This is a genomic window from Pseudomonas sp. (assembly GCF_030150285.1).
Classification (GTDB): domain Bacteria; phylum Pseudomonadota; class Gammaproteobacteria; order Pseudomonadales; family Pseudomonadaceae; genus Aquipseudomonas.
In genome coordinates, this window is record NZ_JASLGE010000070.1 from 57,238 (window position 1) to 114,203 (window position 56,966).

General features: G+C 58.7%; 50 protein-coding genes (1 of these 50 running past the window's edge). 23 read left to right on the forward strand and 27 right to left on the reverse strand.

Going from position 1 to position 56,966, the window contains the following annotated elements; all coding sequences use genetic code 11:
- Positions 1 to 80, reverse strand: the 5' portion of a protein-coding gene (locus Q1W15_RS15730) for an SDR family oxidoreductase (protein WP_300730106.1). It extends 679 nt beyond the left edge of the window; 80 of the gene's 759 nt are visible here — the first part of the coding sequence; its start codon is at positions 78 to 80; its stop codon lies off the left edge, out of view.
- A 152-nt stretch (positions 81 to 232) separates the two neighbouring features.
- Here Q1W15_RS15730 and Q1W15_RS15735 point away from each other — a divergent pair, with 152 nt between their 5' ends.
- From Q1W15_RS15735 to groL, 4 genes are all read left to right on the forward strand, one after another.
- Positions 233 to 964, forward strand: a complete 732-nt coding sequence (locus Q1W15_RS15735; protein WP_300730107.1) for a HugZ family protein — start codon at positions 233 to 235, stop codon at positions 962 to 964.
- Positions 965 to 1,029: 65 nt separating this feature from the next.
- Positions 1,030 to 1,503 (forward strand): FxsA family protein, encoded by a 474-nt coding sequence (locus tag Q1W15_RS15740; RefSeq protein WP_300730108.1) that lies wholly within the window; start codon positions 1,030 to 1,032, stop codon positions 1,501 to 1,503.
- A gap of 243 nt (positions 1,504 to 1,746) precedes the next feature.
- Complete coding sequence (locus Q1W15_RS15745; protein WP_300730109.1) at positions 1,747 to 2,043, forward strand: co-chaperone GroES; 297 nt, start codon at positions 1,747 to 1,749, stop codon at positions 2,041 to 2,043.
- 49 nt (positions 2,044 to 2,092) lie between these two features.
- Positions 2,093 to 3,736 (forward strand): chaperonin GroEL, encoded by a 1,644-nt coding sequence (groL, locus tag Q1W15_RS15750; protein WP_300730110.1) that lies wholly within the window; start codon positions 2,093 to 2,095, stop codon positions 3,734 to 3,736.
- Positions 3,737 to 3,866: 130 nt separating this feature from the next.
- Here the strand turns inward: groL and Q1W15_RS15755 are convergent, their stop codons facing one another.
- A complete protein-coding gene (locus Q1W15_RS15755) occupies positions 3,867 to 5,816 on the reverse strand; it encodes a sulfatase-like hydrolase/transferase (RefSeq protein ID WP_300730111.1) in 1,950 nt (649 codons plus the stop codon).
- Between the two features lie 205 nt (positions 5,817 to 6,021).
- Here Q1W15_RS15755 and colR point away from each other — a divergent pair, with 205 nt between their 5' ends.
- From colR to Q1W15_RS15780, 5 genes are all read left to right on the forward strand, one after another.
- On the forward strand, positions 6,022 to 6,705 hold the full coding sequence (gene colR / locus Q1W15_RS15760) for a two-component system response regulator ColR (protein WP_300730112.1): 684 nt from the start codon (positions 6,022 to 6,024) through the stop codon (positions 6,703 to 6,705).
- The gene (locus Q1W15_RS15765) at positions 6,695 to 7,975 is read left to right on the forward strand and encodes a HAMP domain-containing sensor histidine kinase (protein ID WP_300730113.1); all 1,281 of its coding nucleotides are present in this window, start codon (positions 6,695 to 6,697) and stop codon (positions 7,973 to 7,975) included. Before colR ends, Q1W15_RS15765 begins: the two co-directional genes overlap by 11 nt.
- Before the next feature lie 197 nt (positions 7,976 to 8,172).
- Complete coding sequence (locus tag Q1W15_RS15770) at positions 8,173 to 8,853, forward strand: class I SAM-dependent methyltransferase (protein ID WP_300730114.1); 681 nt, start codon at positions 8,173 to 8,175, stop codon at positions 8,851 to 8,853.
- A gap of 3 nt (positions 8,854 to 8,856) precedes the next feature.
- A complete protein-coding gene (locus Q1W15_RS15775; protein ID WP_300730115.1) occupies positions 8,857 to 9,573 on the forward strand; it encodes a lipopolysaccharide kinase InaA family protein in 717 nt (238 codons plus the stop codon).
- Entirely contained in the window at positions 9,573 to 9,788 is a 216-nt protein-coding gene (locus tag Q1W15_RS15780) for a hypothetical protein (RefSeq protein WP_300730116.1), read from the forward strand. Before Q1W15_RS15775 ends, Q1W15_RS15780 begins: the two co-directional genes overlap by 1 nt.
- A gap of 95 nt (positions 9,789 to 9,883) precedes the next feature.
- Here Q1W15_RS15780 and Q1W15_RS15785 read toward each other — a convergent pair whose 3' ends face one another.
- The 7 genes from Q1W15_RS15785 to Q1W15_RS15815 all read right to left on the reverse strand — a co-directional run bounded on the left by Q1W15_RS15785 (position 9,884) and on the right by Q1W15_RS15815 (position 20,057).
- Positions 9,884 to 10,981, reverse strand: coding sequence for a DUF1513 domain-containing protein (locus Q1W15_RS15785; protein ID WP_300730117.1), 1,098 nt, complete (start codon positions 10,979 to 10,981; stop codon positions 9,884 to 9,886).
- 14 nt (positions 10,982 to 10,995) lie between these two features.
- Positions 10,996 to 12,060, reverse strand: coding sequence for an imelysin family protein (locus Q1W15_RS15790; RefSeq protein WP_300730118.1), 1,065 nt, complete (start codon positions 12,058 to 12,060; stop codon positions 10,996 to 10,998).
- 25 nt (positions 12,061 to 12,085) lie between these two features.
- Positions 12,086 to 13,513: a di-heme oxidoredictase family protein gene (locus Q1W15_RS15795; protein ID WP_300730119.1), complete on the reverse strand. Its 1,428-nt coding sequence runs from the start codon at positions 13,511 to 13,513 to the stop codon at positions 12,086 to 12,088.
- 1,242 nt (positions 13,514 to 14,755) lie between these two features.
- Entirely contained in the window at positions 14,756 to 16,108 is a 1,353-nt protein-coding gene (locus tag Q1W15_RS15800) for an imelysin family protein (RefSeq protein WP_300730120.1), read from the reverse strand.
- A gap of 160 nt (positions 16,109 to 16,268) precedes the next feature.
- A complete protein-coding gene (locus tag Q1W15_RS15805; protein ID WP_300730121.1) occupies positions 16,269 to 18,320 on the reverse strand; it encodes a bifunctional diguanylate cyclase/phosphodiesterase in 2,052 nt (683 codons plus the stop codon).
- A gap of 260 nt (positions 18,321 to 18,580) precedes the next feature.
- Complete coding sequence (locus Q1W15_RS15810) at positions 18,581 to 19,177, reverse strand: Fe-Mn family superoxide dismutase (RefSeq protein ID WP_300730122.1); 597 nt, start codon at positions 19,175 to 19,177, stop codon at positions 18,581 to 18,583.
- Between the two features lie 277 nt (positions 19,178 to 19,454).
- On the reverse strand, positions 19,455 to 20,057 hold the full coding sequence (locus Q1W15_RS15815) for a LysE/ArgO family amino acid transporter (protein WP_300730123.1): 603 nt from the start codon (positions 20,055 to 20,057) through the stop codon (positions 19,455 to 19,457).
- 110 nt (positions 20,058 to 20,167) lie between these two features.
- On the opposite strand from Q1W15_RS15815, the gene Q1W15_RS15820 reads away from it, so the two are divergent.
- From Q1W15_RS15820 to Q1W15_RS15830, 3 genes are read left to right on the forward strand one after another with little or no spacing between them, the layout of a single operon-like run.
- The gene (locus tag Q1W15_RS15820; RefSeq protein ID WP_300730124.1) at positions 20,168 to 21,061 is read left to right on the forward strand and encodes a LysR family transcriptional regulator ArgP; all 894 of its coding nucleotides are present in this window, start codon (positions 20,168 to 20,170) and stop codon (positions 21,059 to 21,061) included.
- A 52-nt stretch (positions 21,062 to 21,113) separates the two neighbouring features.
- Positions 21,114 to 22,112 (forward strand): NAD(P)-dependent oxidoreductase, encoded by a 999-nt coding sequence (locus Q1W15_RS15825; RefSeq protein ID WP_300730125.1) that lies wholly within the window; start codon positions 21,114 to 21,116, stop codon positions 22,110 to 22,112.
- Positions 22,113 to 22,166: 54 nt separating this feature from the next.
- Positions 22,167 to 22,988 carry an ATPase gene (locus tag Q1W15_RS15830; protein WP_300730126.1) on the forward strand — a complete coding sequence of 274 codons (822 nt, stop codon included), beginning with the start codon at positions 22,167 to 22,169 and terminating at the stop codon, positions 22,986 to 22,988.
- Positions 22,989 to 23,466: 478 nt separating this feature from the next.
- On the opposite strand, the gene Q1W15_RS15835 is transcribed toward Q1W15_RS15830, so the two are convergent.
- Together Q1W15_RS15835 and Q1W15_RS15840 are read right to left on the reverse strand one after the other, a co-directional pair.
- Positions 23,467 to 24,984 carry an MDR family MFS transporter gene (locus Q1W15_RS15835; protein ID WP_300730127.1) on the reverse strand — a complete coding sequence of 506 codons (1,518 nt, stop codon included), beginning with the start codon at positions 24,982 to 24,984 and terminating at the stop codon, positions 23,467 to 23,469.
- A gap of 175 nt (positions 24,985 to 25,159) precedes the next feature.
- Entirely contained in the window at positions 25,160 to 25,327 is a 168-nt protein-coding gene (locus tag Q1W15_RS15840) for a hypothetical protein (protein ID WP_300730128.1), read from the reverse strand.
- Positions 25,328 to 25,644: 317 nt separating this feature from the next.
- Here Q1W15_RS15840 and Q1W15_RS15845 point away from each other — a divergent pair, with 317 nt between their 5' ends.
- Both Q1W15_RS15845 and Q1W15_RS15850 read left to right on the forward strand, forming a co-directional pair.
- Complete coding sequence (locus Q1W15_RS15845; RefSeq protein ID WP_300730129.1) at positions 25,645 to 26,529, forward strand: MBL fold metallo-hydrolase; 885 nt, start codon at positions 25,645 to 25,647, stop codon at positions 26,527 to 26,529.
- A gap of 70 nt (positions 26,530 to 26,599) precedes the next feature.
- A complete protein-coding gene (locus tag Q1W15_RS15850; RefSeq protein WP_300730130.1) occupies positions 26,600 to 27,214 on the forward strand; it encodes an NAD(P)-dependent oxidoreductase in 615 nt (204 codons plus the stop codon).
- 54 nt (positions 27,215 to 27,268) lie between these two features.
- On the opposite strand, the gene Q1W15_RS15855 is transcribed toward Q1W15_RS15850, so the two are convergent.
- Positions 27,269 to 28,198 (reverse strand): AraC family transcriptional regulator, encoded by a 930-nt coding sequence (locus Q1W15_RS15855; protein ID WP_300730131.1) that lies wholly within the window; start codon positions 28,196 to 28,198, stop codon positions 27,269 to 27,271.
- Positions 28,199 to 28,512: 314 nt separating this feature from the next.
- Between Q1W15_RS15855 and Q1W15_RS15860 the strand changes: the two genes are divergently transcribed.
- Both Q1W15_RS15860 and Q1W15_RS15865 read left to right on the forward strand, forming a co-directional pair.
- Positions 28,513 to 28,842, forward strand: coding sequence for a putative quinol monooxygenase (locus tag Q1W15_RS15860; RefSeq protein ID WP_300730132.1), 330 nt, complete (start codon positions 28,513 to 28,515; stop codon positions 28,840 to 28,842).
- Positions 28,843 to 28,883: 41 nt separating this feature from the next.
- On the forward strand, positions 28,884 to 29,117 hold the full coding sequence (locus Q1W15_RS15865; RefSeq protein WP_300730133.1) for a hypothetical protein: 234 nt from the start codon (positions 28,884 to 28,886) through the stop codon (positions 29,115 to 29,117).
- A 3-nt stretch (positions 29,118 to 29,120) separates the two neighbouring features.
- On the opposite strand, the gene Q1W15_RS15870 is transcribed toward Q1W15_RS15865, so the two are convergent.
- The 5 genes from Q1W15_RS15870 to Q1W15_RS15890 form a co-directional block, all read right to left on the reverse strand.
- Positions 29,121 to 29,741, reverse strand: coding sequence for a flavin reductase family protein (locus Q1W15_RS15870; protein ID WP_300730134.1), 621 nt, complete (start codon positions 29,739 to 29,741; stop codon positions 29,121 to 29,123).
- 199 nt (positions 29,742 to 29,940) lie between these two features.
- The gene (locus Q1W15_RS15875; RefSeq protein ID WP_300730135.1) at positions 29,941 to 30,237 is read right to left on the reverse strand and encodes a hypothetical protein; all 297 of its coding nucleotides are present in this window, start codon (positions 30,235 to 30,237) and stop codon (positions 29,941 to 29,943) included.
- Positions 30,238 to 30,608: 371 nt separating this feature from the next.
- Positions 30,609 to 31,931, reverse strand: coding sequence for an MFS transporter (locus Q1W15_RS15880; RefSeq protein WP_300730136.1), 1,323 nt, complete (start codon positions 31,929 to 31,931; stop codon positions 30,609 to 30,611).
- Between the two features lie 385 nt (positions 31,932 to 32,316).
- Positions 32,317 to 33,654 (reverse strand): sigma-54 dependent transcriptional regulator, encoded by a 1,338-nt coding sequence (locus tag Q1W15_RS15885; RefSeq protein WP_300730137.1) that lies wholly within the window; start codon positions 33,652 to 33,654, stop codon positions 32,317 to 32,319.
- A gap of 3 nt (positions 33,655 to 33,657) precedes the next feature.
- Complete coding sequence (locus Q1W15_RS15890) at positions 33,658 to 35,412, reverse strand: ATP-binding protein (RefSeq protein WP_300730138.1); 1,755 nt, start codon at positions 35,410 to 35,412, stop codon at positions 33,658 to 33,660.
- 146 nt (positions 35,413 to 35,558) lie between these two features.
- On the opposite strand from Q1W15_RS15890, the gene Q1W15_RS15895 reads away from it, so the two are divergent.
- Positions 35,559 to 42,230, forward strand: coding sequence for an NEL-type E3 ubiquitin ligase domain-containing protein (locus Q1W15_RS15895; RefSeq protein WP_300730139.1), 6,672 nt, complete (start codon positions 35,559 to 35,561; stop codon positions 42,228 to 42,230).
- A 19-nt stretch (positions 42,231 to 42,249) separates the two neighbouring features.
- Here the strand turns inward: Q1W15_RS15895 and Q1W15_RS15900 are convergent, their stop codons facing one another.
- Positions 42,250 to 42,987 carry a 4'-phosphopantetheinyl transferase gene (locus Q1W15_RS15900; RefSeq protein ID WP_300730140.1) on the reverse strand — a complete coding sequence of 246 codons (738 nt, stop codon included), beginning with the start codon at positions 42,985 to 42,987 and terminating at the stop codon, positions 42,250 to 42,252.
- 140 nt (positions 42,988 to 43,127) lie between these two features.
- Here Q1W15_RS15900 and Q1W15_RS15905 point away from each other — a divergent pair, with 140 nt between their 5' ends.
- The 3 genes from Q1W15_RS15905 (at position 43,128) to Q1W15_RS15915 (ending at position 46,928) form a co-directional block, all read left to right on the forward strand.
- Positions 43,128 to 43,805, forward strand: coding sequence for a response regulator (locus tag Q1W15_RS15905; RefSeq protein ID WP_300730141.1), 678 nt, complete (start codon positions 43,128 to 43,130; stop codon positions 43,803 to 43,805).
- Positions 43,802 to 45,148 (forward strand): ATP-binding protein, encoded by a 1,347-nt coding sequence (locus tag Q1W15_RS15910; protein WP_300730142.1) that lies wholly within the window; start codon positions 43,802 to 43,804, stop codon positions 45,146 to 45,148. Before Q1W15_RS15905 ends, Q1W15_RS15910 begins: the two co-directional genes overlap by 4 nt.
- A gap of 442 nt (positions 45,149 to 45,590) precedes the next feature.
- Positions 45,591 to 46,928, forward strand: a complete 1,338-nt coding sequence (locus Q1W15_RS15915) for a dicarboxylate/amino acid:cation symporter (RefSeq protein WP_300730143.1) — start codon at positions 45,591 to 45,593, stop codon at positions 46,926 to 46,928.
- A 48-nt stretch (positions 46,929 to 46,976) separates the two neighbouring features.
- Here Q1W15_RS15915 and Q1W15_RS15920 read toward each other — a convergent pair whose 3' ends face one another.
- Together Q1W15_RS15920 and Q1W15_RS15925 are read right to left on the reverse strand one after the other, a co-directional pair.
- Positions 46,977 to 47,471, reverse strand: a complete 495-nt coding sequence (locus tag Q1W15_RS15920; RefSeq protein WP_300730144.1) for a SprT family zinc-dependent metalloprotease — start codon at positions 47,469 to 47,471, stop codon at positions 46,977 to 46,979.
- A gap of 140 nt (positions 47,472 to 47,611) precedes the next feature.
- Positions 47,612 to 48,214: a Yip1 family protein gene (locus Q1W15_RS15925; protein WP_300730145.1), complete on the reverse strand. Its 603-nt coding sequence runs from the start codon at positions 48,212 to 48,214 to the stop codon at positions 47,612 to 47,614.
- A 237-nt stretch (positions 48,215 to 48,451) separates the two neighbouring features.
- On the opposite strand from Q1W15_RS15925, the gene ttcA reads away from it, so the two are divergent.
- Entirely contained in the window at positions 48,452 to 49,276 is an 825-nt protein-coding gene (gene ttcA, locus Q1W15_RS15930) for a tRNA 2-thiocytidine(32) synthetase TtcA (RefSeq protein ID WP_300730146.1), read from the forward strand.
- 30 nt (positions 49,277 to 49,306) lie between these two features.
- The gene (locus Q1W15_RS15935) at positions 49,307 to 49,978 is read left to right on the forward strand and encodes a DNA-3-methyladenine glycosylase I (protein ID WP_300730147.1); all 672 of its coding nucleotides are present in this window, start codon (positions 49,307 to 49,309) and stop codon (positions 49,976 to 49,978) included.
- A 246-nt stretch (positions 49,979 to 50,224) separates the two neighbouring features.
- On the opposite strand, the gene Q1W15_RS15940 is transcribed toward Q1W15_RS15935, so the two are convergent.
- From Q1W15_RS15940 to arsC, 3 genes are read right to left on the reverse strand one after another with little or no spacing between them, the layout of a single operon-like run.
- Positions 50,225 to 50,632 (reverse strand): DUF2069 domain-containing protein, encoded by a 408-nt coding sequence (locus Q1W15_RS15940; RefSeq protein WP_300730148.1) that lies wholly within the window; start codon positions 50,630 to 50,632, stop codon positions 50,225 to 50,227.
- Complete coding sequence (wrbA, locus tag Q1W15_RS15945; protein WP_300730149.1) at positions 50,625 to 51,230, reverse strand: NAD(P)H:quinone oxidoreductase; 606 nt, start codon at positions 51,228 to 51,230, stop codon at positions 50,625 to 50,627. The genes Q1W15_RS15940 and wrbA overlap by 8 nt, the downstream gene beginning before the upstream one ends.
- Positions 51,227 to 51,580: an arsenate reductase (glutaredoxin) gene (gene arsC, locus Q1W15_RS15950; RefSeq protein WP_300730150.1), complete on the reverse strand. Its 354-nt coding sequence runs from the start codon at positions 51,578 to 51,580 to the stop codon at positions 51,227 to 51,229. Before arsC ends, wrbA begins: the two co-directional genes overlap by 4 nt.
- 125 nt (positions 51,581 to 51,705) lie before the next feature.
- Here arsC and Q1W15_RS15955 point away from each other — a divergent pair, with 125 nt between their 5' ends.
- Positions 51,706 to 52,170, forward strand: coding sequence for a TlpA disulfide reductase family protein (locus tag Q1W15_RS15955; RefSeq protein WP_300730151.1), 465 nt, complete (start codon positions 51,706 to 51,708; stop codon positions 52,168 to 52,170).
- 86 nt (positions 52,171 to 52,256) lie between these two features.
- Here the strand turns inward: Q1W15_RS15955 and Q1W15_RS15960 are convergent, their stop codons facing one another.
- From Q1W15_RS15960 to Q1W15_RS15975, 4 genes are read right to left on the reverse strand one after another with little or no spacing between them, the layout of a single operon-like run.
- On the reverse strand, positions 52,257 to 52,661 hold the full coding sequence (locus Q1W15_RS15960) for an META domain-containing protein (protein WP_300730152.1): 405 nt from the start codon (positions 52,659 to 52,661) through the stop codon (positions 52,257 to 52,259).
- Positions 52,658 to 53,095: a hypothetical protein gene (locus Q1W15_RS15965; RefSeq protein ID WP_300730153.1), complete on the reverse strand. Its 438-nt coding sequence runs from the start codon at positions 53,093 to 53,095 to the stop codon at positions 52,658 to 52,660. Before Q1W15_RS15965 ends, Q1W15_RS15960 begins: the two co-directional genes overlap by 4 nt.
- Positions 53,096 to 53,155: 60 nt before the next feature.
- Positions 53,156 to 54,145 (reverse strand): 2-hydroxyacid dehydrogenase, encoded by a 990-nt coding sequence (locus Q1W15_RS15970; protein ID WP_300730154.1) that lies wholly within the window; start codon positions 54,143 to 54,145, stop codon positions 53,156 to 53,158.
- 27 nt (positions 54,146 to 54,172) lie between these two features.
- A complete protein-coding gene (locus Q1W15_RS15975) occupies positions 54,173 to 56,938 on the reverse strand; it encodes an ATP-binding protein (RefSeq protein ID WP_300730163.1) in 2,766 nt (921 codons plus the stop codon).
- Between the last annotated feature and the right edge of the window lie 28 nt (positions 56,939 to 56,966).

Here is a 56,966-nt window from a genome sequence, read left to right on the forward strand (position 1 = left end):
GCGGCCATATACTCAGCCATTGCACGGCCCAAGCCTTGGCAGCCACCCGTGATAATGATTACTTTGTCTTTCAATTGCATGGGAACCCTCGGCAGTATTTCCGGGTGATTCCTTATAGGCTATTGATCTGCGCCGTGAGTGCGGCGAGTCAGTCAAACAGTGCCCTGAGTGCGGGTTGAGCGTTAGCCCTGAACTCGTCCGTTTTCGACGGATTTTTATAAGGAGTCATAAGTTGAGCGTTGAAGCAGCCAAGCATGCCCGAGAATTACTGCTCAAGGAATACCGGGGAGCATTGTCCACGCAGTCCAAGGCCATGCCGGGCTTTCCTTTCGGATCCGTCGTGCCCTATTGCCTGGATGATCAGGGGCGGCCGCTGATTTTGATCAGCCGCATTGCCCAGCACACCCATAACTTGAAAAAAGACCCCAAGTGCTCGTTGATGGTGGGTGAGCGCGGTGCTGAAGATGTGCAGGCAGTCGGGCGTTTGACGTACCTGGCCGAAGCCGAGCAGTTAAGCGATGCCCAAGCGATTGAAGCTGCGGCCGAGCGCTATTACCGTTACTTTCCCGAGTCGAAAAATTACCACGCTGCGCATAATTTTGACTTCTGGGTGCTGAACCCGGTTCGGCATCGTTACATTGGCGGTTTCGGTGCCATTCACTGGCTGGACCACATCACGTTGGCCAACCCCTTTGCCGGTGCGGTCGAAGTGCGCATGGTTGAACACATGAACAGCGACCATGCCACCGCCATCGCCCATTACGTGGAATTGGCCGGTTTGCCCACCGCTCACCCGGCCGAGATGGTTGCCATTGACAGTGAAGGCATGCACTTGCGCATCGGCCAAGGCCTGTATTGGCTGGCATTTGCCGAGCCGTGCACAACGTCGATGAGCGTGCGTGAGGCCCTGGTTCAACTGGCGCGCGCGGACGAGTGGCCGAAAAAACAGCCGGTCCAGCCTTGAATTCAGCGCAAAGCGCCGTCATTTAAGAAAGGTTGGAAGACATTCTTCCGGAGAGGAATCATTTGATGCGCGCTTTTTTATTGCTCTTTCTGCTGTTCCCCGTGCTAGAGCTGTACGTTTTTTTCAAGGTCAGCACCGCTATCGGGTTTTTCCCTGCGTTGTTGCTGATCATTGCTGGCTCCATGCTGGGTATTCTGGTGGTGCGGGTCGCCGGCCTGGCCACCGCATTGAGTGCGCGTGAAAGCTTGAACCGCGGCGAGCTGCCCGCTCAGCAAATGTTGCATGGCTTGATGATGGCCTTGGGCGGTGGTTTGCTGGTACTGCCAGGGTTTATCAGTGACGTTGCTGGCCTGTTGCTGTTGCTTCCACCTGTGCGCCGCCTGCTGGTCAATCGCCTGCGCAAGCGCGCCGAAGAACAGGCTATTCGCCAGCGTGCGTTTGCCGATGAGTTTGAAGCGGCACACCGCACGGCCAGCCATCAGCCTGTGGGGCGCGAGCCCACTGTGATTGAAGGCGAGTTCGAGCATCGCGACAAGTAAGCTCACCCGGGTTGACGACACGGCACTTTAGGTGCCGTGTCTGTTTTTGAGTGTGGCACGGGGCTAAATATTTAACAGGCGTGCCCTTGTAATCACTTCAGACGCCCTTATGTAACGGACACCGCAGGGTTTTGCTGGCAACAGCAGGCCTTAATAAGCGAATCGCACCCGGCATTTCCGGACTTGCAAACCCAGCCGGTATTGACACCGGCCGATGAACACTACAATTAGGAGAGATCGACAATGACTACGCTTCGTCCTCTGCATGACCGCGTCGTAATCCGCCGCAGCGAAGAAGAAAAGAAAACCGCTGGCGGTATCGTTCTGCCGGGTTCTGCTGCCGAAAAAGCTAACAGTGGTGTAGTGATCGCTGTTGGTTCGGGGCGCGTTCTGGACAACGGTGAAGTCCGCCCGTTGGCTGTTAAAGCGGGTGACAAGGTTGTGTTCGGCCCTTACTCCGGCAGCAACACTGTGAAAGTCGACGGCGAAGACCTGCTGGTAATGGCTGAGAACGAGATTCTCGCTGTTATCGAAGGCTGATTCCCCGCTCATTTTCCCGTTACTCCAAAGTATTTAAGGAATATCGATCATGGCTGCTAAAGAAGTTAAATTCGGCGACTCCGCCCGTAAAAAAATGCTCACCGGCGTTAACGTTCTGGCTGACGCAGTAAAAGCGACCCTGGGCCCGAAAGGCCGTAACGTGATCATCGAGAAGAGCTTCGGCGCTCCGACCATCACCAAGGACGGCGTTTCTGTCGCCAAAGAAATCGAACTCGAAGACCGTTTCGAAAACATGGGCGCGCAGCTGGTTAAAGACGTTGCCTCCCGTGCCAACGATGACGCAGGCGACGGTACTACCACCGCCACCGTTCTGGCTCAGTCGATCGTCAACGAAGGCCTGAAAGCCGTCGCTGCCGGTATGAACCCGATGGACCTCAAGCGCGGCATCGACAAGGCGACCATCGCCATCGTCAAAGAGCTGAAAAACCTGTCCAAGCCATGCGCTGACACCAAGGCTATCGCTCAGGTCGGTACCATCTCTGCCAACTCCGACAGCTCCATCGGCGACATCATCGCTGAAGCCATGGCTAAAGTCGGCAAAGAAGGCGTGATCACCGTTGAAGAAGGCTCGGGCCTGGAAAACGAACTGTCTGTGGTTGAAGGCATGCAGTTTGACCGCGGTTACCTGTCCCCTTACTTCGTCAACAAGCCAGACACCATGGTGGCTGAGCTGGACGGCCCGCTGATCCTGTTGGTTGACAAAAAAATCTCCAACATCCGCGAAATGCTGCCAGTGCTGGAAGCTGTTGCCAAAGCCGGTCGTCCACTGCTGATCGTGGCTGAAGACGTTGAAGGCGAAGCCCTGGCGACTCTGGTTGTGAACAACATGCGCGGTATCGTTAAAGTCGCTGCTGTTAAAGCACCGGGCTTCGGCGATCGTCGCAAGGCCATGCTGCAGGACATCGCTGTTCTGACCGGCGGTACCGTTATCTCTGAAGAGATCGGCCTGAGCCTGGAAAGCACTACCCTGGAACACCTGGGCAGCGCCAAGCGCGTAACCTTGTCCAAAGAAAACACCATCATCGTTGACGGTGCTGGCGTACAGGGCGACATCGAAGGCCGTATCGCTCAGATCCGTGCTCAGGTTGCCGAGACGTCTTCGGACTACGACCGTGAAAAACTGCAAGAGCGTCTGGCCAAGCTGTCGGGCGGCGTTGCAGTGATCAAGGTAGGTGCCGGTTCCGAAGTAGAAATGAAAGAGAAGAAAGCCCGCGTTGAAGACGCCCTGCACGCAACCCGTGCAGCCGTTGAAGAAGGCGTGGTACCTGGCGGTGGCGTAGCGCTGATTCGTGCGCTGGAAGCCCTGACTGAACTGACCGGCGACAACGCTGACCAGAACGTTGGTATCGCTGTTCTGCGTCGTGCCGTTGAAGCCCCTCTGCGTCAAATCGCTGCCAACAGCGGCGACGAGCCAAGCGTTGTGGTCAACGAAGTCAAGAACGGCAAAGGTAACTACGGTTACAACGCTGCGACTGGCGTGTACGGCGACATGATCGAAATGGGCATCCTGGATCCAACCAAGGTGACCCGTTCGGCGCTGCAAGCGGCATCCTCTATCGGCGGTCTGATCCTGACCACCGAAGCGGCCATCGCTGAAGCACCGAGCAAATCGGCTCCAGCTGGCGGCATGCCAGACATGGGCGGCATGGGTGGTATGGGCGGCATGATGTAAGCCAGCCTTACCCCGATACGCCTAAGCCCCGCCTGAGTCATCAGGCGGGGCTTTTTTTGTGGCTGGCGTTTACTCCCGACTCACCTTATGGGCATGAGGCAGGTCAGTTGCATGTTTCGGGCTGTGGCAATTACGGCTTCGACCGTTGCACGGTTGTGTTTTCCAGGGGGGGCCAGCCCAGCAACTGCTGTTTGTAACCGTAGCTTGCCGCCTGATAGTAAGTGATTGCTCGCTCAATCAGAGGGTCGGTCGCGGGGACGTGGGATTCAATGCTGGTGGTCTGGGCATCGTCATGTCGGCGCAGGCCCTTGCGGGGGCTGAGAATGGCCAGGTCTTTACCGTCAAACAACCCCAGATGCTGATAGTTGCCAACCACGACACGGGCAGGCAGCGGGTTGTCCAGTAGCAGGTTGCGGCCAAAAAAGGTGGACTGGTAATCCAGGTTCAATAAGCCGAGCAGTGTTGGTGCCAGGTCAATCTGGCTGGCCAGGTGTGGGTTCTCACGGGCACCAATCAAGGCGGGTGCGTAAATAAACAGAGGAATCTGATAGTTGGCGATTGGCAGGTCTTCCTTGCCGGCACTGCCCGCCGTATGGTCCGCCACGAAAACAAAGATCGTGTTATCAAACCATGGCTTTTTGCGGGCCTGGGCAAGGAACTGGCCAATAGCATAGTCGGTGTATTTCACCGCACCGTCGCGGCCTTTACCCGATTGGATGTCGATTCGGTCATCCGGGTAGGTGTAAGGGCGGTGGTTCGACGTGGTCATCAACTGCAGTAGAAATGGCTTTTGCCGGGCGTAGTCAGCGTCGGCCAGCTTCAACGTTTCGCGGTAGAGATCTTCGTCAGCCATGCCCCAGGCGTTTTTGAAGTGGATATCGGCTTCATTCACGCTGCTTTGATCAACAACGCGATACCCGTTGCCGCTGAAAAACGCGTTCATATTGTCGAAGTAGCCGCGGCCGCCGTAGACAAACACGCTGTCATAACCCACCGCACTGAGCTGTTGACCCAGGCTGGCAAAGCCGCTTTCGCGTCCGATGCGTTTTACGATAGAGCGCCCAGGCGTTGGTGGAATCGCCAGGGTAATGGCCTCAAGCCCACGATCGGTGCGGGTGCCGGTGGCGTAGAAGTTATTGAAGTACAGGCTCTGCTTGCGTAACTGATCCAGATTCGGGGTCAGGTTGCGATCATCACCGTTGCTGCCCAAGTACTTGGCACTCAGGCTTTCAATGGTCACCAGCACAATATTGGGTTGGCGCGGTGTGCCCGGGTTGTCGATATTGCGGCGAATATCCAGCGCGTTGGTGCCCACAAATGTGGCGTTGGGCTCTGCCAGTTCACGGCGCAATTGTTTGGCCACTATTTCGTCAGGCAGGCTGGCGTAAAACTGCTGGTAATCCAGTTCATTGTTACGAAACGCAGCGAAGAACTGGTACGGCCCGTTGTTCGCCAGTTCGCGCTGATAGGTGTTCCCCCCTTGGCCGCGCGGGTCATTCTGATCGAGCAGTTGCAGGCTCACACCCGCCAACACCACCAGGCCAGCAAGTGCTGCGAGGCGTTCGCGAAGATCGGGCAAGGGCGCATTCATCGCGGCCTTGAAAGGTTTTCGTAGCGCGAGACTCAGAACGATTGCGACACCGGCAATGGCGCTGAGCAGCAGGCCGACAGGGTAGGACTCCAGCACGTTGTTTAGCACTTCATCGGAGTAGACCAGGTAGTCAACCGCGATAAAGTTAAAGCGCACGCCGAATTCATCCCAGAATAAAAATTCTGCGACCGCCGTGAACAGCATGACGAACAGGCTGAGACTCAGCAGGCCTTGCAACCACCACTGATGCCCGCGCCGATGCCACACCTGGGGCGGGCACAGCAGCAGATAGAGGCCCAGCGGCAGGGCGGCATAGGTCAGAAAGCCTGCATCGTAGAGCAGGCCAAAACCGAAAACAGGCAACCAATGGCTGCCGGCCTCCGGGAGGTGGGTGGCCAGTAAAACACCTCGGGTGACCAGAAATATGGCCAACCAGCAGCCCGTCAACAGAAAGAGGTAGCGCATTGGCGCGGTGTCAAGCAGACGCATGAGTGTTGTTCCATAAGCCCGTAGGGGGGGCGCGAGTCTGCGGGTGCCACTGTGTGGGGGTTGTGAACCTCAGGTAAAAAACTCGTTAAGTTCATCCTGCGGTTAACTAAATAGCGTATGAGCCCTGCAACGCTGGTTCTCTGCGGTTCTTCGCCTTAAGCTTCGCAGGCCAAGACGGCTGTCACTGCGTAACGGGAGAGTGCCCATGAGAATTCTATTGGTCGAAGACAACCGCGATATCCTTGCCAACCTGGCGGATTACCTGGGGCTCAAAGGGTATACCGTTGATTGCGCGCAGGACGGCTTGTCCGGTCTGCACCTGGCGGCCACCGAGCACTACGACTTGATCGTGCTCGACATCATGTTGCCGGGTATTGACGGTTACACTCTGTGCAAGCGTCTGCGCGAAGATGCCCGTCGTGACACCCCGGTGATCATGTTGACGGCGCGCGACCAGTTGGACGACCGGCTGCAAGGCTTCAAGTCGGGCGCGGATGATTACTTGCTAAAACCCTTTGCTCTCTCGGAGCTTGCGGCGCGAATCGAAGCGGTGTTGCGTCGAGCCCAGGGCGGCGGGCGGCGAGAGCTACAAGTAAGCGATTTGAAATACGACCTCGATACCCTTGAAGTGACGCGCGAAGGACGCCTGCTCAAACTTAACCCGGTAGGCCTCAAACTGCTGGCAGTGCTGATGCAAAAAAGCCCTCATGTGCTGCGCCGCGAAGTGCTCGAAGAGGCGTTGTGGGGCGATGACTGCCCGGACAGCGATAGCTTGCGCAGCCACGTGCACCAGTTGCGCCAGGTGATCGACAAACCGTTTGGAAAGCCGCTGTTGCAAACCGTTCATGGTGTGGGCTACCGCCTCGCCGAGGCCCGCGATGGAGTTTAAGCAAAGCCTCGCTCAGCGGATCATCATTGCCTTTGCCTTGATGAGCGCGCTGGTAGCGGGCACCTTCGCAATAGGCATTGTCGCCACGGTGCATCTGGTCGAAGAAAAACTGATCTCGGCGGGGCTGGGTGGCGACTTGCAGCGTCTGTTGTTGATGGACAATGTTGCTGATTGGAACCATCGGCCCGAGCCTGACCAGCTGTTCTACTACAGCGGGGGCCGTGGCGATTTTGCGTTGCCCAAGGACCTTCGTCACCTGGATCCCGGCTTTCATGAGGTGTTTCGCGATCAACTGTCGTATCACGCCATGGTTGAAGTGGTCGACGGTCGACGTTATGTGTTGCTACAGGATCAGAGCGACTTTGAAGAGCGCGAGCGGGTGTTGTTTGCCGTCGTGGTCGTCGGTTTTGTGCTGGCCCTGGCGTTGGCAGTCTTTTTGGGCTGGGTGTTGGCCCGCCGGGTGATGGCCCCCGTGGTACGTCTGGCACGGCAAGTGCGCCATCGCGATCAACTGCTGGGGCTGGCACCGCCTTTGGCCCCGGATTATGCCGCCGATGAAGTGGGCGAACTGGCCGTAGCCTTTGATGCCACCCTGGGCCGTTTGCGGGACACCCTGACCCGCGAACGCTTGTTCACCAGTGACGTCAGTCATGAGTTACGCACCCCCTTAATGGTCCTGGCCAGCTCCTGCGAGCTGCTGCTGGAAAGCCCTTCGCTGGATCAGCGCAGCCGCTCGCAGGTTGAGCGTATTTCCCGCGCATGCGAAGAGATGCGTGAGCTGGTGCAAACCTTCCTGATGTTGGCCCGTGCTCAGCATGAAGATGCCAGCATGTCGCCTACGACCACATTGACCACGGTGGCAGAAGGCCTGATCAGCCTGTGGCGTGGCCCCATTGAGGCGAAGGGGCTGACGTTGATTTATGAGCCCGGCAACCCCCTGGAAACCCGTTACAACGCAACTTTTTTGCACGCAGTGATGGGTAATCTCTTGCGCAATGCCTTGCACTACACCGATACCGGGTTTATCCGTTTAACCCTTGAGTCTTCCAGCTTTGTGGTCGAAGACAGCGGTGTGGGCATTCCTGAAGAAAAACGCCAAGCGATGTTTCAGCCGTTTGTACGCGGCAGTGAAAAGCGCGGAGAGGGGCTGGGGCTTGGCCTTTCACTGGTGCAGCGCATTTGTGACAGCCAGGGCTGGCGCGTAACGCTGACCACCATGGAACCCAATGGTTGCCGTTTTCGGGTTGAGCTGGGTCCTTACGATACATGACCTTAAGGCCCCGGCGCGTGCGTTGCGGGCCAGGCCACCGCCTTCTGTTTGTTCCGTCGCAAAGCCCTGCCCAGGGTGTTGCGTTTGCACCGCTTCGCTAAAAAAGTGGTCCGAGGCACGGAATTTTCACCCAATGATGACCTGATGCAGACCTTCACCTGATTAATGTAGCGCCTACAGGCTTCAGGAGAACTATGATGCGTCCTGCAATTAAACTCGAATTTTCTGACAAGTACGATTTACAACACGCGGCCGAGTACCTGGAGAAACATCAGGACGGCCTTGCACGACGTCTGTCCCATAAACGTGACGAGCAGTTGGCGCGCAGGGCTTTGGCGTTGGTCGGCGAGCCCGCATCGGTGCTGGATTTGCCGTGTGGAGCCGGGCGTTTCTGGCCTTTGTTGGCCGAGAAGCCAAACCGCACCATTATTGCAGCGGACAATTCGGCTTCAATGCTGGAGGTGGCGGTGCGTGCACAACCGTACGAAGTGGTTAAGCGGGTACGCTGTTTGCAAACATCGGCATTTGATATCAATTTGCCGGATGATGCAGTCGACAGTATTTTTTGTATGCGTCTGTTGCATCACATTGGCGATGCAAGCCACCGAATGGCGCTGTTGCAAGAGCTTCACCGGGTCACGCGCGACAGTTTAGTGGTGTCACTGTGGGTTGATGGCAATTTCAAAGCCTGGAAACGCCAGCGCCTTGAACGTCAGCGGCACGTGGACGGTGGGGCTCAGGGTTACCAAAACCGTTTTGTGTTACCGGCGGCCACCGTTGAGGCGGAATTTAAAAAGGCTGGGTTTACGGTGCAAAAACATCTGGATTTTCTCCCGTTCTATGCGATGTGGCGGGTTTACATTTTACGCAAGAGGTAGTTCATGACCGTTGATTTTGTATCACCCACGCAAACTGCGCCCGAAAACTGCTTTGAGTTTTACTGGGATCAACACGGCGAGTGGGTTGAAGAACCGAATCAGCGTCGCGGGGGAGAGAGTGGTGTACAGCGTCTTAATGAGGCCGGTGGCCGGTTGCTGTATGCCAAGCGGCAGATAGGGCACACCTACCGCAGTTGGCGTTACCCGCTGGGCCGGCCAACAGTCTTGCGTGAGCAGGATGCGTTGCTGGCCCTCAGCCGCTTGGGCGTCGGGGTGCCGGACTTGGTGTTTTGCGGCGCGCAGCAAGGGGCAGACAAACAATGGCGTGCCTTGCTGGTGACAGCTGCCCTGGATGGTTTTGTTGAAATTGACACCTGGTATGCGGCGGGCGAGCGTGAGCGGTTGGGCGAAGTGGTTCATGAGCGTGTGCTGGAAACCATCGCCCAGACCTTGGCGCGCATGCATTTGGGGCGCTGGCAGCATGGCTGTTTATACCCCAAGCATGTTTTTGTACGGGTCATCGGCAGTGACGATAATGCCAAGGTGGAAGTGGCCTTGCTCGACCTTGAAAAAAGCCGCCAACGACTGACTGCGCACAAGGCGGCGTCTCACGACCTCAAACAGCTGCGTCGCCATTCGTCGTGGAATACAGAGGACTGGCAAAAATTGAACTACTTTTACGCCAAGGTGTTTGGCAGCGCCATCAAAGGGTTACGATGATGAAACGAGAAATAGCTCGAAGTTTGTTTCTGCTGGGGGCACTGGCGGTTGCCTCTGTGGCGTTGGCCGCCTGGGAGGAACCGGGCACTCAGGTGATCAGCGCCACCGCAAATGGTGCGCATTGCCCTTTGCCGCGTGCGGTGAAAGTGGCGTCCGTTGCACAACCCGATCACCAACTGTTGCTGTTCATGTTTGGCATGGCGCAAGGCAAATAATCGCCAAGCGGTTGGGGCATACGCCCATCACCCAGGCCCAAGCCAGATCCGCTGGGCATTACAGCGGATCTGGCTTGGGCCTGGCTTTGCGCGTGCTATATCACGTGTAAGTGGTTGTCCCACAGCCCGGCCGGTAACTCTAGCGGCTTGGCGGTCAGTTCGGCTTGGCGGCAATCGTAAAAACGGCAGCGACCCTGCCCGGATGTCACCACAAACCCATCGTTTACCGCGCCAACACCTGCGCAATCGGGCAACGGTGCATCGAGGCGCAGCGCGCCGCTGTCCAGGTCCCATACAAAGAACCGGTTGCCACGCGGCGCAGTCAGTGCCACCAGACGTAATTCGCTGTGCACCGCCACGCTGGCCGTGTAATGGCCCATGGCGCGCAACTGGGGTTCTGCCACGGGAAACGGCTGAAAAGGCTGCCCCGGACGTTTGATGGCCAGCAGTTCGGACAACTCATGGGCGTCGCCCATAAATTGCTGACACGCCACGATGGTGCCGTCGGTGGCAATACCCAAATGGCGCACGCTGTTCATCTGCTGGCTCAGGGTTTCCTTGCTCAGCAGGGTACCGTCGCGCTGCATCAGCACCAGGCTGGGTTCCATGGCGTTGAGGTTCATTTCGACGCGGCTTTCAGCTTCGGTGCGGATGCCGCCGTTTGCCACCACCAGTGTTTCACCGTCCGGCATCCACGACACCTGATGCGGGCCTACCCCATGGGTCGGGATCTCGCCCGCGTGCACCAGCCGGTCGCCTTCGAAACGATACACCCCGAGCAAACCGCGACCGGGATCGAGGGTGTCATTTTCGGTCGTGTACAGCCATTCGCCGTCTTTATGGATCACGGCGTGACCATAAAAATGGCGGTTGGGCAGGGACTTCAGGGTTTGCAGCAGTTGCCCGTCGTTCAGGTTGATCAAGTAGCTTTCAGTGCCAGGGCGACGGGCCACGAACAGCGCAATGGGGTGCGTGGGGTGGTTGATGATGTCATGGCAGCGTTGGGCGACTTTCGTACTGAACACCTGAGTGCCATCCAGCCGATAGCCCACGGCATAGTGATTGCCGTCCACATCATCACGGGCACTCAGCAGCAGTGGGCTCTGGCCTCTTTGCTTGAACAGCGACCAGCCGCCCAATGTCATGGCGCTCAGCAATACACCACCGAGTTTGAGAGCTTGCCTGCGCATCATCGAACCTTCCTTTATCAATCGCCGTCGTTGGCGTTAAAGCCCAACTGAATGCCCAGCGCCTTCGCCAGTTCGGCTTCATGCAGGCGATGCACCACGTTCAGGCTGTCATAGATGGCGTTCAGTTGAGCGCGCCCTGCGTCGTCCGCCAGCAGCTCATTAAGTGTGCGCTGGTTGTCATTGAACAGTTTGAGCGAGGCGGCATAAGCGGCATCAATTTTGTCGGCCAAAGGTTTTTGCTCAGCCGGCAGCAACCCGCGCAGCCCCTTGTTGTCGACGCCCACCCAAACGGTTTGTGCCGCGGCCAGGCTGGCGGCCAGACTTTGCAGCGAGGCCTGGCTGCGCCATCCGTCGGCCTGCATCGGTTGGGCGATGCCCTTGCTCTGACGGCCCATCGGCGTGCCGAGTTTTTTCTTCAGGGTGTCCAGGGCAGTGACCTGTACACGCAGCAAGTCGGCGATGGCCTCGTGGGAGTCGGCATAACGCTGGTTCGGAAACTTGCTCATTTGCGCCAACATGCCGTCGGTGCTGTTCCAACTGGCCAGGATCTCCTCGGCCAGTTGTTTCTGACGCTCGCCAATGGCGGTCAGCAGCGGGCAGTACCGGGCTTTTTGCGTGGCATCGGCCAGGTCGATTTGGCTATCGAACAAAATGTATTCGTAAGCCGACAAGCCTTGCACCACAACGCTGGACTTGGCCAAGGCGGCGGCATCGATGTCGGGCTGGGCGATCACCAATTGCTCGACCTGGCGGCCCACCAGGTTCTTTTTGTCGGGCCAGAACTGCACTTGCCACGAGCGATTGCCTTCAGCCAGCGGCCCGATCAGCAGCGGTTGCAGCTCGGCCCAGGCTTTTTGTGCGTGCAGGAAATCGGCGCGGGCGGTGTCCAGCGACTCTTTGCCTTCGCAGTAGGCCAGTGCGCTGACGGCCAGTTGCCGGTCGGCTTCAACCCAGCGGCTGTAGGTCGGCAGGATCACTTGCTTGGCGATGGCCGCCGAGGTAACGGCTTGCGGGTCTTGCGGCGAGCAGGCGGCCAGAGCGATGGCGGCAAGGCTGGTGAACAGAAGCTTGGGTCGAAACATGTCGGGGTCCCCGATCGTGTAAGCGTTAAAGAGAGTTCAGGAACGCCAGCAGCGCGGCACGCTGCTCGGCATTGAAGCGTAGAACCTGCTGGCGGGCCGGTTCGGCCTCACCGCCATGCCACAGCACGGCTTCGAGCAGGTTGCGGGCACGTCCATCGTGCAGCAATTGCGTATGGCCACTCACGGCTTGCGTCAAACCAATCCCCCATAGCGGCGGCGTGCGCCACTCCCGGCCTGACGCCGTGAACTCGGTACGGTTGTCGGCCAGGCCTTCGCCCATATCGTGCAGCAACAGGTCGCTGTAGGGGTGAATGACCTGATTGGCCAGTTCGGGCTCAGCAGCGTTGGCCGACGTGGTAAAGGTCGGTGTATGGCAGGACGCACAGCCCGCTTGATAAAACAGGTTTTTACCGGCCAGCACCTGCGGCGAACCCACGTCACGGCGCGCCGGTACGGCGAGGTTGCGGGTATAAAACTCAACCAGGCGCAAAATGTTGTCGCTGACTTCCGGCTCGCCATCGGGGCCATTGCCATTGGGCGCTTCAAGGCAGGCCGTTTGTGCGGGCGTGCAATCATCGAACGGTCTCAGGGACGTGGTGAGCCCCATATCACCAGAAAACGCGTGAACGTTTTGTTGATTGAGGTTCGGTTGCCCGGCTTTCCAGCCAAAACGCCCTAGTACGGTTTTTTGCTGGGCATCGTCCCAGACCCAATTGGGGCGCCCACTGACGCCGTCATTGCGCTTTTTCTGAAGGTCGGCATTCGCCAGAATGGCCTCGTTGGGGATGGCCTCCAGCAAACCCAAGCCGATCATCGGCGGCGCAATGCGCGCCGAAAAACGGGTATCGGGGTGCATGGGGCCATAGCCCAATTGAGTGATTTGCAGCGTGGGCTTGCGCAGTTCAACCTCGGTGCCGTCCTTGAAGACCACCGGCACGGGCGTGTACTCGACCCGCACCTTGCCTTCAGGGGCTACGCCGGGCACGGCCATATCTTGCAGTTGCCCGCCGTAGACCGGCTCAGGTATGACCCCGACCTGCTCGATGACTTGAGCGAAGGCGGGGTCATTGGGGATAGACAGGCGTACCAGCATCGACACGGCGTTCTTTGCATCAGGGGCGGGCGGGTGGCCGCGACCGTCCTTGATGTGGCAGTTCTGGCAGCCGTTGGTATTAAACAGTGGGCCCAGGCCATCACGTGCCGTGGTGGTGGAGGGCGCGATCACCCAAGGGCTGCGAAAGAAGCTGTTGCCCACGCTGAAATCCAGACGACGGCTCGGGGACAAGTTGGCAGACGGCATGGAAAAGGCGTTGTGATCGGTTTTGCGCACCGTCGTAGCCCCGCCCGAGCGCGCTTCACCGGGCTCGGGTTGGGTAAAGCGCGGTGCGTCATCACAGCCGGCCAGAACCAGGGCGGTAACGAGTATCGACAGGCGAAGAGGCAACGAGGGCATCAAGCGTCCAGAGCAGCGAGGAAAATCGAGGGCACAAAGTTTATCAGGGAAGGTGAATTGAAATAAGAGGAATTAGCGTTTGGTTGGGGTTTTAGCCACAACGCTCATGAGAAGACGTTTGCTTGCGATCACAGCCTGTGCGGTCCAGGGGTTGAGTCGATCATGGTTAAAAATGCCAATCAGATTGACTGACTGGCATTAGGTTTGCTCTTGCCTCTGATGTGTTAAATCCTACATGGCTTAGTAATACAGCTGGTATTTCCCACAGAAGAGTCAGAGATGAATGATATGTAATTTGTTTACTTGAAATATTATGCTTGTCAAAAAATACGGAGTAGTTATGAAAGTACTTTTATGGGTGTTTATATTGGTAATAATTTCTGGCTGTGCCAACGGTCGTCTATTTTCCAAAGGCTACAGTCCAGAACTTGCTTATCAATGCCATACGGATCCGTACGGATATTATTGTCTGCACCCTCCGGCAGTATTAAAGAATTAAGGGTGTAGCATGTCATATGTCGAAATCGTTTTTTGGATTGGTTAAAACTCCCATAGAGTAAACGGTGCTCCGTCAGGCAATATATTGATCACGTTGAATACTCTTTTTGCCATTCGACCTGGAACGAATCCAAACCGAGCCCAGCATGGATTTCCTGTGCGTTGATCATAAACTACCATCATTCTGAATAACCATGCATGCGTTGTACCAAAGCGATTTATCAACGCTATGAGTGCTTTCAGCAATCCATAAGCGTTTTCTAGACGGATCATATAGAAAGCCACTATTGCTGATGACGAAGTGTAGAGGTTCGCGCATTTTCTTGCGATGCAACGTTTTACTGTGAGCTTGGTTGCTATCTGCAACCCACACAATGATTTCATTTTCCTTGATAACCAGGTTTCCATCAGCTTGCAGTATCAACCGAAATCGCCCATTTTCAGACGAGAGATATTGTCCCGGTGACATTGTTTGATTGGGCAGCAGCAGTGGCGAGCCATTTGCGTGAAAGGGAGTCGTGGTAATAGCCCTATTTATTCCTTGCTCAATGTGTTCTGGGCTTTTATTGAATCAAGTTTAAATGCGGTGAAGGGCGTGTATATCTATCGCCTGAAGATTTATTGGCGTTTGATTTGATGTGTTGCGGGTTCACATCCGCTCTGCAGGCTTCTTCATTTTTCAGGGTTCCATAAAAAAGGCGGCCCTAAGGCCGCCTCATCGTTCACTCACGCAAACGTTGCTGATCAGAACTCGTGATCGGCGTTGTCCGGGTTCAGGTCACTGATGCCCAGTTTGCCTGCAGCCTGCTCGATTGCGCCGGTCTGCTTGACCAGGGCGGCGATGGCGTCACGTACCACCTGGTTGCCCGCTTCGTTACCCGCCGCGATCAACTGGTCGTAGTGCTCGCCCTTGTTGGCGAGGTCAACCATGACCTGGATCTTGGCTTCGGTGTCGGCGAGGTCGGATTTCAGCGTGGCATCAGTGGCCGGGTCGATGACCACGACCAGCGAAGACAGGCTTGGTCCGGTCATTTGCGTGCCGTCGGCGCGGGTGTACTCACCCAGGTACACGTTACGAATACCTTTGGCATCGTAGAAGTGCGAGTTGTGGGTGTTGTCGCTGAAGCAGTCCTGCTCGTCTTCTGGAGAGTTGGCTTCCAGGGACACTTTCATGCGTTCGCCCGCCAGTTCACCCAGCGACAGGCTGCCCATGCCGAACAGCATTTTGCGCAAGCCATTTTGTACCGGCTCGGCTTCCAGTGTGGCGCGGTAGTTGTCGCTCACGTTTGGAGCCCAGTTGTCGACCATTTCATTCAGGTCGTTGACCAGCAGCTGGGTCACGGCCTTGAGGTAAGTGCGGCGGCGTTCATTGTTGCCGCCGGTGGCACCTTCACCTTCCAGGTAGTCAGATGCCGGGCGATTGCCTGCGCCCGGGCCAGTGCCGTTGAGGTCCTGGCCCCACAGCAGGAATTCGATGGCGTGGTAGCCGGTGGCCACGTTGGCTTCTGAACCGCCCAGCTCGTTCAGGCTGGCCAGAGTTTCAGGGGTGATTTCGGTGACGTCGATCTTGTCTTCGCCGACCTGGATCTGGGTGTTAGCGATGATGTTGGCGTTGGCCCCCGGGTTGCCCAGTGCACCGGCATAGCTGGCGTCAACGTAGTCGATCAGGCCTTCGTCCAGCGGCCAGGCGTTCACTTGGCCTTCCCATTCATCAATGATGGTGTTGCCAAAGCGGAACACTTCGCTTTGCAGGTACGGCACGCGTGCTTCAACCCAGGCTTGTCTGGCGGCTTTCAGCGTGTCGTCATTGGGTTTGGCCAGGAAAGCATCGATCGCGGTCTGCAGTTTTTTGGCTGTCGCTTCAGAATCACTGTAAACGGCATGAACCATGTCGGCGTAATGCGCAACAACCGCTTTGGCTGCGGCTTCATCCACTTTTGCGGCCGTGACGTCGGTGGCCGGTGTGGCCGCGGTGGTGGCTGCAGCGGCAGCAGGGGCCGGTGCGGCCGCGGTTTTTTCCTTGTCCTTGTCGCCACAGCCGGCGAGTGAAATAGCAATGGCTAGCAGACTGGCGGTGGCCAGGGGCATACGAATCATGGCGAAAATCCTGCTTCGAGAGGTGGGACCCGCGTGCGGCTGCACGCAAAACTGCCACATGATGCGAAAGATTTGCATTTTCTGTAAAGGGTTAGTGTTGGAAATATTTCTTATTCACGTCAGTTTTTTGGGCTGGTTTCACGGATTCTGGACGCTGGTTTCAGATCATCAGGGCGTTTTGACGTCTGGCCTGCTTTAACCAGACGCTTAATTCCCGCGCGCTCAGGGGCTTGCTGTACAGGTAGCCCTGACCTTCATGGCAGCCTTCTTTAATCACATAGGCTTCCTGCCCGAGGGTTTCGACACCTTCGGCGATGACCTGCATGCCCAGGCTTTTACCGAGCTGAATGATGGCGCGCACGATGGTTGCATCGTCGTCATCGTCAATCAGGTCCTGCACAAAGCTCTTGTCGATCTTGATTTTGTCCAGCGGCAGGCTCTTGAGATAGCTCAATGACGAATAGCCGGTGCCAAAGTCATCAATGGCGATCAGGGCCCCGGAGCGGCGCAGGCTCAACAGATGTTGGGCGGCGGTGCTGATGTCTTCCATCAGGCCGGTTTCGGTGACTTCCAGCTCAAGGCTACGGGGTGGCAAGCGATGTTGTTGCAGCAGGTTGTTGACCACGCGGGGCAGCTCGGTGTGGTGCAGTTGCACCGTTGACAGGTTGACCGCCATGCGCAGCTCGGTGAAGCCCTGATCGTGCCATTCGCGCAATTGGCTGCAGGCGTGGTCCAGCACCCATTCACCAATAGCGATGATGCTGCCGTTCTTTTCGGCCAGGGGAATGAACACATCGGGGGGAATCAGGCCGTACTCAGGGTGTTGCCAACGCAACAGGGCTTCCACGCCGACCACATGGTGATCGCTGTAACGGATTTGCGGCTGGTAAACGAGGTGAAACTGGTTGCCCAGCAGCGCATCGCGCAAGTCTTTTTCCAGTTCACGACGTCGACGCATTTCGCGGTCCACGCTGGCGATATAGAACTGATAACGGCTGCGCGAGCGGCTCTTGGCCAGTGTCATGGTCTGTTCGGCTTTTTGCAGCAGTTGCTCAGACGTATCGCCATCTTCAGGAAACAGGGTGATGCCAATGGTGGCGCGCAGACGAATGTTCTGCTGGTCCACGCGAAAGGCCGTTTCCAGGTCATCCAGAATGCTTTGGGCCAGCTCGGCGGCTTCGTAGGGTTGTTCAATATGCGACTGAACCAGCGCGAACTGGTCACCCCCCAACCGGGCCAGTGCCCCCTGGCTGCCGCTGTAGGCACGCAGGCGGTCGGTCAGCGCTTGCAGCAACTCGTCGCCGGTCTGATAGCCAAACTGCTCGTTGATGCCTTTGAAGTCGTCCAGGCCGACGCACAACACGGCCACGCCACGCTGGGGGCGAACGGCTTCGGTCAAGGTTTTGCCCAGTTGGTCCTGTAACTGTTGGCGGTTGGGCAAACCGGTCAAAAAATCGTACTGCGACATGCGCAGCAGCGAGTTTTCGGCTTCGTGGCGCAGATGGGTGTTGCGCTCTATCGAGGCCAGTAACTGGTTGGCCGTGTTGACCCAGACACCCAGTTCGTTGTGCTCGTGGCCTTTGAGCGGGGGCATCACGTGCTCGCCGGGGCGGTCCGGGTTAATGCTGGTCAGGTGCTGGATGATTTTTGACAGGGGTTGGGTCAACAGCCAGTGATACACCAGGTACAGCACCAGCCCCATCAGCAGGGCCCGGAGTATGCCGGAGAAAAAAATAATCACCGCATTGGTCAGGAAGTTCTCGCCATAGGTGGAGGTGTCGAGCGTAATGCTCAGGTCACCGTAGTACTCGCTGTACTGCTCGCGGCTCACCAGCGGCACGCTGTAGGTGCGCTGCTGCCCCAAAATCAGATCGGTCAGCCAACGGCCTGACGACTCATGCAGGGGCCGTGTCTTTTCAGCAAGGGCATCGTCTTGGGGGTTACCGATGGACGCCTGGCGAACGGCATTGTCCTGGAACAAACCTTCAAGCACTTGCATGGCCATATCGCGGTCCAGGCTGTAGAGCGCCTGGGTTGAGGGGTCGCGAAACATATCGAGGATGCGCTGGGCGTCATTGGCGACGGCCTGGCGGGTTTCATAGGCGTTGAACACAATTTGGGCGCAACCGAGTGCGCTGCCCACGACCAGTGCTGACAGCAGCACGATGCGGAGCAACTTGACCGATAAGCTGTGCTTGAATTCCAGCTTCAAAGCGCTATTCCTTGTTTCTGACCGATCGATAATGCCGTGCGTATGGATTCACAGGATCACTGTGCGAAACGTGGGGTGTCATCATGGCGCGCGTTCACTGTGCTTATGTGTCGGTCTGTTGCTCCTTTAACTTGAGTGGATGGTTAAAATAAATTGAACGCTTTGATACTAGCTGGGCTTGTGCGCTTGTGAAGAGCGATGGCCGCTTTTAATCGGCGCAAAAAAACCGGCCAAGGCCGGTTTTTTTTAGGGCGTCAGGCTTAAGCGGTGAAGGTTTTGCCTTCGAACTGCTCAGCGACGAACTTCCAGTTTACGAGGTTCCAGAAGGCTTCTACATACTTCGGACGTACGTTGCGGTAGTCGATGTAGTAGGCGTGTTCCCATACGTCGCAAGTCAGCAGCGGGGTGTCGCCGCTGGTCAGCGGGTTGCCGGCACCGATGGTGCTGGCCAGTGCCAGGGAACCGTCAGCTTTCTTCACCAGCCAGCCCCAGCCGGAGCCGAAGGTGCCGATGGAGGTTTTGCTGAACTCTTCTTTGAACTTGTCGAAAGAGCCGAACGCCGCGTTGATGGCTTCGGCCAGTGCGCCAGTCGGTTCGCCGCCGGCGTTGGGTGCCAGGCAGTTCCAGTAGAACGTGTGGTTCCAGACTTGTGCGGCGTTGTTGAAAATACCGCCCGAAGAGGTTTTAACGATCTCTTCCAGGGTTTTGCCTTCGAACTCGGTGCCTGGCACCAGGTTGTTCAGGTTCACGACGTAGGTGTTGTGGTGCTTGTCGTGGTGAAACTCCAGGGTTTCCTTGGAGATGTGCGGCTGCAGGGCATCGTGTGCGTAGGGCAGCGGCGGCAATTCGAAAGCCATGATGATTCTCCTAATCAGGTCAGTTGCGGTAAGCGCAAGGCCGATCACGGGCGGCCAAACACGCGCCGGGGAGTTTGTACTCTTTGCGGCGCAAGCGCTGGATCATAGCACCGGGGTCAGCGCATAACCACGCGACAACTGTGTGGAATAGACGTTTCAGCGTGATTGAAAGAATATCCCGGTTGTTTTTCAACCCAGCCAAACAGGGCGGGTGCGGCCTTGCCCGCAGGCTTTAGGGGGGAGGGTCGACGATTGGGTAAGCGCCGCCGTTCTGGCGTCAGCCCACCACAATCAACTGGAACGCCACGGCGTACATCATCACCGCCACCAGCAGGTCGAGGATGCGCCAGGTCGAAGGACGCGACAGCCACGGAGCCAGCCATGCAGCCCCCAGCGCCAGGGTGAAAAACCACAGCAGCGAGGCACTGGCCGCCCCGATAACATAAGCACCAGGAACACTTTGCTGCGCGCCGAGTGAGCCGATCAGCAAGACGGTGTCGAGGTAAACATGAGGGTTGAGCAGGGTTACGGCCAGGGCGCTGAGCATCACCGCTTTAAGTGAGCGCGCTGTCTGACCAGCCGATTGCTCAAGGCTGGAGTCAGAGAACGCGCGGCGCAGGGCTTGTGTGCCGTACCACAGCAAGAACACCGCGCCACCCCAGCGGGCCACACTGAGCAGCAGCGGGTTCTGCGCAAGAATCGTCGCCAGGCCAAACACCCCGGCGGCCACGAGCAAGGCGTCGCACACTACGCAAAAGGCTGCCACCGGCAGGTGGTGTTCGCGGCGCAGGCTTTGCGCGAGCACGAACGCATTCTGTGTGCCGATGGCCATGATTAGACCAAACGCGACCAACAGGCCATTAAGGTAGCTTTGCCACATAAGAATTACTCATCAACGACAGGCGGGAATAGAGGTTTGCTGCTGGCTATTATCGTGCCCTTGGCTGTATAAGAAAAACCAATATTGCTGATCGCTCATTAGGAAAACTGATGTTCGACTATAAATTGCTTTCAGCCTTGGCGGCTGTAGTAGAACAAGCCGGTTTTGAACGCGCTGCGCAGGTCCTGGGTTTGTCTCAGTCGGCCATCTCCCAGCGCATCAAGTTGCTGGAGGCGCGCATCGGGCAACCTGTGTTGATCCGTGCCACGCCGCCCAGTCCGACCGAAATCGGTCGCCGCTTGCTTAACCATGTGCAGCAAGTACGCCTGCTGGAGCGCGACCTGCAAAGTGCCGTTCCGGCGCTGGACGACGAAGGCTTGCCTGAGCGGCTGCGCATCGCGTTGAATGCCGACAGCCTGGCCACCTGGTGGGCCCCCGCAGTGGGTGACTTCTGCGCCGAACAGCACCTGTTGCTGGACCTGGTGGTCGAGGACCAGACGGTAGGGCTCAAGCGTATGCGAGCCGGTGAAGTGGCCGCTTGCTTGTGTGCCAGCGAACGGCCGGTGGCTGGTGCACGCAGCCGGCTGCTGGGGGCCATGCGGTACCGGGCCCTGGCCAGCCCGTCATTTGTGGCGCGGCATTTTCCACACGGGGTGAGCGCCGCGCTGCTGCCCAAGACGCCGGCTCTGGTGTTTGGCCCGGATGATTTCCTCCAGCACCGTTACCTGGCCGCACTGGGTGTTGATGGCGGGTTCGAACACCATTTATGCCCGTCGTCCGAAGGTTTTATCCGCCTCACCGAAGCGGGCCTGGGCTGGGGCTTGGTACCCGAACTGCAAGTGCGTGAACAATTGGCCAGTGGCGCGCTGGTGGAGCTTTTGCCAGATAAACCCATCGACGTGCCACTGTACTGGCATCATTGGCGCAATGGCGGACAACTGCTGGAACAACTGACCGAACATTTATCCCGTTCGGCAGCGCGCTGGTTAGTGCCTTTGGCCTGACAGGCAGCGTTTAAACAGCAGGTAACACGACTTACAGTATTTGGAGTGATTGATGAAGATTCTGGTCACCGGCGCGAGCGGCTTTATTGGCGGGCGCTTTGCGCGTTGCGCCCTGGAGCAGGGCTTTGACGTGCGGGTCAGCGGGCGGCGAGCCGAAGGTGTCGAGCACCTGGTACGTCGCGGCGCTGAATTTATCCCGGGTGATTTGACCGATGGTTTGCTGGTGCGCGACCTGTGTGTTGATGTCGATGCCGTGGTGCATTGCGCGGGGCACGTGGGGACGTGGGGGCGCTATCAGGACTTCTTCCGCGACAACGTACTGGTCACTGAGAACGTGGTGGAGGCCTGCCTCAAGCAGCGGGTGCGGCGGCTGGTGCATTTATCGTCAGCGGCGGTGTATTTCGACGGCCGCGCCCACCAGGGGCTGACGGAAGATCAGGTGCCCAGACGCTTTGCCCACCCCTATGCTGAAACCCGGTACCTGGCTGAGCAGAAAGTCTTCGGGGCCCAGGAGTTCGGCCTTGAAGTCATCGCCTTGCGCCCGCGCAGCGTCACGGGTGCCGGTGACATGAGCCTGTTTCCCCGTTTGATCAAACAGCAGCGCAAGGGGCGCTTGGCGATTGTTGGCAATGGCCTGAACAAGGTGGACTTCACCAGCGTGCACAATTTGAGTGAGGCGCTCATGAGCGCGTTGTTGACCACGGGCTCGGCCTTGGGCAAGGCTTACAACATCAGTAATGGCAGCCCGATCCCACTGTGGGATGTCATCAACTACGTCATGCGCCAGATGCAGGTACCGCAAGTGACGCGCTATCGTGGCTACGGCATGGCCTATACCCGCGCAGCGTTCAACGAGCTGGGCTGCAAACTGTGGCCGGGCCAGCCTGAACCCTCGCAGTCGCGTTTAGGTGTACAGATCATGGACAAGGACTTTACCCTCGACATCAGCCGCGCCCGGCACGCCCTCGACTACGACCCCAAAGTCAGCCTGTGGGCTGCGCTGGATGAGTTTTGCGGGTGGTGGAAAGCCCAGGAATCGCCTTATCGTTAAGGCCTGCGTGTTTACCGCTTGAAACTGTCTTTAAGACCCAACAAAGGTTTTGCCATGCGTAATGATGCCCGCGATGATTTTGACGATATTTCGCCCCTGCGTGCTGACATACATGATCACGATGAGCGGGTTTCGACGGCCGCTGCCCGTGAGCGCACCACGGTGTACTCGCGTGATACGCCAGTGATTAAGGTCAAGGCTCCCGGTACCGGGCCGCTTTGGGCATTGATCTGCGCGCTGGTACTGGCAGTTGCAGGGCTTGGGTGGTGGAGCTTCCAACAGATGTCGCTGATGGAGCAGCAACTGGTGGCGACTCAGGAAAGTTTTGCCCGCATCAGCGAAGAGGCGGCGGGGCGGTTGCAGGTCATCTCCGGGAAAGTCGTGGCCAGCGAATCGACCCTCAACACCGGCAGCGAAGCCCTGAAGCTGCAAATCAAACAGTTGGAAGAGCAACTGCTGGAGCAAGCCAAGCGTCAACAGGGGGCTGTGGCCGGGCAGCAGGGCGAGCTGGACAGCCGTTTCGAACAGATCAATGCGGCGATTTTGATGCAGGTCACCGCGCAGAAAGAAAGCCAGGCCACGCTCGAAACCCAGATAAAAGGCCTGAGTACTGAAATGTCATCGCTCAAGGCCAGCATCGCCCAACAAGGCACCGAGGTGGCCGCCTTGAAAAAGCTGGGTAATCCCGGCGCGGCGGTTGAGCGCCTGGAGCAGGAGCTGCTGGTGCTCAAAAGCCAGTTGGAAAACCGCCCGGCCCCTGCGCAGGGTGCCAGTAACGCCGAATTTGATGTGTTCCGTGGCCAGGTCACGCGCAACATCAACAGCCTGCAAAGCCAGATTCAAAGCCTGCAGAAGCAACTCAACCCCCGGCCTTGACCCTGCGCTTGATTTCACGACACCTTCAGCAGCGGACGTAGCCTCGCAAAGCTCGTCAACGACGACAGGGGGGGGCCACCCGTAGGAGCGAGCTTGCTCGCGATCTGTTGATCTTTAAAAGCTTCGGCCTATCCATTGCTGCGGTCACGGCTACTTAAGGTTCCGGCTTTACGCCGTGGGCCCGCCGCGATCGGCCGTCCCTGGCCGTGCCGGGTTACCCACTGCGCAAAACCTGCGTTCGGCCAGCGTGGTTTAAGGAGGCCCTTTAGATCAAAAGCCAGATCAAAAGATCACGAGCAAGCTCGTTCCTACAAACGCTGCCATCCGTAGGAGGGGCCGGTCGACGCTCGATTGCTCGCGATCTTTTGATCGTGTACAGACCGCCCACTCAAGGTTGCGGTGCCTCGCTGGCCTCGGCTACTAGATAGGTGGGGCTAACACACCGCGTTTTTATACGCTCGGCCGGTTTCTGCTTCGGCTACTTCGCTTTGTCCTCACGGCCGCGCAGCACTTGATTGGGCATCGCCAACGCCGCCGCCAAGCCGAGTAGTGAAATGCTGGCGCTGACCATCAGCAAGTGGCGGAAGGTTGTCAGCAAGTGCGCGCGCAGGTTTTCCAGTGCGGGGCCTTGTACCGCATTGAGGCTGTCCAATAACACATTGCCCGAGCTGCCCTCCCCCAGCAGTGGCTGACCGGTGACTGGCGCAAGGATTGAGTCATGCAGCAGTGCCAGCAACAGGGCTGACATCAACGCCACACCCATCGCGCCGCCAAGGGAGCGGAACAGGTTGGTGGTGCTGGTGGCCACGCCAATATCCTGTTGCTGCACCGAGTTCTGTGCCCCCACCAGCGATGTCGGGAACTGCATCCCGGCCGCAATGCCGCTGAGCAACATAAAGGCCCCGCTGACGAACTCGGCACTGGGTGGGCTGAAGGCCATGCCAAGGATGGACAACGGCATCAGCACGGCACCACCCAGAATCATCGGTTTGTAGTAGCCGGTCACGGAGGTCATACGGCCGGCAAAATAAGCCCCCATCGGCAAGCCCATGGCCAGCGGCAGCAGGTGCAGGGCGGCGCTGTCGGCACCGGCTCCGGTGATGCTTTGATAACGCAGTGGCATCAACACGATCAGCGAGATGGCTTGAAAGCTGGTGAAAAAAATGGTGCACCAGCACAGTACCGCGTTGCGATTGGCAAACAGGTGCATGGGCAGCAACGGTTCCAGCGTGCGGCGTTCATGCCACACAAACAGTCCCAGCGCGAGCAGCGCCGCCGCCAACAGGCCCAGCACTTGATCATCGCGCCAGTGGTGGCCCTGGCCAATAAAGGTAACGCCCAGCAACAGCGATGTCAGGCCGACGATCATCAGCACCGTGCCCAAGTAATCAATGATCGGTCGGCGCTGGGGCACAGGCAAGCCGACCAGCGTGCGATGGGCGATCCACCACGACACCAGGCCCAATGGCAAATTGATCAAAAACACCCAACGCCACGACAGGTATTGCGTCATGTAGCCGCCCAGCACCGGCCCGGCAACACTGGCGATGGCGTACATGCTGCTGAAGTAACCCTGATAACGCCCGCGTTCACGGGGCGGCACGATGTCGCCAATGATGGCCTGGCTGACCGAAATCATGCCGCCTGCACCAATGCCCTGAATGATCCGCGCCAGCACCAGTTGTTCCATGTTCTGCGCCAGGCCACAAAACAGCGAAGCCAGCGTAAACAGCCCCATGCCAAACAACATCAAGCGCCTGCGCCCGTACAAGTCGCCAAGCTTGCCGTAGATCGGGACTGAGACCGTCATCGCCACCATATAGCCCGAGATCACCCAGGCCAGTTGGCTGACGTCTTTGAATTGCGCTGAGATGGCCGGGATGGAGACCGCCACGATCGTCTGGTCCAGTGCTCCCAGGAAAATCGCCAGCATCAGGGCGACTAAAATACTGCGAATGGCGGGTTTGGGCTGTGGCGGTTGATTCAGGTTAGTCACGAAGCACCTGTGGACGCTGAGCCACAGGGCGGCAGGCCGGTGGCGGAATGCCGCCCAGTGTACTCGATAGGCCCCTATTCGATAGTCTCGTAAGCAAGCCTGCGATCATTTTTTACAAAGGCCGCGCGCCGCCCATGAGCTGGCGAAGTACGCCAGTTCATGGGGCAGGTTGGGTTTAGTGGAGTGCGCCGAACATGGCGCTGCAATGGGCACCGCTGCAACTGACGGCCATTGCGGCGGCTTGGCGCGTTTGTTCGGCGCGATAGCACGCTGCCGTAAACAGCAGTGCACCTGCCAACACGATAAACACCGTCTTTAGGGTGGTTTTGGTGTGAGTGGTCATGGCATTCGTCCCTCCTGATTCAATCGGAGTCAGAACTTCACGCCCTTGAGGCTAGCTCAGGCTGTTGCGGTTGGCCGGGTGACGGTACGAGCGGTCACACCGGAAGGTCTTGCAGTGGGATTATTCCTACAGATTCTGATCCCAAGACGGTTGGCTGGCGAAGTCGACGACAGTGACAAACACCTGGATGGCGGTCAGGCGATTCATGGTTTGACCGTTTTCTGAAACAAACTATGTTAAAGCATTGCTTTTTTTGTTCGCCGCCGGGCAACTAAGCTGGTTCCATTGCTGACCGCTGCTTCTGACCCAGGATGCCCATGACCGTATTCCCAACCCTTCGTCGTTTGTTCCTCTGTGCTGTCGCGCTGGGCTTTGCCGCTCACGTGGCTGCGGCTTCCGCGCCTTTGACCCTGGACGTTTACAACCCCGGCGCGACGGCGATGTTCCCGGTGTCTTCGGTATTGGTGCTGGGCGAGCACGACGCGATTCTGGTGGATGCGCAATTTGCCCGGCCTCAGGCCCAACAGCTTGTCGACAAGGTGCGTGCCAGCGGCAAACACCTGACCACGATCTACATCAGCCACGGTGACCCGGACTACTACTTTGGCCTGGAAACCCTAACCCGGGCGTTCCCGCACGCCAAGGTCGTGGCGTCGGCCCCCACGGTTGAACATATCAAGGCCACCAAAGATGCCAAGCTCGCCTTCTGGGGGCCGCAGATGGGGGCCGATGTGCCGGGGGCGGTGATCGTGCCCGAGGTGCTGAAGGGCAACACCCTGGACCTGGAAGGGCATGAGCTGGATATCGTTGGCCTGACCGGTCGTCAGCCGCAGCGCAGTTTTGTCTGGATCCCGTCGCTCAAGGCGGTGGTCGGTGGCGTGGTGGTGGCAGACAACTTGCACGTGTGGATGGCGGACACCCAAACTCCGCAATCCCACAAGCAGTGGCTGGCCACACTGAAGCGTATCGAAAGCCTGCAGCCCGACATCGTGGTGCCAGGGCATTACCTGGGTGACAGCGACCATTCAATGCGTGCGGTGAGTTTCACCCGCGACTACATCAAGGCCTTTGATGAAGAAACCTTTAAAGCCAAGAACGCGGATGAACTGATTGGCGCAATGACCAAGCGTTACCCCGACCTGGGTGAGGCCTCTTCGTTGGCGCTGAGCGCTAAAGTCGCCAAGGGCGAAGTGCAGTGGTGAGCTCGCCAGCGCTGACGTGCTTTCAATACCGGGTGGCATTCACGCCGCCTGTAATTAACAGGAGATCGACATGAGCAAGATTGCAATTATCGGGGCGACCGGTCGCGCGGGCAGCCAATTGCTGGAGGAAGCCCTGCGTCGTGGTCATCAGGTTACCGCCATTGCCCGTCACGCCTCACGCCTCGGTGAACGTGCCGGTGTGGTGAGCATCGACGTGGATGCCAGCGATGCCTCGGCTTTGCAAAAGGCCGTGGCCGGTCACGATGTGGTGCTGAGTGCGGCCCATTTCTCGACGCTGCCGGCCAGGGCCATCCTTGAGCCTGTGAAAGCGGCCGGGGTCAAGCGCCTGCTGTTTGTCGGCGGTGCCGGTTCGTTGTTGCTGCCAGACGGTAGCCGTGTCATCGACAGCCCGGACTTTCCGGCCGCCTACAAGGCAGAAGCTTCGGCGGGCAGCGAATACTTAGCCACGCTGCTTCAAGAAAAAGACCTGGACTGGACGTTCCTGTCGCCGTCAGCCGAGTTTATCGAAGGGCCGCGCACCGGGGCATTTCGCTTGGGTACCGACCATTTGCTATTCGATGAACAGGGTAAAAGTGCGATCAGCTTCGCCGATTTTGCCATCGCGCTGCTGGATGAAGTCGAACACCCCCGGCATTCTCGTCAGCGCTTTACCGTCGGTTACTGAGCTAAACGGTCGGCAGGCTTGCCCATCAGCCTGGCGCCGTTTTACCGGTTCTGCTTACAACGCTGCGCGCAACCTCGCCACATCCCGCACCGGCGGCGCACCAAACTGGCGACTGTACTCGCGGCTGAATTGCGAGGGGCTTTCATAGCCCACGCGATACCCGGCCGCCGAGGCATCCAGCCCTTCCATCAGCATCAGGCGCCGCGCTTCATTGAGGCGCAACTGTTTCTGATATTGCAGCGGGCTCATGGCGGTGATCGCTTTAAAGCGGTGATGCAAGGTCGACACGCTGAGGTTGGCTTCGCGGGCCAGGTCATCAATACGCAAGGGTTGCTCGAAATGGCCATTGAGCCAGGCAATGGCGCGGCTGACACGATGGGTCTGAGTGCTTTCAGTGGCGATCTCATACAACCGATGACCCTGCGGGCTGCGTAACAGGCGGTACAGAATTTCTCGGCGGATCAGCGGTGCCAGCATGGGGATGTCTTTCGGGGTGTCGAGCAAGCGTGTCAGGCGCAGCACCGCGTCCAGCATGGGCGGGTCGAGGGCCTCGACGTACAGCCCGAACCCGGCGGGCCGCGAAGGCACCCCCATGGGGCTGGCATCACGGATCAGCGTGGCAATTTCGCCGGGGTCGATGTTCAGGCGCAAAGCCAGAATCGGCCGCTCGGGCGACACTTCAACGACACGGCCTCTGATGGGCATCGACACCGACACCACCAGGTAACTGAGTGGGTCATAGGCGAACTGCTCATCGGCCAGAAGCACTTCCTTGCGGCCTTGCGCCAGGATGCACAGTGCGGGCTGCGCCAGGCTGGGCGAAAAGTCGCTGGATTGACTGTATCGCGACACAAACAATGCCTCGATAGGGGTATCGAACGTACCGTCCTGATCGGCGTGACGGTAGATCAGGTCAGCCAGTTCCGCGCGCTGCTTCTCCAGGGCGGGATCAAGCACGGGGTGCGATGACGCCGGCAGTGACATACGGCGAGTCCTCATGGGGTGGCGAGTGGGTCTAGCTTAAGTTTGTGCAAGACACAGAGGTAGCCAATTTCTGTCGTTATCTTGCCTGATCCTGTCGACAGGGCACGGTTTGCCGCGCAAAACGCCCTCGCAGACGTGCCTTATTGCTCAAACTGCCGGTACGCCGTGTAGCGGTATGGGGCCGTGCACCCGGTTCGCTCGGCGGCGTTCTTGCAGAATCGTGCAAGCCTTGGGCAGGAATCGACTAACGGCCCCCCGCCCGGCGCTTTAAGCTTTGAATCCCCCTAATGCCACTCTCTTCTGTGGAGGCTCCCATGCCCCAGCACACTGTCGTCAGTCATTTGACTCTGGTTCGCGCTCGCGTCGGGTGCTCGGCTCAGGTTCACGCGTGCCTGCAGCCGTTGATCGAACCGACTCTGCAAACCCCGGGTTGCCTGCAGTTTACGGTGCAGCACTCACAGCGTGACCCGCTTTTGTGGCAGGTGGCCGGCTATTGGCAGGATGAACCCAGCATGCAGGCTTATTTCAATTCGCCCTTGATGGAGGTGTTCAGCGTGCTGGTGCAGCAACAGGTGGTCGATAGCCTGGATTTTCAGACCTTCAACGAAGCGGCAAGCAGCCCCTTGCAGATGCGCGCCGGTTAAGCGGGTAGAATGCGTTTTTTTCACTGGCCGGAATGTGAAGCATGGCGCGTAGGGAATTTGACAAGTTTGAAGCGGTATCGGCTGTTGTTCCGGTCGAACCGGGCGTTTATCACGCAGCGATTGCGGTAAAAGCCTTATATGAAGGTGGAGCACCGCGCTTTCATAAAGTATTGCCCGAGCAGACGTTCAAGACCGCCAGCCTGGCGGACGACGCGGCGGCGGCTCAGCTTGAGAACCTGCAAGGCGTCACCGAGGACGCCGAGCTGGTCTGGTAGCGCTTACTGCGGGCGGTACATCTTGAACAGGGCCTCAGGGCCCAACTGGAAGTAATCCGCTGGGCCACCGCCGCGTAGAATCGGTTCGGCGGCGGCGGTGTCGTAAATCCCGTCTTTGAGCAAGTGCTTGGCAATGTGCACCGCTACCACTTCGCCCAGAATCAGCCAACTGGGTACCAGTGCCTGATCCGCACGTTTGAGCTGAATGATCTGCGAAACCTTGCATTCAAACGACACGGGCGTTTCGGCCACGCGCGGCACGCTCACGATGCGTGAAGCGGCGGTGGTCAGCCCGGCCAGTTCAAATTCGTTTACGTGCGGCTCAACCCTTGCACAGCTTTGGTTCATCGCCTCGGCGAGTGAGCGCGTGGCCAGGTTCCAGACGAATTCTCCGGATTGCTCAATATTATTGAGGCTGTCTTTGCGGCCCACGCTACAGAACCCGATGATGGGTGGGATGTAGTTGAACGCATTGAAAAAGCTATAGGGCGCAAGGTTCAGCCGGCCTTCAGCATCCTGAGACGAGATCCAGCCAATCGGGCGCGGCCCGACAATGGCATTGAACGGGTCGTGGGGCAGGCCGTGGCCTTGGGAAGGTTCGTAAAAGTGGATATCGTCAGGCATCACAAGAGTCCGCAAACAACTGAGTTAGAGGTTCCTATAGTGCAAGGCCTGGCGTCGATTGAAAAGCGCGCGCCACCGATCCGGCAATCGCTTCGCAGGGGCGAGCGTGGCCGCGATCTTTTCGGCGGTACGATGATTTCCTTTCCCCCAGAAACGACAGAGCCCGGCCGAGGCCGGGCTGGAATGCCAACCTCAGGTGTTAGCTGAAGTTAGCGCTCTTGGTGCGATCGTAACCGTTTTCAGCAAAGGCAGCGGAGCCAGTGCGGTCGTAGCCGTTTTCAGCGAAGGCAGCGGAGCCAGTGCGGTCATAACCGTTTTCAGCGAAGGCAGCAGAGCCAGTGCGGTCGTAGCCGTTTTCAGCGAAGGCAGCAGAGCCGGTGCGGTCGTAGCCATTTTCAGCGAAAGACGCTGAGCGAGTGCTGTCAAAACCGTCAGCTGCAAAAGCGTTGAAGGCCAGAGCGGAGAAAGCGGCGGCGATGATGAGTTTGCTTTTCATGATGAGGTTCCTGTTTCGGTGTGCAGTGGGTATGGGTTAAAGACTACGCCGATTAATTTGATTAAAAAGCGCAAAAAATAGCACTAATCAATCGGTTTAATCGATGTATTGGCCCAAGGCTCGCCTGATAACCGAAGGGATCCAATGGGCCAATGGCCTGTGATCGTGCCGGTCATCCGGATGAAGCTTTGTGTAGGAAAAGAATGACCGATCAGAATTAACTGACCATTAAGTCAGAAAAATCCGATTTGAGAGTGGGGATTTAGGTGGGGGAGTCCTGTAGCCGCGGCTCAACGTTGCGATGGGCTGCCAAGTAGCAGCCCCCCGTTGCGGGTTTGATCGCAGCCGCCGCGGCGACAGGGTGCGGCGCTTTAGTCGGTTTCGATGCGTGAGTGCGTGCGGGTGTCCTTCATCGTGGCGTATACCGCCAGCGAGCAGGCGATACACGCGGTCACGTACCAGTAGTAACCGGTTTCCATGCCCGCACTTTTGAACCACAGCGCGATGTATTCAGCGGTGCCGCCAAAGATCGAGACGGTCAATGCATACGGCAGGCCTACACCCAGCGCGCGAATCTCGGTGGGGAACAGCTCGGCCTTAACCACGGCGTTAATCGACGTATAACCGCTGACAATGATCAGCGCTGCCATGATCAGGAAGAACGCGCCCCACCAGGTGGTGATGGTGTGCAGGGTGGTCAGGATCGGTACGGTAAACAGGGTGCCCAGTACACCGAACGCGATCAGGATCGGACGACGGCCGATCTTGTCCGACAGCCCGCCCACCAAGGGCTGGATGCACATAAACAGGAACAGCGTGGCGGCTGAAATGGTGGTGGAGTCCGAAATACTCATGCCCACCGTATTCACCAGGTACTTCTGCATGTACGTGGTGTAGGTGTAGAACGCCAGCGTGCCGCCCATGGTCAGGCCAACCACGGTCATCAGTTCCTTGGGGTGGCGCAGCAACGTGCGCATGGCGCTTTCTTTAGGCTTGACCTTCACCTTGTTGAATGACTCGGTTTCTTGCATGCCACGACGCAGGTACAAGGCAACCACCGCACACAGTGCGCCGATCACGAACGGGATCCGCCAGCCCCAGCTGTACAACTGCTCTTCGGTCAGGGTTTGCTGCAGGACGATCAATACGGCCAGCGCGATGAGCTGCCCCGAGATCAGGGTCACGTACTGGAAGCTGGAGAAGAAACCGCGACGTTCCTTGGTCGCCATCTCGCTCAGGTAGGTGGCCGAGGTACCGTATTCGCCACCCACCGACAAGCCTTGCAGCAATCGGGCGAAGACCAGCAGTACCGGGGCACCGACGCCGATGACTTCATAGCTTGGGGTCAGCGCGATAATCAGCGAGCCAAAACACATCAGCAGCACCGAGGCCATCAGTGCGGCCTTGCGACCTTTACGGTCTGCGTACAGGCCCATCAGCCAGCCGCCAATCGGGCGCATCAGAAAGCCCACGGCGAAAATCGCGGCGGTGTTGAGCAATTGGGCGGTGGTATCGCCTTTCGGGAAAAAGGCCTTGGCGAAGTACAGCGAGAACGCGGCGTACACGTACCAGTCGTACCATTCGACCATATTGCCGACGGAACCACTGAAGATGGATTTGATACGGCTGGAGGTCGTTTTTTCTTTGGGTGCCACAGCGGCTGACCCGGCAGGCAGGGAGCTAGAGTTATCCATTAAATGGATCCTTGGTTTTTTGGATTTATTGTCGCGCGTCATAACGCGTGCTTGCGGGGGCTATAGCAGGAGTTGTGCCAAGGCTGAAACACCCGGTTTATAAGGGGGAAGGGGGAAGGGTGAGCGGATTGTCGCTGATTGCAGATGCCTGCATAAGCGGAAATCCGCTCATGACTAAGCCTGTAGGAGCGAGCTTGCTCGCGATCTTTTGATCTTTAAACGCTCAATGACGCCGCGCTGTCGCACAGCAATCCTCTCCATTGCTGCGGTCACGGCCACTTAAGGTTCCGGCTTTACGCCGTGCCACTTTGAAAATCAAAAGCCAGATCAAAAGCCAGATCAAAAGATCGCGAGCAAGCTCGCTCCTACGGGGCCATTGCGGTGTTTACTCGTGGGGCTGGGTGAATGCTTCGCGTACCAGGGCGTGGCGTTGCATTTTTTCATTGAGGGTACGCCGCGGCAGTTGCAGTTCTGCCATCACCGCTTTGATTTCGCCCTTGTGCCGGGTCAGTGCCGCGCGCAGGCACTGAGCCTCGAAAGCTTCCTGTTGGGCAACCAGCGATTGGCCGATGTCAGGGGATTCGTCGGGCTGCTCGCCCAGGCCCAGTACGTCGCGTTCAGCCACGTTGGCCAGTTCGCGGACATTGCCCGGCCAGTCGTGGCTCAACAAGCGCGTCAACTGCGCGCCGCTCACCGGCTGTGCGCTGCGTCCCAAGCGTTCAGCCGCATGCCGGGAAAAACATTCGTACAACAAGGGGATATCTTCGCGGCGCTCGCGCAACGGCGGCAGGCGCAACTCGGCCACGGTCAGGCGGTAGGCCAGGTCTTCGCGAAAGCGTCCGGCCCGGGCTTCTTCAAGCAGGTCGGGCTTGGTCGCGGCAATGATGCGCAGGTCCACGTGAATGCTGTGGTTAGAACCCAGTCGCTCCAGTTTTTGCTCCTGCAGCACGCGCAGCAATTTGGCCTGTTGGGCCAGCGGCATGCTTTCGATTTCGTCGAGGAACAAGGTGCCGCCGTCGGCGTACTCCAGTTTGCCGATGCGTTTGCCCTGCGCACCGGTAAATGCGCCGCTTTCATGGCCGAATAACTCGGCCTCGAACAAGTGCTCGGGGATGGCTGCGCAGTTGAGCGCCACAAAGGGCTTGTCGGCGCGCGGGCCAAAATCATGCAGGCAGCGGGCGACCAGCTCTTTGCCGCTGCCGGTCTCGCCGCGGATCAACACATTGACGGGCAGCGGTGCCAGTTCCAGCACCTGACGGCGCAAGGTCTGCAAGCTGCGAGACGCGCCCAGCAAGCGGCTGTCGAGCTGTTCACGCCTGTCGACCTGTTCGTGCAGCCGGCGGTTTTCCAGCACCAGTTGGCGTTTTTCCAATGCACGACGCAGGCAGGTCAACAGGTCTTCAGGGCTGAAGGGTTTCTCCAGAAAATCGTAGGCCCCGTCGCGCATGGCTTCCACGGCCATCGGTACATCGCCGTGCCCGGTCAGCATAATCACCGGCAAGTCAGCTTCCCGTTGCTGCAACCTGGCCAGCAGCGCCAGCCCACCCATGCCGGGCATACGCACATCGCTCACAACCACCCCGGCAAAATGCTCGGGCAGTGCGTTGAGGCAGTCTTCAGCACAGGCAAAAACCTGCACTGCGAACCCGCTCAGGCTGAGCCATTGCTCAATGGCGGTACGAATACTGGCCTCATCGTCGACGACAATCACCGAGTTGAGCATGCTTCAAGCCTCCTGTGCGATGGGCAGCGTGAGCGTAAACTGCGCGCCGTCGCCCTGGTTGCAAGCGGTCAGGCGACCGCCGAGTTCATGAACAATGGCGTAGGAAACCGCCAGGCCCAGGCCGAGCCCGTCGCCCACCGGTTTGGTGGTGAAAAAAGGGTCGAAGAGTTTACCCAGATGCTCTTCTTTAATCCCGCCACCGCTGTCGCTGACGGTCAGGTGCCATAACTGCTGATCTGCGCTGATACGAACGTGCAAGTGCTTTCGCGGTGAGTCGCGCATCGCATCCAGCGCGTTGCGCAGCAGGTTGATCATCACTTGCTCCAGACGAATCGCATCGCCCCGTACCCAGGCCGGACGGGTCAGTTGGACGTTCAGGTCTACGGCTTCTTCCTTCAGGCGTGCCTGAAGCATGTGCAGGGCTTGATCCACCACATTCGCCAGGTCCAGCCGCTCGCGTAAACCGCTGGGGCTTTGCCGCGCGTAGGTCTTGAGGTGGCCGGTAAGCGCCGCCATGCGCGTAAGCATGTGATCCAACGGTGTCAGCGCCTTGTAAGCGTCGTCGTGGCGGCCGTGATCCAGTAGCAGGCGCAGGGTTGCCAGTTGCATGCGCTGGGCGGTGAGCGGTTGGTTGATTTCATGGGCCAGCGCCGCAGACATCTGCCCCAGTGCCGCCAGCTTTGCCGATTGCACCAGGCCATCCTGGGCGGTACGCAAGTCGCGGGTACGGGCCTCGACCAATTGCTCCAGCTCCTCACGGTTACGCTGGCGCAAACGGGCCAGGCGCCAGCGCTGCATCAGAAACAGGCCCAAAAACACCAGCGTCAACCACAACCCGCCGGCAGCCAGTGCTGCATTGCGGCTGTCTTCGGCGGCAACCTGTGGGCGGCGCAGCAAATGCAGGGTCCAGCCTTCGGGGCTGAGCGCCATGGAGTTCCACAGATACTGCCTCGGGCCTTCGGGGCCATCCAGGCGTGCCAGGTTGCTGTTTTCACCCAGGCTGAGCAGGGTCTGCGTGGTCATGGGCGTCAGCGGCTGCTTATGGTACTGGCGTGTCAGGGAAATTTCGCTGCGGTCGCTGTCTGACAGGGGGCGCAGCAAGCGATAACGCCACTCAGGCTGGTTGGCGATAAAGACGATACCCCGAGCATCGCTGACCAGCAGCAGGTCGCTGCCCTGGCTCCACTCGCGCTCCAGTTGCGGAAACTCCAGTTTGACCACAATGGCCCCCAGAAACGTGCCATCGGGGGCCAATACCGCGCTGGACAGAAAGTAGCCGGGAATTCCGCTGGTCACGCCCACCGCGTAAAAGCGCCCGCTACCCTGGCTGCGGGTTTGATGGAAGTACGGGCGAAATCCGTAATTGTGGCCGACGTAACTGTTGGTGGTGTTCCAGTTGCTGGCGGCCACGGCCAGGCCGCTGCTGTCGAGCAATTCCAGAGTGGATGACCCGGCGGTACCATTGATGTGTTCCAGTTTGCGATTGAGGGCGTCCTGCACCTGGGGCGTGATGGGGTGGCTCAGGGCGGTGATGAGTTCGGCGTCCAGCGCCAGCACGGCGGGCAGGGCGCGGTATCGCTCGATCAGGGTGTGCAGCGAGTTGGCATACAGGCTGAGCTGTTCGGGCCCGCGATCAGCACTTTCCTGTAGGGCATGGCGTTCTGCCTGATGCATGGCCCAGCCGCCTGCCAGCACGGTGCCGGTCAGAATCAACACGGTGTACAGCGCCAGACGCAGATGGCGGAAAGTCACGGGCATAGCGGGCGGGCACTCTAAGAGAAGGGGGCGCGAAAGATAGCATGGCGGTGGTGGCCGCCGCCGTAGGCCCAATGGCTATTTATCTACCGCAGGCTTGAACGCGGGCAGGGCTATGTTGGGGAACAACCCTGAATGGAGGCATGATGATGCCCAATCGATTTACCTCGTCGCGCGATGAAGCCGCACAGTTGCTGACACACGTTGACCTGCTCAAGGCTTCGATGAACGCCCCGGCGGTGCGTGACCGCAAACCGCTCTTACTGAACCATGAACAATGGGCACAAAAAGAAGCCCTTGAATACATGGCTGACAGGGTGAAAGCCAATTTCGCAGGCCTCAGTGATGAGCTGAGAACGCGCTATGTCGAGTTGCAGCGCCAAGCGGTGGCGGCATTACAAGCGGTGGAGAGCGAAAGTACGCGCATTCGCGACACCTTTAAGGCGACTCATTTGAGTGCCCTCAAACGCGAACTCAAGGCGGCGATGGGGGTCGATGTAGACCCTGAATCGGCCCGTATCTACACCCGTTACCGGGCGTTCAAGGAAAGCCGTTCGCCGCTGGATGTACTGCGTGGGGGGGGGCCGCCTGAGCCTCTGCAAACGCTCAACCCGAGCCGCGAACGCCGAGCGCTGGATGAGTCGAAGTACGTAGACCGGCTGCACTCCATCACGCTGTGGGATGCGGCGTGCGCCAATTTTGGTTATGCAACGGATTCGGTCCTGCTCAAGCCGTTCAGCTACGAGCAGGCCAGTTACATTCGCTTGGGCCAGCCCGCAGGGGAATACCCGGTCGCGCCCTTTGTCGAAATTGTACGGCGTCTGGATATAGGCTCTGCGCTGGCAGCCACCTTACTGAGGGAGATGGGGGACGAAGGCGCTTTAAAGGGGCTTATTCGCGAGGCGTCACGTACCACCTTTGAGTTTGAACTGCTGGAGGCTTACCGCAACGCTGCCACTAGCGGTATTGATCACACGGCGTATGTAAGGCTGCTCAATGTGTTGAATCTTCAGATTGGCGCTGAAATTGAGCCGATGCTGATGGCGCGTGAGCCGAATGCGTTTGTTCCCGATTACCTCCCGACGCCACTTGTATTGATCAAGTTCACGGGCGACGCAGGCATTTATAGTTATTTCCCCCAGCGTCTCGGTGGCGCAGTGCGCTACCACGAAAATGGCAGCGATGCCGTGCCTCACTTCAAGCGACAACTGATTGAGGATCATCGCAACAATGAATTGGGGTGGTTCGCTCGCCAGTGGCCACTGCATGAGCTGGCACATTTTCAAAGCTTGCTGAGCGATGAGGCACGCCCCAAAGGTTTGAACCCGCTGGCAGGGCTGCTCTATGACGGCACTCACGCAGTTTTCCCCAAGCCGTCATTGGCCAACTTGAAGTTTGACAAGCAGAAACTCCCGTCACCCAAACCGACGCTGCTGGACTGGTTGGCAGAGCGCCAGCAGAGTCGCTATCAGGCCAACATCGGCCGCTTGGCAACTACCCGGTCTGCTGCGGATTGGCAAGCGTTCAAAGACCAGGCCATCGCTATCGGCAGTGAAGTTCTGGTCATGCTGACGACGCCCATGCCAGGCGGTGTGCTGGGGCTGAACAGAATCATGCAGACAGCTATTTTTGGGTCTCTGGCCTACAACATTGTTCAAGGCGTTGTAGAAGCCAGTAAAGGGAACGCCAGTAATTTTGCGGGTGCCCTGGGCGATACCGCAGACATGATCATCAGTGGCTTTGTCGCGCGGTGGGGGATCAAGGCTCATCGTCAGCGCATGCAATCGCTGTGGAACCGCACCGGCAAGTTGCGCAAAGTGACCCGTGAGGACGGCTCGGTTGAATTGTGGAACCCGGACCTCAGTACTTACCCGCACCTTGAAGCCGATGCGCTCAACGCCCTTTCTCCCACGGCAGAGGGTGTGTACGAGGTCGGCGGCAAGCTGTACGCCAAGGTGAAGGACGGTGACACGGTCGTAGCGCTGGAAGTGATCCGCGATGCCCAAGGTAAAACTTTTAGCCTCAAGCCCCGCAAGGCAGGCGGGTTCAAGCCGCCGGTGGTGTTCGATGCCACGACCTCAACCTGGCGGCTAGCGCTGGATGATGCTCAAAACTTGAGCGAGATTCAGTTGCTTGACCGCATGCTACCCGGGGACGCACCGACTAAAACGCCCACCGACCTGCAACGGGTGCTGGACATCACGGGCGCGACCCGTGAGGACTTGCTGAACACCTGGCAAGGTCAGCCCATACCCGGGCCGCTGGCCGATGGGGTGCTGCGACTGCAGGCTGACCGGCTGATTGACCAGATCATTTCTGACCTGCCGCTGCGCGGCGAAATGCCGTTGAACGCTGAGGGCGCAGTGTTTGCCTTGCTGACCCGGCTTGAGCATTGGCCGGCCGATACCGTGCTGGATGTGTATAACCAGCAAGGCCATTTGACGCATACCTATGGCCAGGATCACAGCGCGGGGGTGATGCTCAATCATGTCGAACTGACGCATCTTGATCGTGGTGGCTATGCGGCCAGGGGCGAAGTGACTCAACCGGGTGGTGCAGAGCCGTTGTTTACTCTGATTCTTAAGCAGCAGCCGCCTGCGTCCCGGTTAGGGCAGTTGAGTGACAGGGTACTGAGCGATAGCGGTCGAATCGCCCTTGTTCGGGAGCAGATCGCAGGCTTGGCCAAAGCCGACCGAACGCTGATTTTCAAAGCGCTGACAGGGCTCGAAGGGCACAAGCGCAGCGATCCGGTGGCCAGTGCTGACCCGGCCAGTCAGTACTTGCCCGTGTTCTGCCCGCCCATAGCCGACAGCACAACGCCGCTGCTGGCCAAGCTCCATGAGATCAATCCATCGTTGTCCATCGAGTGCCTTGAGCCGCTCCTGGCCGCCCACCCGTTCACACCCTACCAAGTGAGCCGAGCCCTGGGACCGGACAATGCCCAGCCCTTGGCATTTGCCCGTGCAGTCGATCAATTGATCATCAGGCTTCGGGTTGACCAGGCCCTGGATGGCATTTATCACACACGGGCTTACCACCGTGATATCGACCTGTGGACGCGAGAATTCGCAAGAGGCGTGCTCAATGACACGCTATCGCGCGACCTGGTGATTACCGATAGAAGTACCTCCGAACCGGGCCGCTATTATGACCCTCAAGGGCCTGCAGACCCGACAGTAGAGTTGGTCTATTACGGCAATGACACCTATAAATCGCGGAGTTTTCAGAGCAGCTCACTGGACGGCTCAGGGCTGGGCCATGATCAGTTTTACCTGGCAATCAGCGCCCGCTTGCAGCCTCACGAGCGGACGCTGTTGGGGATGAACGGTGAGGTAGACGCGAAGGGGCTTCGCCAGCGTGTGGGTGATGCCATGCTTGCTAAACGCCAGCCGGATGGCAGGGTTAACCTGTGGGACACCTCAAATGCGCAATACGAGCGCGATAAAACCCTGGTGTATGACAAGGTGCCTGGCGAATTGGGGCTCTACGAGATCGGTGCCAATAAATACCTCACGTTATTCGGTTCGGTGTATCAGGTGGAATTCGATGCGTCGCGCCATGCATGGCGCTTCAAGCACCCCAGTAAAGTAGGCGTTAATTCGCCCACCCTTGAGCACAACGGTGATGGGGCCTGGCGTCTGAGCAGCGAAAACCCGCTGCAATGGGCTGGCCTGACATTGCTGCGGCGCTTGCGTGCCGAACGAGGGACGGTAAGCGATGCGGTGGGCCGCCAGATCATGGACGTGAGCCACACCGACGAAGGGGTATTGCGCCAGGTGCATGCCAACAACCTCAAACCTCCGCCGGTGTTGATGGACACCTGGAAGCGTTTCAAGGTCGCGGATGAGATTCAAACCTTTATCGAAGATATGCAATCACCCCACACATTGTCCCGGGCCCGCAGTGATCTGCAATTGGTGCTGCTGCAAAGTGTGGCCGGGTGGCCCTGGGGCAAGGTGCTGCAAATTGTCGACAAGGAGGGGGTGACCTTGAAGGAATACGGGCCAGATCTTAGCCCGGGCCTACCGCGTACCAAAATCACTTACGACGACACCCGCAACGGCAGCTTCCTGCGTGCCTTGCTGTCCCAGATGAGCGAAGCCGATACCCGGCTTTTACTGGGCGATTACAACCCGTCGTTGGACGCGCGCATGCTGGCCTTGGGCAAGAAAATTGCCGACAAAGCCCGCGAACATGCCGCCAATGTGTTTGAAGTGGTTTACGACAGTCAGGAGCGCAGCAATAACCCCCATGTGCAAGTGGTGCAAGCCAAACACCCCACATTGCCCAAGCGTGTCATTGAGCACGTGCTTGACTACACCACTGCGGTTGAGCAAAAGCAGTTTCTGGATGCCGGGCTCGTTCCGCCCAGGGTGAACGAGCAAATCAACTGGACCGCCAGAGAGGTGCGTCTTGCCCGCGCCTACGAGGGTTTGTATCTGGAGGCCGCAGCAACCCCGGACAGTGAAAAACTGACCCTGCATATGCTGCCCACACTGGCGGGTTGGCCGGCCGGTATCCGTATTGAGGTTCGCCAGCAGGACCTGAACGGCGCAGTGATCGATCGCCTGGGGCCGGCCGACAGTGTCACTACCCGGGTGCTGGTCAAGCACGACAACCGGTATCGGGCGTATTCGCAAGAGGGGGTGGCGCTTAATCCGGAGTCGATGACCAGCAATAACTTGTTGTCATCCATCCTGCATTCTTTGGATGACGCGGAACGTGCCGCAATTGGCATCAAGGATGTCAGCGAGACGTCCGTACTGGCGCAAAAAATCAGTGAGCAGGCGATCAAGCATAGAAGCGCCATTCGCGACTTGCTTGAGTTACCACCGCCCAAGCCATGGCAGCAACCGCCAATGCAGCGTGACATCTCATTTCTTGCCTATCCCTTCACGCTGGAATATGACAACTCGAGTCATTCGTTGGACCTGGTGCGGCAGGCCCGGGGGTTATACCCGGGCATGAGTTCCGCTGACCTTATTCGCTTTCTCGATCAGTTAGGCGTTGATGAAGGCAGTCGGATGGCGGTATTGGCGACTCAAAGGGCGCAGTACGAAGCGCTCAGGGTTGAGTTGGCGAATTGGGAGCGCCAGGACATTTACCCCACTACAGGGTCCCATGTCGGTGTTTCGACCCCGGCTCACCGCCAGCAGGTGCGCCAAAGGATTGAACGGGCCTGGCGGCGGGAAAGCGAAGTCGCTCGAGATAATCATGGTACTGCACTCGGTTACACGCTGGATTTCTTCGGGCTCGAGGTGGGAGATCTACCCGCTTTAACGGGGGACTTCAGTCATGTCGGCGCGCTTCATATGGATCAGATGAATCTGCATCGCGGTTCTGATGCGTTTTTGAATGGTTTCCCGGGGCTGCGCAGACTGACCATGATTGATAACAGCCTCACACGCTTGCCTACGGCTATCAGCCGGATGCCATTGTTAATGCACCTCAACCTGACGAATAACCACCTTGTGCTGACTGCGCAGAGTGTGCAGCAGTTGGCGGGGTGTACCCAGTTGCGCAGGTTGTATCTTGAAGGTAACCCTTTGGGGGTGCCTCCGGATATTACCGGCATGACCCGCTTGCATGAACTCAACTTGCGGCGCACCGGCATTACACAGTGGCCTACCGGGGCGTTGGGGCTCACTCGGTTGACAAATCTCGACCTACGTTCCAATCAGATTACGACTATTCCTGAAGCCGTGTTTGACGCTTCGCAACCTGCGCTGGCTAACCGGGCGACCCGGCTACAGGGCAACCCGTTATCGGTTGAAACGCATCGCCAGCTTTCCGAGTATCGGACGCGTACCCATATAAATTTCGGTGTCATTCCTGTGCGGTTTCACGAAGCGGGCCCGTCCGCGGCGCAAGATCGATCGCAGCAACAGGGCATTAACCCTTGGTTGTCAGCGGATATGCCGCAAACGGAAAAAACCCTGAAGACAGAGCAGTGGGATCTGATTACGCGCCCCGAAGCCGGCACCCTGCACTTTACAAACATGCTCAAGGATTTGGCTAAAGCCCAAGCGGTTATGTCGGGCGTTGAGCAGAACCGCTTGAAGACGCGCGTGTGGTCACTGATTACAAGCGCATTGAAGGACACCTTGTTGCGCGAAAAAATAATGGAAGCCGATTATGTGCCTACCTGTGAAGACGGGGTGATGGTGCACTTTGTCAACAGAGAGATGACGGTGCTGACCCATGAGTTCGAACAACGGGTGCGTGGCAGTCAACAAGAGTCGGACCATTTTAACTTTGCCAGAATGTTGTTCCGTCTTGAGCAGGTTGACGCATTGGCCGGGGATGCGATTGCCGCTATCTATCGCCAGAGAATGATTGAAATGGATGCAAGGCCCGTGGGGGCTGGCGCTCGCAGAGAGGCGGTGCAGCCCGAGGTCGATGGGTACGAGATCGTCTTGCATTACCGGTTCAAACTGGCAGGGGCGCTGGATTTACCCATCCATACCGAAAAGCCCCTCTATGCCTCAGAGGCGCAACTCACCGCCGCGCAAGTGATTGAAATCAGTGATCAAATCCTTGAAAAGGAAAACCGCCCGGAATTTCGTTTTTCGCTTTCCCAGCAAACTTTCTGGCTCGGTTATCTGAAAACCCGGTATGCCGAACGGTTTGCCGCTATTGAGGCCCAGTATCAGCAGGATTACACCGCCCTGTCCAAAGAGGTTGGGCTGACAGAGGACGTTGAGTTGCAAAGGGGCACCGAGCTGACAGAGGGCCGGGATCAGCGAATCAACGGGTTGATCGAGGAGCTGACGGAGCAGGCGCAACGCGCGTCTCAGGACCAGGCTATGGACGTTTCCTGAACCTGGGCCAGGTGGCCGGTCATGGGGTGGGTTGCCCTTTGATCGCCACCAGGCTGAGCAACAGCCCTTCCTGTAGACCAAACTGGGCATCCAGCTCACGGCCGTGATGCCACTCAGGCGTCAGGTCAGTGAGCAGGCGCAGGCGTATCTGGCCCTCGGGTGTCCAGCTCACTACTTCCGCGTGTTCGAAGTAAAAACGCTTGTGCACCAATGGGTATAGCGCTTTGAACAGGCTCTCCTTGACCGAGAACGTCAGTGTGACCAGCAGCGCAAGGTCTTCGGCCCGCCCGGTGGCCAGGCGCTGGCGTTCATCCGGGGTCAGCACTTCCTTGACCAGCCGTTGCGCGCGCTCAGCGCTGAGCACGCGTTCGAGGTCGATCCCTACGCCTTGCCAATCCCGTTTAAGGGCCACGATGGCAGCGGCCCGCCCGTGGCTGTGGCTGATGGCCCCGCTGATATGGGCGGGCCACACCGGGGCGCGGTCTTCGCCCGAAGCAGGCGTGGCCTGGGTGCCGTCCAGCCGCAACAGGGCTGCCCGGGCGCACAGGCGCCCGGCCAGAAATTCGGTCTGGCGTTTGGCTACTGAGCGTTGAATACTTTCAGGCATTTCAATAGCACTGCGCGCAAAATCGTCAGCGGCCAACAGGGCCGGGGTGAAATCAGTGCTGAGCCACACACTGCCGGGCAGTGCTTGGGGCAAGGGCCAGTCAGCACGCAACGGGGTGCAGCAGGCAGGCAAGGCGGGAAGTCGATTCATGCTGGGCATTTTGCCGGGTCTGCCACTGGCTGGGTAGTGGCCAGTCGGCCACTGTTCAGAATGTGTTCAGGGGGTGCGGCTTATTGTGACTAGGCTGTAGCAGGACACAGGTCCTTAGAGAGTTGGCTTGGGAGAGCGCAATGAAACTGCTGGTGGTTGAAGACGAGGCGCTGCTGCGCCATCACTTGCAAACACGCCTGAGCGAAAACGGGCATGTGGTCGAGGCTGTGGCCAATGCCGATGAGGCGCTGTACCAGGTGGGTCAGTACAACCACGACCTGGCGATGATTGATCTGGGGTTGCCGGGTATGGGCGGGCTGGAGCTGATCCGTGAAATGCGCAAACTCGGCAAGACCTTTCCGATCCTGATTCTCACCGCGCGCGGCAATTGGCAAGACAAGGTCGAAGGGCTGGCGGCCGGGGCAGATGACTACGTGGTCAAGCCGTTCCAGTTTGAAGAACTGGAAGCGCGCCTCAATGCCTTGCTGCGCCGTTCCAGCGGTTTCACCCAATCCACCATCGAGGCGGGAAAGCTGGTACTGGACATCAATCGCAAACAAGCGGTGCTGGAAGGCGAGCCGCTGGCCCTGACGGCATATGAGTACCGGATTCTGGAGTACCTGATGCGCCATCATCAGCAAGTGGTGGCCAAGGATCGCTTGATGGAACAGTTGTACCCGGATGACGAGGAGCGTGATCCGAATGTGATCGAGGTGTTGGTTGGGCGCCTGCGACGCAAGCTTGAGGGGGCAAACGGTTTTAAACCTATCGATACGGTGCGCGGGTTGGGGTACCTGTTTACTGAGCGCTGCCGATGATTCGTTCGCTTCGCGTTCGCTTGATGCTGGCCGCTACCCTGTTGGCGGTGCTGTTTATGCTGGCGCTGTTACCTGCCATGCAAGGGGCTTTTAGCCTGGCGCTCAAGGACGCCATCGAGCAGCGCTTGGCCTCTGATGTCACCACGCTGATTTCAGCGGCCAAAGTCGAAAAAAACCATCTGAAAATGCCGGCCCTGCTGCCGGACGAGCAATTCAACCTGCCGGACAGCCGTCTGCTCGGCTACATCTATGACCGCGAGGGGCACCTGGTGTGGCGCTCGCGGGCCACGCAAGAGGAAACCATTAACTACACGCCGCGCTATGACGGGCGCGGTAATGAGTTTGTGAGTATCCGCGAGGCCAATGGCGAAGAGTTCTTTATCTACGACGTGGAGGTCAAGTTGCTGGGCGGCAAGAGCGCCGCGTTCAGCTTTGTCGCGTTGCAACCCATGCGTGAATACAACATGACCCTCGCCGGGCTGCGCGAAAACCTGTACCTGGGGTTTGGTGCGGCCTTGTTTGTGTTGCTGGCGCTGCTCTGGATTGGTTTGACCTGGGGCCTGCGGGCGCTGCGCCGCTTAAGCCAGGAGCTGGACCAGATCGAAAATGGCGCGCGCGAAAGCCTCAGTGAAGAACACCCCCGTGAACTGTTGCGCCTCACGGGCTCACTGAACCGCCTGCTGCAAAGTGAGCGCGAGCAGCGCGCGCGCTACCGGGATTCACTGGACGACCTGGCTCATAGCCTGAAAACCCCCTTGGCGGTGCTGCAAGGCGTCAGTGAAAGCATGGCTCAGCGTCCGGCCGACCGTGAGCAGGCCTGGGTGCTGCAAACCCAGATCGAACGCATGAACCAGCAAATCAGCTACCAGTTGCAGCGTGCCAGCCTGCGTAAAAGTGGCCTGGTGCGCCATCAGGTCGAGCTACTGCCGGTGGTCGAGAGCCTGTGTAACACCCTGGACAAGGTCTACCGCGACAAAAAGGTCAAGGTCAGTTGCGACATTGCGCCGCTGAGCCATGTGCCTATCGAGCAAAACGCGCTGCTGGAGTTGCTGGGCAACTTGCTGGAAAACGCCTACCGGCTGTGCCTGGGGCACGTGCGTATCAGCTTGCACCATACGGCCGACGGGCTGGAGGTGTGTGTAGAGGACGACGGCCCCGGTGTGCCGCCGGACCAGCGCGCGCGGATCCTGCAGCGTGGCGAACGCCTGGACCGCCAGCATCCGGGGCAGGGCATTGGCCTGGCGGTGGTCAAGGACATTATCGAAAGCTACGACGCGCAGTTGACCCTGGAAGACTCGTCGCTGGGCGGTGCGGCGTTCCGCATCCAATTCCCAACCCTCTAACCCCCCCCCTTGTAGGAGCGAGCTTGCTCGCGATCTGTTGACCTTTAAAAACGGTACCGCGCTGTCGTGCAGCAATCCTATCCATTGCTGCGGTCATCCGTAGGAGAAGCCGCCCTTCTGCGACGCTGCGTTCACCTCTACATCAGAGGCCAGCAGCAGGCGGATATCCGCCATCATGATGGCCGTATCCCCTGCAACGGGCGGAAATCCGCCAAGTATTGTCCTACAAGAAATCGCAGTGAAATCCTACAAGCTCAGGTGCCATCGGCCATTGCGCGGCTTTTACTGAAATTGGCCCATGGCTTGCAATAAGTGCGAGAGAGGTCTGCCACAAGAGCAGCTCCACACAACAAATCCCTCCACGTTCAGGAGGGTTCGCGCTTTAGGTATCGCCGGTCTCAGATGGAATGATGGCCGAGTGATGCACTTGAGGAACTTTGCAATGACGACTCGTCAGCCACTGTACAAATCCCTGTATGTGCAAGTGATCTTAGCGATCGCAATCGGTATTTTGTTGGGCCACTACTACCCGGAAACGGGTGTCGCACTCAAACCCCTGGGTGATGGTTTTATCAAACTGATCAAGATGGTCATCGCGCCCATCATTTTCTGTACGGTGGTGAGTGGTATTGCCGGCATGCAGAACATGAAGTCGGTCGGCAAGACCGGTGGTTATGCCTTGCTCTACTTTGAAATTGTCTCGACGGTTGCGCTGTTGATCGGCTTGATCGTTGTAAACGTGGTGCAGCCAGGCGCTGGCATGCACATTGACGTGTCCACCCTGGACGCCTCCAAAGTCGCGGCCTACGTCACGGCGGGCGCGGATCAAAGTATCGTTGGCTTTATCCTCAACGTGATCCCGTCGACCATCGTTGGCGCGTTCGCCAATGGCGACATTCTGCAAGTGCTGATGTTCTCGGTGCTGTTCGGTTTTGCCCTGCATCGCTTGGGTGCCTACGGCAAGCCGGTACTGGACTTCATCGACCGCTTCGCCCACGTGATGTTCAACATCATCAACATGATCATGAAGCTGGCCCCCATCGGTGCGCTGGGTGCCATGGCGTTCACCATCGGGGCTTACGGTGTGGGCTCGCTGGTGCAACTGGGCCAGTTGATGATTTGCTTCTACATCACCTGCGTGCTGTTCGTACTGGTCGTTCTGGGTGGCATCGCCCGCGCTCATGGTTTCAGCGTGATCAAGCTGATCCGCTACATCCGTGAAGAGCTGCTGATCGTACTGGGCACGTCCTCTTCGGAGTCGGCCCTGCCGCGCATGCTGGTGAAAATGGAGCGCCTGGGTGCCAAGAAGTCGGTGGTGGGTCTGGTGATCCCGACCGGTTACTCGTTTAACCTGGACGGTACTTCGATCTACCTGACCATGGCCGCTGTGTTTATCGCTCAGGCGACCGACACCCACATGGACCTCTCTCACCAGATCACCCTGTTGCTGGTGCTGCTGCTGTCGTCCAAAGGGGCGGCGGGTGTGACCGGTAGCGGCTTTATCGTCCTGGCCGCCACCCTGTCGGCTGTCGGCCACTTGCCGGTGGCAGGTTTGGCGCTGATCCTGGGTATTGACCGCTTCATGTCCGAAGCCCGTGCCTTGACCAACCTGATTGGCAACGCGGTTGCCACGCTGGTGGTTGCCAAGTGGGTGAAAGAGCTGGACACCGACGTGATGCAGCGCGAGCTGGCATCCGGTGGTAGCCCGCTGGACAACACAATGCCTGAAGATGACCAACTGGTTGCTGAAGGTCAGATGCCGTCTCAAGTCATGAAGTAACGTTAAGCGCATAAAAAACCCATCTTCGGATGGGTTTTTTTTCACCTTTTATTCGACCCGTGTCAGGCCGCTGAACACCAGGGGCTGGCGGCAGCGGCGGCACACATAACCGCGGCCTTGCCTGACCAGGCCATGGCGCTGGGCGGTGAACGCAAAATCGCTGTCGGGGCAGGGGCAGCGGTAGATATAGCGTGTTGCGCTGCGACGCTTGATTGCGTAAGTGTGGCAGCGGTTGGGAGGCAGTTCGTAGACCCCGCGCATGATGAGTTGCCATTCTTCGCCGTGGGGCGCGATACGGTCACCAAACAATTGGTGAGCAATCAAGTGTGCGACTTCGTGGGGGACGGTTTGCTTGAGAAAGTCGTCGCGGTTTTCGCGGTACAACTGCGGGTTAAAACGCAGCAGATTGTCATGCAGGTGGGCGACGCCGGCTTTTTGCCCGCGCAGCTTAAAGCTCACCACGGGGCGCTTGAAGGGTCGTTTGAAAAACAGTTCAGCCTGTTGGAAACAGTGTTCGACGCGGTTATTGAGCAGCTCGGGCATGCGGTTCGGTTCTCCTGAAGCCGCGATTATGCCGCAAGCATCATGGGTTCCGAAGCAGATGGCGCTGAATGGTTCAGGCATGGGCTCGCGATCTGTTGAGCAGTTCGCGAGCACGGGTGTGCGATGCCAGGTTCGGGCTTTTAACCGACGTACTCGGGCCCTACGCCCAGGCCCCAGACAATGACAGTGAACGCCATGATCGCCACTAGCACAATCAAGCCTACCGCCAGCACCGACGTTGAGAATAAAAAGCCTTCACTCGGATCGATGCTCATAAAGGTCGGCAAACCGACGTACAGCAAGTACACCGTGTAGCAAATCGCCGCCGAGCCGACCATCAGGCCCACCCACAGGTGCGGGTAGAGCGCTGCCAGCCCGCCAATAAACAGGGGGGTCGAGGTGTAGGTGGCGAATGCGACGCAGCGTGCCAAGCTGGGTTGCGCATCGTAGGTACGGGCCATCCAGTGAATAAAGGCGCTCATGATACCCACCCCGGTCAGCATCGCGGCGTAGGACATCAGTGCCATCCATAAGGCACTGCTCGGGGTCAGCATGACGGCTGCGCGGCTGCCGATCTCCCAGCCCACCCGGGTGGTGCCGATATAGGCTGAGACAGCCGGGATAGCGGCCAGAATCAGGGTATGGGTGAGGTACATGTGGCCGATACTTTCTTCGGCATCAACACGGATCTGGCGCCACTCTTTATCGGGGTGTGTAAACAGCCCTACTACGTGATGGATCATGGCTGGCGCTCCTGATGTGAATTGCATCTACTGCGAATAGAGATGCTGGCTCAATGCCTTCATCTATCAGTATAGGGAACTTATAGAACTGCATGGGCGGGTGCTTAGAGCAAATAGTTCTGTGAAACGCGGGCTTATGGCTTTGCAGTCTTTGAAGTGGTTAAAGGGGCTTCGTCCACTGCGGGTTTTTCAGTAAAATCCCCCGCTTTTGGTCTTAACTCGCGGATTTGAAGGGCTATGGGCACTCTTTCGGTTTCTCAACTTAAACTCCAGAAGCGCCTGCGTCGGTTGGCAGGCGAGGCGGTGGCTGACTTCAACATGATTGAAGACGGCGACAAGGTCATGGTGTGTCTGTCAGGCGGGAAGGACAGTTACACCCTGCTGGATGTGCTCTTGCACCTGCAGAAGGTGGCGCCCATCCAGTTTGAAATTGTGGCCGTGAACATGGACCAGAAACAGCCAGGCTTCCCCGAGGATGTACTGCCTGCGTACCTCGAGGCTCTGGGTGTGGAATACCACATCGTCGAAAAAGACACGTACTCGGTGGTCAAGGAACTGATCCCTGAAGGCAAGACCACCTGCTCGCTGTGTTCGCGCCTGCGTCGTGGCACGCTATACACCTTTGCCGACCAGATTGGTGCGACCAAAATGGCGCTGGGTCATCACCGTGATGACATCGTTGAAACCTTCTTCCTTAATATGTTCTTCAACGGCACCCTCAAGGCGATGCCGCCCAAGCTGCGTTCCGATGATGGGCGCAACGTGGTGATTCGCCCGCTTGCGTATTGCAATGAAAAGGACATTCAAGCGTATTCCGACCTGCAGCAATTCCCGATCATCCCGTGCAACCTCTGTGGTTCTCAGGAAAACCTGCAGCGCCAGGTGGTCAAAGACATGCTGCAAGAGTGGGACCGCAAGACGCCAGGTCGCACGGAGAGTATCTTTCGCAGCCTGCAACACGTGAATCCGTCGCAACTGGCGGACCGTAACCTGTTTGACTTTGCCAGCCTGAAGATCGACGACAGCGCCACGCCTCGTTTCGTCAACCTGCTGAACCTCTAAAGTCATCGCCATTTACCGGGAGCAAAGGGCATGCGCGACTACAAATGGCTGCACGAATACTGTTTGAACCGCTTTGGTTCGTCAGCCGCACTGGAAGCCGAGTTGCCCGTTCCGCGCACCCCGGCGCAATTGCGCCAGATCAGCGATGACCGTTACCTGTCGACCTTGGCCTTGCGGGTGTTTCGCGCCGGGCTCAAACACAGTGTGGTGGATGCCAAGTGGCCGGCATTTGAAGACGTGTTCTTTGGTTTCGCCCCGGAAAAAGTCGTTCTGATGGGGGCTGAACACTTGGAACGCTTGATGCAGGACACACGGATTATCCGTCACCTGGGCAAGCTCAAAAGTGTGCCGCGCAATGCCCAGATGGTGCTCGATATTGCCCATGAACACGGCAGTTTCGGGGCGTTTATTGCCGATTGGCCGGTCACGGACATTGTTGGCTTATGGAAATACCTGGCCAAACATGGGCACCAGTTGGGCGGCTTGTCGGCCCCGCGCTTCTTGCGCATGGTGGGTAAGGACACCTTCGTGCCGAGCGACGACGTGGTCGCCGCATTGAACGCTCAGCAACTGGTAGATAAGGCACCCACCAGCCTGCGCGACCTGGCCATTGTGCAGAACGCCTTTAATCAGTGGCATGCCGACAGTGGCCGGCCAATGTGCCAGTTGTCTCAAATGCTGGCGTTCACCGTTAACCACTGACCGCTTGAGCGTATGGCGGCTGTAGGAACAGCCGGTCGACGCTCGATGGCTCGCGATCTTTTGATCTTTAAAAGATCGCGAGCAAGCTCGCTCCTACGGATGGGAGTGTTTGTGGGAACGAGCTTGCTCGTGATCTGTTGATCTTAAACCACGCTGGCCGGCACCTTATGTAGCCGTGACCGCAGTAATGGATAGGCCGAAGCTTTTAAAGATCAACAGATCGCGAGCAAGCGCCTACAGGGTTGTTTACTCCCCCGCCAAACGACGGTCCAACTGGTAACGCCAACGCACGTACAGCATCGCGCTGATGAACACCGCTACACTGGCCGCGATTTCCAGCAGGCCGAACAGTTGCCGGTTGGGATCAAACGCAGCCAATGCGCCCTTGATCAGGTACAGGTTGACCACGTAACAGGTGAACGAGTGACCGCGTGCGCTGCCCATCAACATGCCGGGCACGAGGATGGCCAGCGGCACCAGTTCGATCAAAAGGATCACCCAAGGCCGCGCGCCGTGCAGGTTGGCAAACGCCAGGTAGTACACGCACAACAAGCCAATGAGGCCGAAGAAGCACACCAGGCTCAGTGCCCGCATCTGCCGCACACGTGGCACCAACCAGTCGATGGAGGGAAGCACCTTTGGCTGTTTAGCCACGGCGGTTCTCCAGTTTCGAGGCGATAGTCGCCAGGCGCAGGCCAAGGGCTTTGCACAGGGCGGTTTCGTGCTCGTCCAGTGTGCGTTTGCCTTCGGCTCCCGCGTAGTGGCTCGGGCCGTAAGGCGTGCCGCCGCCCGTGGTGTTGAGCAGCGCCGATTCGCTGTACGGCAGGCCCGTGACCAGCATGCCGTGGTGCATCAAGGGCAGCAGCATCGACAGTAATGTGCTTTCCTGGCCGCCATGCAGGCTGGCGGTGGAGGTGAACACGCCCGCCGGTTTGCCAACCAGGGCACCGGTCAGCCACAGCGTGCTGGTGCCGTCCAGAAAGTACTTGAGGGGCGCGGCCATGTTGCCGAAGCGTGTCGGGCTGCCAAGGGCCAAGCCCGCGCAGTGCTTCAGGTCATCGAGGCTGGCGTACAGGGGGCCGTCTTCGGGAATGTCGGGAGACACCGCTTCGCATTCCGTCGAAATGGCCGGCACTGTGCGCAGGCGCGCTTCCAGGCCGCCCTGTTCGACACCTCGGGCAATGTGGCGGGCCATCTCGGCAGTGGCACCGTGCCGGCTGTAATACAGCACCAGGATGTAGGGCTCGCTCACGGCAGGATCTCCAGAATCGCTTCCGGTGGACGGCCAATGACGGCCTTGTCACCGACGACCAGAATCGGCCGTTCGATCAGCTTGGGGTGTGCCGCCATCGCCGCGATCAAGTGCGCCTCGCTCAGGCTGGCATCGGCCAGGTTGAGGGTTTTGTACTCGTCCTCGCCGGTGCGCAAGAGTTGGCGCGCCGTCCTATTCAGCTTGCCGAGCAAGGCACTCAGTTGGGCCGCGTTGAGCGGGGTGTCGAGGTAGCGCACCACATGGGGGGCGAGGCCGCGGGCTTCAAGCAGTTCGAGCGCACCGCGCGATTTCGAGCAGCGCGGGTTGTGATAAAGCGTCAGATCGGTCATGTGCGGGTCGCTTCTTGCGTAAGGTGGCGGCTATTCTACCCGCCTGGCGGGCGAGCCTGAACCGTGTGCGGTAAATGGCCGCTGTCGATTTTACTTTTTGTGTCTTTATCGAGAAGGATCAACGCATGTTCAAGCGACTCATGGCGACTGCGGTCGTCGCCGCCACGTTACTGCTGGCGGGTTGCGGCAATGATTACGGGGTCGATCAGCACGGTCAGAAGGTCGCTTCCGAGCGACTGGACAAGCAGTGGAAGGTGATTAACTACTGGGCTGAATGGTGCGGGCCGTGCCGGGTCGAAATCCCGGAGCTCAATGCGCTGGAAAAACAGTTGCAAGGGCAGTCGGTCGGCGTCTTCGGGGTCAATTTCGACGGCTTGCAGGGCAAGGAATTGAGCGATGCCAGCACCGCGATGGGCATCACCTTTACCGTCTTGGCGCAGGACCCGGCCGAGTTCTTTGAGCTGCCGCGCAGCGAAGCATTGCCTGTGACTTACATCATTGATGAAAAGGGCAAGGTACGCGCCCAGATGATGGGCGAGCAGACAGCGGCGGGCGTGCTGGCCAAAATCAAGGAATTGAAAGGGGCTTGACGCCAACCCCGTTGCAGGAGCGAGCTTTTGATGTTGGCGAAGCAAAAGCTCAAAAGATCGCGAGCACGCTCGCTCCTACGGTTGGGTCAGCCTTCTTCAGGCCATAGCCGCAATGGCTTGCCTTCGGCGGGCCAGAAGCGCACTTGCTCGATGGGTGAGATGTCCCAGCGTTGAACCGCTTGCAGGGCCGTGAAGAACCGCTGCTCTTGCTCCATCAGCGCCGGGGCGCAGGCCTTGCGAGTGCTGCCCACGCCGCCGAAGGTCAGCGTACTGCCGTTCAGGGTGTAGGGGGCGAACCAGTGGTTGCACCCGCCGCTGCCGTAAGCCCGGCCCTTGTCATCGAAGGTCACGGTCAGGTGGCTGCTGTCGATCAGCGGGCGCTCGCCAATCCACTCCACCACGTAAGCGTGGTTGTGCTGCAACGTCACCGGGTCCCCTGCACAGCCTGCCAGGCCTGCACCTGTCAGCGCCAACAGCATCAGGCGTTTCATTGCGCAGCCTTTTGGCAGTTGCGGCACAGGTGTTGGCTGCCTTCGGTGCGCCAGCCCAGTTCAGCGATACGCGCGCTGGCTGCCGGCTTTTGCGCCTTGGCACCCAGTTTGGCATCGACCGCGAACTCAAATTTCAGCACTTTGGCACAGGCATCGCAGCTGACTTGCCATTCATGGATGGCCAACTCGCCAAACACCGGCCCGTTGGCCACGGCCACCCACTGGCCACGCGGGTTGATCAGGTGGCGGACTTTCTCGACCGTCAAGCGCATGGCCAAGTCCTTGCTGCCCTTGAGGGTTACGATCAACACATCATTGTTCTGGATCGAGCCACCGTTACCGGTGACTTGATAACGGCCCGGCATCAGGGCGCGGCATTCGATCAAGGTGTGTTGTGGGCTCAACAGGTTGTAGCGGAAATCGTGTTCGACCATGGGTCCTCCAAATAGGCCGCTATGCTAGCACGCAGACATCAAGGGCCTCGCCTTGAGGTTTCAACCTTCGATCAGGTTGTGCGGCGTGCCGTTTCTCCAGGCGGCGATGTTGTCCAGCGTGGTGCCGGCAATGGCATTCAGCGCCTCGTGGGTCAGAAAAGCCTGGTGTGCGGTGATGATCACGTTGGGGAAGGTCAACAGCCGGGCGAGCACGTCGTCTTGTAACGGCAGGTCGGAGCGGTCCTCGAAAAACAACTGGGCTTCCTCTTCATACACATCCAGCCCCAAATAGCCGAGCTGGCCGCTTTTTAACGCGTCGATCAGGGCGGCCGTGTGCACCAGCGCTCCGCGCCCGGTGTTGATCAGCATGGCACCGTGCTTGAGGGTCGCCAGCGACTGGCGATTGATCAGGTGTTTGTTGTCGGAGGTCAGCGGGCAATGCAGGCTGATGATGTGCGACCCGGCCAGCAGCGCCGGCAGGCTCACATACTCGGCCCCCAAGGCCAGCAACTGCGGGTTGGGGTGCGGGTCGAAGCACAGCAGCTTGCAACCGAAGCCGGTCATGATTTTGCCGAAGGTTGCACCGATCTGACCGGTGCCCACCACACCCACGGTTTTGCCCACCAGATCAAAGCCGGTCAACCCGTGCAGGGTGAAATCGCCTTCACGGGTACGGTTGTACGCGCGGTGCAGGCGGCGGTTCAACGCCAGAATCAGGGCCACGGCATGTTCTGCGACAGCATGAGGCGAATACGCGGGTACCCGCACCACGTTCAAGCCCAGGCGCTTGGCCGCCGTCAGGTCGACGTGGTTATACCCGGCCGAACGCAGCGCGATCAGGCGGGTGCCGCCCGCGGCTAATTGCTCGAGTACGGGGGCGCTCAAGTCATCGTTGATAAACGGGCAGACGACCTCATGGTCATGGGCCAGGAGCGCCGTATCGAGGGTCAGGCGCGCGGGTTGAAAGTGCAGTTCCAGGTCATCAGGCTGGGCAGCGGCGGTAAAACTGTCGCGGTCATAGGTCTGGCTGCTGAAGAGAATCATGCGCATGGTGGTCTTCCTTGGTGTGCGGCGTGCTCAGGGGGTGTGGCGTGCTTCATTGGCCAGGCGGGTAATGGCTTGATCCAGTTCGTCGATGGCGGCCCAGGCGTGGGGGTTATCCTGTTTGAGCAGGGTTTCGCTGCGATGACAGGCCGCGCGCAGTTGCGGGACGCCGCAGTAGCGGGTCGCGCCGTGCAGGCGATGCACGCGTTCGATCAGCGCGGTGTTGTCGCGCAGATGGCGCGCCTGCAGAATCGCTTCACGGTCAGCGTCCAGCGAGGTCAGGAGCATGGCCAGCATCTCCTGGGCCAGATCGGCCTTGCCAGCGGCCAGGCGCAGGCCTTCCTCGTGGTCCAGAACGGGGAGTGCCGCTTTGTCGCGGGCGTTCTCAAAGTGTTCTTCGCGGGTGTTACTGCGCAGGGCCAGCCCGGTCCACTTCAAAACCACCTGGCCCAGTTGGCGTTCGCTGATGGGCTTGGTCAGGTAGTCGTCCATGCCACTGTGCAACAGTGCGCGTTTCTCATTGGCCATCGCGTGAGCCGTCAGGGCAATGATCGGCAGTGGCGTCCGCTGTTGATCGTTTTCCCATTGGCGCACCACCTCTGTGGTCTCGCGGCCGTCCATGCCGGGCATCTGGACGTCCATCAGGACCATGTCAAAATCGTAAGCCTTGATCGCATCGATGGCCGCGTAGCCGCTGTCGACTGCCGTGATCTTGGCCCCCATGCCTTCCAGCAGGGTTTGCACCAGCAACAGGTTGGCGGGGTTGTCATCGACACACAAAATGCGCGGTGCCCGGCTGGCCAGTCGCTCGCCGGGCTCGGTGCGAGCCTGTTGCGGGCTGATCAGATCGGCCAGTGACCGCCGCAGTTTTCGGGTGCAGGCCGGTTTGGATTGGAGCTGGCTGTGGGGGTTGGGCACGGAGGTACTGAACAGGGCTTGTTCGGTGGTGGGGCACAACACCAACACTTTGCAGCCCAGGCGCTCCAGGTCCCATATTGACTGGTTAAGGCGTTCGGGCGGAATGTCGTTGGCCGTGACCCCCAGCACCGCCAGGCCAATGGCCTGTGGGGTCTGGTGGGCACCTGTCACGCAGTTGGTAAGATTTTCCAGGGTAGTAAACGGCGTTACATCCAGGCCGCAGTCTTCCAATTGATGTTGCTGGGCCTGGCGCGCAAGGTCGTGTTTTTCCAGCAGGACCACGCGAGTCCCCAGCAGCGGTGGGCCAGGCAGGTCTTCACTGTCAACACGGTCTTTGGGTAACCGGACGCTGATCCAGAACACCGAGCCTTCGCCGGGGATGCTCTCAACGCCGATTTCACCGCCCATCTGCTCAATTAACCGCTTGGAAATCACCAGGCCCAGCCCGGTGCCGCCAGGTTGGCGAGACAAGGAGTTGTCGGCCTGGCTGAAAGCCTGGAACAGCGCCTGCACATCCTGGCTGGTCAGGCCGATGCCGGTGTCTTGCACACTGATGCGCAACTGCGCGCTGCCTTCAGTCTTGAATTCATCGTCATCATCAAGCATGGCCCGCACGACAATCGTGCCTTCGCGGGTAAACTTGATCGCGTTATTCACCAGGTTGGTGAGGATTTGTTTGAGCCGCAGCGGGTCGCCGATCAGTGACAGCGGTGTATCGCGGTACGTCAGGCTGACCAGTTCCAAGCCTTTTTCATGGGCCGAAGGGGCCAGAATAGTCAGGGTGTCTTGCAGCAAGTCGCGCAAATTGAACGGGGTGCTGTCGAGCACCAGTTTGCCGGCCTCGATTTTTGAGAAGTCGAGAATTTCGTTAATGATGCCCAGCAGGCTGTCGGCCGATTTTTCGATGGTGTGCAGGTAGTCGAGTTGGCGGGGCGTCAGTTCGCTTTTTTGCAGCAAGTGGGTGAACCCCAGGATGCCGTTGAGCGGGGTGCGGATCTCGTGGCTCATGTTGGCCAGGAACTCGGACTTGATGCGGCTGGCCTCCAGGGCCTCTTTACGCGCCAGGTTGAGCTCCAGGTTCTGGATTTCAATGGTTTCCAGATTCTGGCGCACGTCTTCGGTGGCCTGGTCGACGCTGTGTTGCAGTTCTTCCTGAGCATTTTGCAAGGTTTCGGCCATGCGATTGATACCGGACGCCAACTCGTCCAGTTCATGGCTGCCCAGCGGTGGCAAGCGGGTTTGCAACTGCCCGTCCTTGAGTTGCGCCACGGCCTGTTTGATTTGGTCGAGCGGCGCATTGATCGTGCGGCTCATGCGCAATGCCAGCAGGGCGCTGAGTATCAAGCCGGCACCAATCAACAGCAGGCTGGCAAACAGGCTTCGGTAACCCCGCAGCAGCATGTTGTTGTGGGTCAATTCCAGTTCTACCCAGCCCAGCAGGCGATGGACTTCGTCTGGAATGACATCGCCGGCCAGGTTGCGGTGACGGCCAAACACCGGCAATAAATAGCGGGTGGCGTCGTTGTCTGAGCGTTGCAGCAATTGCGTGCTATTACCCAGTGGTGGGCGGTTGAGCATGGTCGGGCCCGCATGCGCGAGGACTTCATGGTTGGCCCCCAGAAACGCCACGGCCCGTACATCCGGTTGCTCCAGGGACTCGGTAGCAATGCGGCTCAGCAGTGCCGAGTCTTGCCGGCCCATGGCAGGGGCGACCAGCGGCGCGAGTTGTTCAGCGATCATTTCGCCGCGCTGCAGCAACTGCGATTGCAGCTCGGACTGCTGCAGCCAGGTGAAGTAGCCGCCCAGCACCATGGCCATCAGCGTCACAGGCACGAGCGTGAGCAACAATACGCGGCCTTTGATCCCCAGGTTTTTCAGCACGCCACTCTCCAGCCCACACACTTTAAAC

Excerpts from the sequence above, each read along its gene's own strand:
- Q1W15_RS15865 (WP_300730133.1), top strand. The coding sequence starts at position 28,884 with ATGGCGCGTAGGGAATTTGACAAGTTTGAAGCGGTATCGGCTGTTGTT.
- Q1W15_RS15770 (WP_300730114.1), top strand. The coding sequence starts at position 8,173 with ATGCGTCCTGCAATTAAACTCGAATTTTCTGACAAGTACGATTTACAA.
- Q1W15_RS15825 (WP_300730125.1), top strand. The coding sequence starts at position 21,114 with ATGAAGATTCTGGTCACCGGCGCGAGCGGCTTTATTGGCGGGCGCTTT.
- Q1W15_RS15800 (WP_300730120.1), bottom strand. The coding sequence starts at position 16,108 with ATGATTCGTATGCCCCTGGCCACCGCCAGTCTGCTAGCCATTGCTATT.
- colR (WP_300730112.1), top strand. The coding sequence starts at position 6,022 with ATGAGAATTCTATTGGTCGAAGACAACCGCGATATCCTTGCCAACCTG.
- Q1W15_RS15755 (WP_300730111.1), bottom strand. The coding sequence starts at position 5,816 with ATGCGTCTGCTTGACACCGCGCCAATGCGCTACCTCTTTCTGTTGACG.
- Q1W15_RS15790 (WP_300730118.1), bottom strand. The coding sequence starts at position 12,060 with ATGTTTCGACCCAAGCTTCTGTTCACCAGCCTTGCCGCCATCGCTCTG.
- Q1W15_RS15960 (WP_300730152.1), bottom strand. The coding sequence starts at position 52,661 with ATGAAACGCCTGATGCTGTTGGCGCTGACAGGTGCAGGCCTGGCAGGC.
- Q1W15_RS15870 (WP_300730134.1), bottom strand. The coding sequence starts at position 29,741 with ATGCCTGACGATATCCACTTTTACGAACCTTCCCAAGGCCACGGCCTG.
- Q1W15_RS15910 (WP_300730142.1), top strand. The coding sequence starts at position 43,802 with ATGATTCGTTCGCTTCGCGTTCGCTTGATGCTGGCCGCTACCCTGTTG.
- Q1W15_RS15845 (WP_300730129.1), top strand. The coding sequence starts at position 25,645 with ATGACCGTATTCCCAACCCTTCGTCGTTTGTTCCTCTGTGCTGTCGCG.
- Q1W15_RS15925 (WP_300730145.1), bottom strand. The coding sequence starts at position 48,214 with ATGATCCATCACGTAGTAGGGCTGTTTACACACCCCGATAAAGAGTGG.
- Q1W15_RS15795 (WP_300730119.1), bottom strand. The coding sequence starts at position 13,513 with ATGCCCTCGTTGCCTCTTCGCCTGTCGATACTCGTTACCGCCCTGGTT.
- Q1W15_RS15970 (WP_300730154.1), bottom strand. The coding sequence starts at position 54,145 with ATGCGCATGATTCTCTTCAGCAGCCAGACCTATGACCGCGACAGTTTT.
- groL (WP_300730110.1), top strand. The coding sequence starts at position 2,093 with ATGGCTGCTAAAGAAGTTAAATTCGGCGACTCCGCCCGTAAAAAAATG.
- Q1W15_RS15745 (WP_300730109.1), top strand. The coding sequence starts at position 1,747 with ATGACTACGCTTCGTCCTCTGCATGACCGCGTCGTAATCCGCCGCAGC.
- Q1W15_RS15785 (WP_300730117.1), bottom strand. The coding sequence starts at position 10,981 with ATGATGCGCAGGCAAGCTCTCAAACTCGGTGGTGTATTGCTGAGCGCC.
- Q1W15_RS15820 (WP_300730124.1), top strand. The coding sequence starts at position 20,168 with ATGTTCGACTATAAATTGCTTTCAGCCTTGGCGGCTGTAGTAGAACAA.
- Q1W15_RS15935 (WP_300730147.1), top strand. The coding sequence starts at position 49,307 with ATGCGCGACTACAAATGGCTGCACGAATACTGTTTGAACCGCTTTGGT.
- Q1W15_RS15965 (WP_300730153.1), bottom strand. The coding sequence starts at position 53,095 with ATGGTCGAACACGATTTCCGCTACAACCTGTTGAGCCCACAACACACC.
- Q1W15_RS15890 (WP_300730138.1), bottom strand. The coding sequence starts at position 35,412 with ATGCCCGTGACTTTCCGCCATCTGCGTCTGGCGCTGTACACCGTGTTG.
- Q1W15_RS15875 (WP_300730135.1), bottom strand. The coding sequence starts at position 30,237 with ATGAAAAGCAAACTCATCATCGCCGCCGCTTTCTCCGCTCTGGCCTTC.
- Q1W15_RS15740 (WP_300730108.1), top strand. The coding sequence starts at position 1,030 with ATGCGCGCTTTTTTATTGCTCTTTCTGCTGTTCCCCGTGCTAGAGCTG.
- Q1W15_RS15855 (WP_300730131.1), bottom strand. The coding sequence starts at position 28,198 with ATGTCACTGCCGGCGTCATCGCACCCCGTGCTTGATCCCGCCCTGGAG.
- Q1W15_RS15765 (WP_300730113.1), top strand. The coding sequence starts at position 6,695 with ATGGAGTTTAAGCAAAGCCTCGCTCAGCGGATCATCATTGCCTTTGCC.
- Q1W15_RS15880 (WP_300730136.1), bottom strand. The coding sequence starts at position 31,931 with ATGGATAACTCTAGCTCCCTGCCTGCCGGGTCAGCCGCTGTGGCACCC.
- Q1W15_RS15830 (WP_300730126.1), top strand. The coding sequence starts at position 22,167 with ATGCGTAATGATGCCCGCGATGATTTTGACGATATTTCGCCCCTGCGT.
- Q1W15_RS15905 (WP_300730141.1), top strand. The coding sequence starts at position 43,128 with ATGAAACTGCTGGTGGTTGAAGACGAGGCGCTGCTGCGCCATCACTTG.
- ttcA (WP_300730146.1), top strand. The coding sequence starts at position 48,452 with ATGGGCACTCTTTCGGTTTCTCAACTTAAACTCCAGAAGCGCCTGCGT.
- Q1W15_RS15920 (WP_300730144.1), bottom strand. The coding sequence starts at position 47,471 with ATGCCCGAGCTGCTCAATAACCGCGTCGAACACTGTTTCCAACAGGCT.
- Q1W15_RS15840 (WP_300730128.1), bottom strand. The coding sequence starts at position 25,327 with ATGACCACTCACACCAAAACCACCCTAAAGACGGTGTTTATCGTGTTG.
- Q1W15_RS15850 (WP_300730130.1), top strand. The coding sequence starts at position 26,600 with ATGAGCAAGATTGCAATTATCGGGGCGACCGGTCGCGCGGGCAGCCAA.
- Q1W15_RS15810 (WP_300730122.1), bottom strand. The coding sequence starts at position 19,177 with ATGGCTTTCGAATTGCCGCCGCTGCCCTACGCACACGATGCCCTGCAG.
- Q1W15_RS15860 (WP_300730132.1), top strand. The coding sequence starts at position 28,513 with ATGCCCCAGCACACTGTCGTCAGTCATTTGACTCTGGTTCGCGCTCGC.
- Q1W15_RS15775 (WP_300730115.1), top strand. The coding sequence starts at position 8,857 with ATGACCGTTGATTTTGTATCACCCACGCAAACTGCGCCCGAAAACTGC.
- Q1W15_RS15900 (WP_300730140.1), bottom strand. The coding sequence starts at position 42,987 with ATGAATCGACTTCCCGCCTTGCCTGCCTGCTGCACCCCGTTGCGTGCT.
- Q1W15_RS15815 (WP_300730123.1), bottom strand. The coding sequence starts at position 20,057 with ATGTGGCAAAGCTACCTTAATGGCCTGTTGGTCGCGTTTGGTCTAATC.
- Q1W15_RS15885 (WP_300730137.1), bottom strand. The coding sequence starts at position 33,654 with ATGCTCAACTCGGTGATTGTCGTCGACGATGAGGCCAGTATTCGTACC.
- arsC (WP_300730150.1), bottom strand. The coding sequence starts at position 51,580 with ATGACCGATCTGACGCTTTATCACAACCCGCGCTGCTCGAAATCGCGC.
- Q1W15_RS15955 (WP_300730151.1), top strand. The coding sequence starts at position 51,706 with ATGTTCAAGCGACTCATGGCGACTGCGGTCGTCGCCGCCACGTTACTG.
- Q1W15_RS15895 (WP_300730139.1), top strand. The coding sequence starts at position 35,559 with ATGCCCAATCGATTTACCTCGTCGCGCGATGAAGCCGCACAGTTGCTG.
- Q1W15_RS15780 (WP_300730116.1), top strand. The coding sequence starts at position 9,573 with ATGAAACGAGAAATAGCTCGAAGTTTGTTTCTGCTGGGGGCACTGGCG.
- Q1W15_RS15915 (WP_300730143.1), top strand. The coding sequence starts at position 45,591 with ATGACGACTCGTCAGCCACTGTACAAATCCCTGTATGTGCAAGTGATC.